Origin of the sequence: Mycobacterium ostraviense, assembly GCF_002705925.1 — a bacterium.
Taxonomy (GTDB): Bacteria; Actinomycetota; Actinomycetes; order Mycobacteriales; family Mycobacteriaceae; genus Mycobacterium; species Mycobacterium ostraviense.
In genome coordinates, this window is sequence record NZ_NKRE01000001.1 from 3,505,946 (window position 1) to 3,559,605 (window position 53,660).

The following is a 53,660-nucleotide window of genomic DNA, read 5'->3' on the forward strand; positions in this document are numbered from 1 at the left end:
GGTGGGTTGTTGTTCGGCGACGGCGGCAGGGGCGGGAACGGGGGCGCTGGGTCGGCGTCAGGGAATATCAACGGCGGCAACGGCGGAAGCGGCGGCGCCACGGGACTGCTGGGCAGCGGCGGCGCCGGCGGCACAGGCGGTGCCAGCCAGGTTAGCGGGGCCGCGATCGCCGGAAATGCCGGCAACGGCGGCAACGGCGGCGGCGCCGGGATGCTGTACGGCAACGCCGGGGCCGGCGGGCAAGGCGGGGACGGTGTCGTCGGCTTGGGCAACGCCGGCGGCAACGGTGGCAACGGTGGGAACGGCGGCGTCGGCGGGTGGTTCGGCGACGGCGGTTCCGGTGGTGGCGGCGGCGTAGGTGGCGGCGGCGGTGTTATCGGCTTCGGCGGCCATGGCGGCAGCGGTGGCAACGGCGGCGCTGGTGCCGACGGGGCTCCCGGTGATGCCGGCGGCACCGGAGGGCTGTTGTACGGCAAGCCTGGGACGGCGCCGTGATGAGTCCTGGGCCGCGGCTGGTGGGACGCCCGTCGTTCCGGGGCGGTTGACGTGCGAGTCTGCATCCAGTGCGTCCAGCCTGCGCCCAGTGCGCTGCGGACTGCGATTCGTCGCCCTGAGCGCAGAATGAAAACCCCGCAGCGCCGGACCCTCCCAGCGGACCGGCGGCGTCGCGGCGCGTCTACCGCGCTACGAAAAGTTCGTCTGGGCGCAGGTGCTGGGCGAGGTGAGGTTGACTCCGGAGTACACCACCTGGATGTGGGTGCACACGATGACGCCGGCGTTGGTGCTCGGTTGGCCGGTCGACCAGCTGGTCGAGTCGATGACGCCGGTCGTCTGATACTTGTCCGGCGGGCCGTCACCGAAATACACGGTGGTGATCACGTCGGAGCCGCCGGCCTTCATGACTCGCTCGAACTGGCCGGTGGCGTGGGCGTCCAAGTAGGTCAGCCGGTTCGTCGGCCGGATCTCGGTGGTTTGGCGGGCCCACAGATCGGGCGGGAAACCGGTGACGCCGTCGGGTGTGCGCAGATTCGCCCCCGCCACGAAGTCGCAGCTGCCGTTCGGGTGGCAATTCACAAAGGTATGTGTCTCGAGCTGGGTGGTGTCGTCGACCGGGAACAGGGTGGTGGCCGTGTTGCTGGCCGCCGGCGAGTGCGGGGCGGGCGCGAAGGCCAGCAACACCCCGGCGATCACCGCGACTATTGGAGCACCCGGTAGCAGCCGCTTCATCTCGCATCCTTCCGCCCGGATGAAACCTGGCCCCGCGACTATTCGTCGTAGGTCACTTCTACCGAATCAGATTCCGGATGAGATTGACAGGCCAAAATCAGGCCCTCGTCGAGGTCCTGCTGCTCCAGCACGTCGTTGACTTCCATGCTGACTTTGCCGCCGCGCAGTGTGCAGGCGCAGGCGCCGCAGTGGCCTTCCCGGCAGGAGAACGGCGCGTCGAGACCGGCGGCCAGCAGCACATCGAGCAGTTTGGCGTTGCGCGGCCAGGACACCGTGTGGGTTTCGCCGTCGAGTTCCACCACTGCGGTGGCCGGTGGCTCAGTGTCGTCGCCGCCGAAATCCTCTAGTTTCACCGCCGCGAACGGATCGGACTCCAGCGACTTGAACACTTCGATATGCACCTGTGGGGCAGGAACTTTGAGTGTTGCCAGGGCTTCGCACGCGGCGTCCATGAAGGGGCCCGGTCCACAGATGAAGATCTGCCGTTCGGTGTAGGGGGCGGCCAGGTTCGCCAGCGCGGTGGCGCTCGGCAGCCCTTGCAGCGACTCCAGCCAGTGCAGGACGGTGAGGCGGTCGGGATACTTGGCGGCCAGCTCGCGCAGCGCTTCGCCGAAGATCACCGAGCGGTCGTCACGGTTGGCGTAGACCAGCGTCACCTGTCCGCTGCCTTGCGCCAGCGCCGACTTGCAGATCGACATGATCGGAGTGATCCCGCTGCCCGCGGCCAGCAGCAGGAAGTCGTCATCGAGCGTCTTGGGCACGAAGTTGCCCGACGGCGCCAACACGTGGATCCGCATCCCGGGGTGCGCGTGGTCGCACAGCCAGTTCGACGCGTATCCCTCCGCGGTGCGTTTGACCGTGACGGTCAGCGCGTCGTCGGTGAACGGTGAGCTGCACAACGAGTAGCAGCGGGCCACCGAGCCGGTGCGGTCGCTGGGAACACGCAGGGTCAGAAACTGACCCGGTGCGTAGCGCAGCCGCGCCGCCGGGATCTGCGGATCGTCCGGTCCGTCGGGCACCGCGAACACCAGCGAGCGCGCCTCGTCGGTTTCGGCGACGACGTCGGCGATCTGCAGCTCCAGGACGTGGCTGCCCAGTGGTTCGTCAGGGATTGCCTCGGTCAATACCCTGCCTCTCTGTGTCTCAACTAGAACATGTTATAGAAAACTGGATTCGCACCGCTACCAGCCGCAGGAATACCCTGCTCGACACAAATCGGAACGTGTTCTAGTCTTTTTCTAGTCGTTTTCTGAGTCCACTCCGGTCGTCGAACAGGCCGCACTCCCAGGAGGCAAACGTAAGTGACGTCCATTCAACAGCGTGATGCGCAGGCGGTGTTGGCTGCCGTCGATGATCTGCTTCCGCAGATCCGGGAGCGCGCACAGGCGACGGAAGACCTGCGCCGCCTGCCCGACGAGACCGTCAAGGCACTCGAAGAAGTCGGTTTCTTCACCCTCTTGCAGCCGCAGCAGTGGGGCGGGCTGCAGTGCGATCCCACGCTGTTCTTCGAGGCGACCCGCCGGCTGGCCAGCGCCTGCGGTTCCACCGGCTGGGTGAGCTCGATCATCGGCGTGCACAACTGGCATCTGGCGCAGTTCGACCAACGGGCCCAGGAAGAGGTCTGGGGCGAAGACCCCAATGTGCGGATCTCGTCGTCGTACGCCCCGATGGGCGCCGGTGTCGTGGTCGACGGCGGCTATCTGGTCAACGGATCGTGGAACTGGTCGTCGGGCTGCGACCACGCCACCTGGACGTTCGTCGGCGGCCCGGTCATCAAGGATGGCCGACCGGTCGATTTCGGCAGTTTCTTGATCCCCCGCACCGAATACGAGATCAACGACGTGTGGTACGTGGTCGGCCTAAAGGGCACCGGTAGCAACACGCTGGTGGTCAAGGACGTCTTCGTGCCGCGACACCGATTTTTGTCCTATAAGGCGATGAACGACCACACCGCCGGCGGACTGCAGACCAACACCGCTGCCGTCTACAAAATGCCTTGGGGCACAATGCATCCCACCACAATCTCGGCGCCCATCGTGGGCATGGCCTACGGTGCCTACGCCGCGCACGTGGAGCACCAGGGCAAGCGGGTACGAGCGGCATTCGCCGGGGAGAAGGCCAAGGACGACCCGTTCGCCAAGGTCCGCATCGCCGAGGCGGCCAGCGACATCGACGCGGCGTGGCGTCAGCTGAGCGGCAACGTCGGCGACGAGTACGCGCTGCTGTCCGCCGGCAAGGAGATCCCGTTCGAGCTGCGGGCCCGGGCCCGGCGCGACCAGGTGCGCGCCACCGGCCGGTCGATCGCCTCGATCGACCGGCTTTTCGAGGCTTCCGGGGCCACTGCGCTGTCCAACGAGGCTCCGATTCAACGCTTTTGGCGTGACGCGCACGCCGGCCGGGTGCACGCGGCCAACGACCCGGAGCGGGCGTACGTGATCTTCGGGAACCACGAGTTCGGGTTGCCTCCCGGCGACACCATGGTCTGATGACGGCGACCGAGGAAATCACCTTCGAGTCCACCTCGCGCTTCGCCGAGGTCCAGGTAGAAGGCGGACCGCTGAAGCTGCACTACCACGAGGCCGGTGTCGGCAACGGCCAGACGATGGTGTTGCTGCACGGCGGCGGACCCGGGGCGTCCAGCTGGACGAACTTCGCCCGCAATATCGCGGTGCTGGCCGAGCATTTCCACGTGCTGGCCGTCGATCAACCCGGATACGGCCACTCCGACAAGCGGGCCGAGCACGGACAGTTCAACCGCTACGCCGCGACCGCGCTCAAGGGACTCTTCGACCAGCTGGGGCTGGGTCGCGTTCCGCTGGTGGGTAATTCGTTGGGTGGCGGCACCGCGGTGCGGTTCGCGCTCGACCACCCCGACCGGGCCGGACGCCTGGTGCTGATGGGCCCGGGCGGGCTGAGCATCAACCTGTTCGCGCCCGACCCGACCGAGGGAGTGAAGCGGCTGGGGAAGTTCTCGGTCGAACCCACCCGGGAAAACCTCGAGGCGTTCCTGCGGGTCATGGTCTACGACCAGAAGCTGATCACGCCCGAGCTGGTGGACCAGCGTTTCGAACTGGCCAGCACGCCGGAGTCGTTAGCGGCAACACGAGCGATGGGAAAGTCGTTCTCCGGGGCCGATTTCGAGCTGGGCATGATGTGGCGCGAGGTGTACCGGCTGCGCCAGCCGGTGCTGCTGATCTGGGGCCGTGAAGACCGGGTCAACCCACTCGACGGAGCGCTGGTCGCCCTCAAGACCATCCCGCGCGCCCAGTTGCACGTGTTCGGGCAGTGTGGACACTGGGCTCAGGTGGAGAAGTTCGACGAGTTCAACAAGCTGACGATCGATTTCTTAGGAGGTGCCAGATGAGCATCATCCGGTCGCTGGGCTATCTGCGCATCGAGGCCACCGACATGGCCGCTTGGCGCGAGTACGGTCTCAAAGTGCTCGGCATGCTCGAAGGCAAGGGCAGCGTCGAGGGGGCGCTGTATCTGCGGATGGACGACTTTCCCGCCCGGCTGGTGATCGTGCCGGGTGAGCGGGACCGGCTGGCGGAGGCCGGTTGGGAATGCGCCAATGCCGCAGGGCTGCAGGAGATCCGCGATCGGCTCGACGTGGAGGGCACGCCGTACAAGGAAGCGACCGCCGCCCAACTGGCGGATCGGCGCGTGGACGAGATGATCCTGTTCTCCGACCCGTCGGGCAACCCGCTGGCCGTCTTCCACGGCGCCGCGCTGGAACACCGCCGGGTCGTCAGCCCGTACGGGCACAAGTTCGTCACCGGCGAGCAGGGTTTGGGCCACGTGGTGCTGACCACTCGTGACGACGCCGAGGCGCTGCACTTCTACCGCGACGTGCTCGGCTTCAAGCTGCGTGACTCGATGCGGCTTCCGCCGCAGGTGGTCGGCCGGCCGGCCGACGGGCCGCCGGCCTGGCTGCGTTTCTTCGGCTGCAATCCGCGCCACCATTCGTTGGCCTTCCTTCCGTTGCCGACACCGTCTGGCATCGTGCACCTGATGGTCGAGGTGGAGAACTCCGACGACGTGGGCCTGTGCCTGGATCGGGCGCTGCGCCGAAAGGTACCCATGTCGGCGACGCTGGGCCGACACGTTAACGACCTGATGCTGTCCTTCTATATGAAGACCCCCGGCGGTTTCGACGTCGAGTTCGGTTGCGAGGGAAGGCAAGTCGACGACGACGAGTGGATCGCCCGGGAGAGCACCGCGGTTAGTTTGTGGGGGCACGACTTCACGGTCGGCGTCCAGCGCTAGCCATGTCCGCGCCGATTGATCGACGCACGTTCCGAAACGTGCTGGGTCAGTTCTGCACCGGGATCACCATCATCACCACCGTGCACGACGACGTGCCCGTCGGCTTTGCCTGCCAGTCGTTCGCCGCGTTGTCTTTGGAGCCGCCGCTGGTGCTGTTCTGTCCGACCAAGGTGTCACGGTCCTGGAAGGCGATCGAGGAAACCGGCCGGTTCTGCGTCAACGTGCTGACCGAGAAGCAGAAGCACGTGTCGGCGCGATTCGGCTCGAAGGAACCCGACAAATTCGCCGGGATCGATTGGCATCTCTCCGAACTCGGTTCGCCGATCATCGACGGGTCGCTGGCTTACATCGACTGCACGGTTGCGGCCGTGCACGACGGCGGGGATCACTACGTCGTGTTCGGCACCGTCAGTTCGCTGTCGGAGGTCCCGAAGATCAAACCGCGGCCACTGCTGTTCTACCGCGGCGACTACACCGGCATCGAGCCGGACAAGACCACGCCGGCGCAGTGGCGAGACGACCTCGAAGCGTTCCTCACCACTACCACCCAGGACACCTGGCTTTAGGTCCTTTAGTACAGCACGGCATTGATGCCGGCGTTGGCTCACGTTGGTGCGCACATAGTTGTGGGCCGTGGGGAGGGTGTTGCGAGGTCGTCGGGTAGCGGGTGTCGGCCGTGATTGTTCGAGATGGCCGTTGCTGCGTGTATCGCGAGCGAGTTTCTTGATGCCCCAAGGTGTTTGGGTTTCGATACCGTACCGGTGGTGACCGGCCCGGGGTAGCCAACGCTAGTTGGGTGTTGGCGTACCCGGTTGGTTTGGCCGAAACGCGAGAATTGCTCCGTCGGAGGTCTTGGCGGTCGGCCCCACGAGCCACTGCTGGACCCGACAAGGCCCGTCCGGCAGTTCTTTTGCGGAGCCGGGTGGTGCCGCTGCTGCTAGGTCCGCCGCGGATGCCACATGCGCCTGGGTGGTTCCTTCGGGTGACCTGGACACCACTGCGATTCGGGCACCGCCGCGCGAACCTGATCCACGTGCGCTCCGCAACCGGCCCACGTCACTTTCCCGCAGGTGCGGCACCGGACGGCGTGGCACATTCAGCGTGCCTCCTCGAGAACGGGCGGCCCCTGGTAAGGCCGTTGCAGCACGGCGAATTCGGGCGTGGTCGCGGCGGTGAGGACGGCCTCGAGCAGGCGGACGCCGTCGTCGCTGCCGGGTATCCCGGTCAGCACCGGTCCAAAAAAACCGCGACCGCCGACCGCGATGATCGGGCTGCCGGCCGAGCCGCCCAGCGTGTCCTGGCTGGCCTGGTGCGCGCTCCGGACGGCCTCGTCGAGTGCGCTGTCGTCGAGCGATTCGGAGAGTGATTCGTCAAGTCCGCATTCGGCCAGGGATCGGCGGACCTCATCGGCGGACATCTCTTTTCGACGCAGATGGATACGAGCACCGATCGAGTCGTAAAACCGTGCGAATGCGTCCGGCCCATGCTGGCTGGCGACCGCGGCGAACAGCCGGCCGAGCCGTCGTGATCGATCCATCATCTGCTGTTGCTTCGGGTTGAGGTCGTTGCCCTCGTTGAGTACGGCCAGGCTCATCTGCCGCAGCGTGACCGGTGTGTCCGTCTTGTGCGCGGCATCGAGCAGCCATCGCGAAGCGGCCCAGGCGAATGGGCATACCGGATCGATGTAGAGCTCGACGTCAGCCACTGGCTCCTCCTTCTGCAGCCTTTCGCCGTTGTCGGGGCGAAACTACAGGACATGATACCCCCTCCGGTATATGCCGTCGAAGCCGTGTGCCAGCCAGCAAAATGGGTCTATGACGCTGGATCTCAACGGGTACTTCGAACGCATCGGCTATCGCGGTCCCACCGAACCCACCTTGGCGGTGTTGCGCGAGGTGGTGAGCGCCCACACCCGGGCGATTCCGTTCGAGAACCTCGATCCGCTGATGGGAGTCCCGGTTGATGACTTGAGTCCAGAACCGCTGATCGACAAGCTTGTTCACCGGCGCCGCGGCGGTTACTGCTATGAGCACAACGGTCTAATGGGCTACGTGCTGGCCGAACTCGGGTTCCGGCTGCGGCGGCTGGCCGGCCGAGTGGTGTGGATGGCCCCGCCGGATGCGCCAACGCCGGCCCAGACGCACACCGTGCTGGCGGTGACCTTTCCCGGTTCGGACGGTTCGTATCTGGTGGACGTCGGTTTCGGGGGCCAGACGCCGACGTCTCCGTTGCGTCTCGAGACCGGCGGCACTCAGCAAACCGCGCACGAACCGTATCGCCTGGTTGACCGCGGCGACGGGCTGGTGCTACAGGCGTTGGTTCGCGACGAGTGGCAGTCGCTCTATGAATTCAGCACGGTCAGCCGGCCGCCGATCGACTTGAAGGTGGGCAGTTGGTTTGTCTCGACGCACCCGTCGTCGCACTTCGTCACCGGCTTGATGGCTGCCACCGTGACCGACGACGCGCGGTGGAACTTGACGGGGCGGATCCTGGCGGTCCATCGCGGCGGCCGGACCGAGAAGACCGTGCTGAAGGACGCGGCCGCGGTTGTCGACACATTAAGCGGGCAGTTCGGCATCAACGTGGCCGATCTCGGCCAACGCAGCGCGCTCGAAACCCGCATCGACCAAGTCTGTTTCGACGACAACTGAAGCGTGAGCCCGTCGCGGGTGAACTATCAGCTCCCTGGTAGCCAGGACTTCATTCGGCGCAGGGCTTCTTCGATATCGCTGGTTGGCCCGGCGAACGACATCCGGACAAACGAGCTGCCCCGCGAAGTGTCGAAGTCGACCCCTGGCGCGATAGCAACCCCGGTGTCGGCCAACAACTTTGAGCAGAATGCCAACGAGTCGGTGGTGAAGTCCGAAACATCGGCGTAGACATAGAACGCCCCGTCGGTGGGAGCCAGCCGGTCAATCCCGATGCGGCGCAGGCCATCGAGCAGCATGGAGCGGTTGAGCGCATAGTGCCGCAGATTGCCGTCGGCTTCCGCGGTCGCCTCGGGGGTGAACGCCGATACCGCGGCAATCTGCGACAGCACCGGCGGGCAGATGGTGAAGTTGCCGGTGAGGCAGTCGACCGCCCGGCGCAGCTCCGTCGGCACCAGCAACCAACCGAGTCGCCAGCCCGTCATGGCATAGTACTTGGAAAAGCTGTTGACCACCACGGCGTTTCGTGAGGTCTGCCAAGCGCAGCTGGTCTGCGGGGCTCCCTCGTACACCAGGCCGTGATAGACCTCATCGCTGACTAGCCGAACCCCAGATTCGTCGCACCATGACGCGATCGCCGACAACTCGGCGGGCGGGATGACCGTGCCGGTGGGATTGGCCGGGCTGGCCACAACCAGCCCCTGCACCGGCGGGTCGAGTTCGGCGAGCATCTGCACGGTGGGCTGAAACCGGGTCGCCGGCCCGCATGGTATCTCCACCACCTCACATCCCAAGGCGGACAGGATGTTTCGATAACACGGATAGCCGGGGCTGGCCATCGCCACCCGGTCACCGACGTCAAAGCAGGCCAGGAAGGTGAGCAGGAAGCCGCCCGATGAACCGGTGGTGACCACCACCGCGTCGACGTCGACGTCGATGCCGTGCTTGCGTTCGTAGTTCGCCGCGATGGCCGACCGCAACTCTGGAATGCCAAGTGCCACCGTATAACCCAGCTGATTGAGATGCAGCGCGGCGGCCGCTGCGGCACGTACCGGTTCGGGGGCCCCTGCACTGGGCTGGCCCGCCGAAAGGTTGACCAGATCGCCGTGGGTGCGCTGGCGCTCGGCGGCCGCCAGCCAGACATCCATCACGTGGAAGGGCGGGATGCCGGCACGCAGCGCAACACGGTTGGTCATGGTGTGGGAAGCACCTCGGACTCCAAGCGCCGCAACAACTCCCGTGGCGGGTCCAGCAGGTGCGTGCTGCCATGTGCCCGTTTGAAATACAGGTGCATGTCATGTTCCCAGGTGATCGCGATGCCACCATGCAACTGGATGCCTTCGGCGGCCACGGCGCTGAACGCTTCGCAGGCAGCCAGTCGCGTGGTGGCGGCGTTGGTGGGTGTGGGCTCGGTGCAGGCGTCGGCGACGACGGCGCGTGCCGCGGCGACCGTTACGTACAGGTCGGCCATCCGATGCTTGAGTGCCTGAAAGCTGCCGATGGGACGACCGAATTGCACTCGGTTCTTGGTGTATTCGACGGTCAGCTGCAGGCACCGTTCGGCGGCGCCGATCTGCTCGGCGGCCAGCAGGATTGCCGCGATGTCGGCCAGGCCCGGGTCGGCGCCGATGGTCTGGGCTTCCTGCGGCCGTACGCGGGCCAGCCGGCGGGTGGGATCCATGGTGGCGACGGGCTGTGCTGTGAAGCTCGTCCACCTGCTCAATTGAGCGTCTTTGGCGGCGACGACGACGTCGGCGACGTCGCCGTTGACCACGTAGTCGGGGTCGAGGACCAGCGCGCCGATCGAGACGCCCTCGGCGAGCCGGGTGAGCGTCTCGGCGTCCGGCTCGGGCGCGGCCAGCAGGGCCAGTTCCGCCAGCGTGGTGCCCAGCAGCGGGGAGGGCACCAGCGCCCGGCCCAGCTCCTGTAAAACTATTGCCGTGTCGGCTAATTCGCCGCCAGCTCCACCCAGCTCCTCCGGGATGACCAGCGCGGCCGCGCCCACCTGCTGACACAACAGCCGCCATAGGGACTCGTCGTAGCCGCGGTCGGACTCCATCGCCACTCGCACCGCGGCTGGACTTGCGTGCTTGACCACCAGCGCGGCGACGGTCTCGCGCAGCATCTCCCGCTCGTCAGTCATAGCGCCTCCAGCACCATGCGTCGGTGTTCCTCCGGCGTACCCCAGGCCGAGCGCAAGGCCTGCACCCGTAGCAGCCATAGTGACAGGTCGTGTTCCTGGGTGAATCCGATAGCGCCGTGAGTCTGTAACGCCGAGCGGGCCGCCAGTAGACCCGCTTCGGATGCCGCTGCTTTCGCCGCACTGACGTCGCGCGGCTCCAATGACAGCGCCGCGCCGTATACCAGCGGACGGGCCAGCTCGACCGCGATGTGGACGTCGGCAAGTTTGTGCTTGACCGCCTGATACGAGCCGATGACCCGGCCGAACTGCGTCCGCTGCTTGGCATAGTCGACGGCCGCGCTCAGCAGTGCTTCGGCGGCACCCACCAGTTGCGCCGCCGTGGCCAATACGCCGAACTCGTAGGCGCGCTCGATGTCTGCCTGCCAGTGTTTGCCGGTCGGCGTTACGTCGTAGAGGCGACGGCTGGGGTCGACGGACGCATGGCGCCGGCCCGGCGTGCCTTCGGCGACACCGGCCTCACCGGCCAGTAACACCAGCCCGGCGGTGTCGGCGTCGACCGCGCGCGGCACCCGCGGCGGTAGTGCGACGGTGGCGATCAGCTCACCGGAGGCCAGACCGGCACAGCGCTCGGCCTGGTCGTCGCTGGCGAGCAAAACCGGTGCCACGGCGATGGATTCGGTGACCGGGCCGGGCACACACCAACGGCCAAGCCGTTCCAGCGCAACCACCAGGTCCACCGGATCGGCTCCCAGACCGTCGAACTTCTCCGGCACGTTGAGTGCGGTGACGCCAAGGTTGGCCAATTGCTGCCACACCTTACGGCCGGGCGCGGCATCGCCGGCCGACCAGGCGCGAACCGCGCCGGGCAGATCGGCAGCGCCCAGCGCCGCGTCGATGCTGGCGGCGAAATCACGTTGTTGTTGATCAAGCGCAAAGTCCACGGTCATTTCTTCTCTCGCGGCAGGCCCAGCAGCCGTTCCGAAATGATGTTGCGCTGGATTTCGTTGGTGCCCGCATAGATTGGCCCGCCCAGGGCGAACAGCAGGCCATCGGTCCACGGGCCGGTCAATTCTGCGTCGGCGGCCAGGATGTCCAGCGCGGTCTGATGCAATGCCACGTCGAGCTCGGACCAGAAGACCTTGGTCACCGACGATTCGGCGCCCAGCTCGCCGCCGCCGGCGAGCCGGGTGACGGTGCCGAAGGTCTGCAGCCGGTAGGCCTGGGCCTTGATCCAGCCGTCGGCGACGCGGTCGGCGAATTCCGGCGGTGAGCCGGTGGCTTTCCACAGTTGCACCAGCCGCTCCGCCACCGCCAGGAAGCGGGCCGGGCTGCGCAGCGACATGCCGCGCTCGTTGCTCGACGTGCTCATGGCCGCGCGCCAGCCGTCGTTCGGGGTGCCGATGACGTCCTCGTCGGGCACGAAGACGTCATCGAGGAAGATCTCACCGAAGCCGGTGTCGCCGCCCAATTGCACGATCGGCCGCACCGTGACGCCCGGTGCCTTCAAATCGAACATGAAGTAGGTCAGGCCGCGGTGCCGCTCGGCCGACGGATCGGAGCGAAACAGCCCAAATCCCATGTCGGCGAACGGCGCCCGTGAGCTCCAGATCTTCTGACCGTTGAGCAGCCAGCCGCGGTCGGTCTTGGTGGCGGTGGACCGCAGCGAAGCCAGGTCGCTGCCCGACTCGGACTCCGACCAGGCCTGGGCCCAGATCTGCTCGCCGCTGGCCATTTTCGGCAGTATCCGGTCCAGCTGCTGCTGAGTGCCGTGGGCGAACAGGGTCGGCGCCAGCATCGAGGTGCCGTTGGCGCTGGCCCGGCCCGGCGCTCCGGCGCGGAAGTATTCTTCCTCGAACACGACCCAGTGCAGCAGCGGCGCGTCGCGGCCGCCGTACTTCTTCGGCCAGGTGATCACCGACAGGCCGGCGTCGAACAGCACCCGGTCCCAATGCCGGTGCTGGGCAAAGCCTTCCGCATTGTCGTAAGACTTCGTCGGGATCGCGTCGGCGTGGGTCGAAAGGAACTCGCGCACCTCAGCCTGAAAGGCCAGGGTTTGCTCATCGAATACCAGGTCCATTCAGGCCAACCCCCGCAGTTGTGATTTGACCACCTTACCGCCGGCGTTGCGGGGCAAGGCGTCGAAGAACCGCACCGACCGCGGCGCCTTGAAGTTCGCCAAATGCTCACGGGTGTAAGCGATCACCGTCGCTTCGTCGAGCGTCGCGCCAGGCCGGGGCACCACGAAGGCCCGGCCGACCTCGCCGAGGCGCTGGTCGGGAACACCGATCACCGCGACATCGGCCACCCCGGCCAGCCGGGCCAGCACCTGCTCCACCTCGGCGGGGTAGACGTTGAACCCGCCGCAGATGTACATGTCCTTGAGCCGGTCGGTGATGCGCAGGTTGCCGGCCTGGTCGAGGGCGCCGATGTCGCCGGTGTGCAGCCAGCCGTCGGTGTCGATGGCGGCAGCCGTCGCCTCCGGGTCATCGAGATAACCCAGCATGACGTTGGGGCCGCGTAAGAGGACTTCTCCGGTGTCTGCGATACGCAATTCGAAGTCGGCAAATGGCCGCCCGCAAGTGGTGGCGACGGTCACCGCGTCGTCGTCGGGGCGGCACATCGTTCCCATGCCGTTGGCCTCGGTCAGGCCGTAGGCGGTCAGCACAATGTCGATGTCGAGTTCAGATTGCATGCGTTCCACCAGCACCACCGGCACGGTGGCCGCCCCGGTCACCGCGAACCGCAGCGAGCTCAGGTCGTAGTCGCGGCGCGCCGGATGGTCCAGCAGGGTCTGGTAGATGGTCGGCGGCCCGGGCAACACCGTGATGCGGTGCTCCTCGATCGCCTGCAGGGTGCGCAGCGGATCGAACGTCAAGTGCGGGATCAACGTCGCCCCGGTCTGCAGGCACGCCAGGATGCCGGCCTTGTAGCCGAAGTTGTGGAAAAACGGGTTGATGCACAGATAGCGGTCGTCGCCGGTGATCTTGCCGTTGGCGGCCCACGACGCCGAGGCCGCCAACGACTGCCGGTGCGCGCACAGCACGCCTTTGCTGCGGCCGGTGGTGCCGGAGGTGAACAGGATGTCGCTGACGTCGTCGGGCGCGACCGCGGCCGCGCGGGCGGCGACGGCATCGGTGCCGGTGCCTTGAGCGATGAACTCGTCCCAGGTGCCCTGGACAGGATCGTCGGCCTCGATCGGAATCCGCACGATGTGCCGAAGCGCGGGCAGGGCTTGCGAGTTCAGGCCGGCGACCCGGTCGGCGCCGAGAAACCGGCCCATCGCGAACAGCACCGGCGCACGCGTGCGGACCAGGATGTCGGCGGCCTCTTCGGCGGTGTAGCGGGTGTTCAGCGGCACCATGGCCGCCCCGGCGTGCTGGATCGCCAGGCAGGCCACCACCCAATGCCAGGTGTTCGGCGACCAGATGGCCACCCGATCGCCGGGCTCGACGCCCAATGCGATCAGCGCCGCCGCGGCCCGGTGCACCTCAGCACGCAGAGCGGTGGCCGTGAAACTGCGGTCGTCGGTGATCAACACGTCGTGGTCGGGGAACATGCCCGCAAGACGATCCAGCGCCGCGGGCACGGTACGCGGATCGTCGGTCATCGAATGCTCCTCTAAAGCGGCACGCGGCGCCCTTCACCGGCGGCCTAACAAAGCAAGTGCTTGGTAGGTTAGCCTACAGGTCATGCAGGACGTCGAAGAGTTCCGGGCCGAGGTCCGCCAGTGGCTCGCGGACAATCTGGTCGGCGAATTCGCAGCTCTCCAGGGGCTCGGCGGGCCGGGACGCGAGCACGAGGCGTTCGAAGAACGCCGGGCATGGAATCAGCATCTCGCCGCTGCCGGGCTGGCCTGCTTGGGCTGGCCGGTGCAACACGGCGGCCGTGGACTGCCGACCGCGCACCGGGTGGCGTTCTACGAGGAGTACGCCCGCGCCGACGCTCCGGTGAAGGTCAACCACTTCGGCGAAGAGCTGCTGGGGCCGACCCTGATCGCGTTCGGAACGCCCGAGCAGCAGCAGCGCTTCCTGCCGCGCATCCGCGACGTCACCGAGCTGTGGTGCCAAGGCTATTCGGAGCCGGGCGCAGGCAGTGACCTGGCCAACGTGTCGACCACCGCGGAACTCGACGGCGACCAATGGGTGATCAACGGCCAGAAGGTGTGGACGTCACTGGCGCACCTGTCGCAGTGGTGCTTCGTGGTGGCGCGCACCGAGAAGGGCTCCAAACGACATGCCGGGCTGTCGTATCTGCTGGTGCCGCTGGATCAGCCCGGGGTGCAGATCCGGCCGATCGTCCAGATCACCGGCACGTCGGAGTTCAACGAGGTGTTCTTCGACGACGCCCGCACCGACGCCGGCATGGTGGTGGGCCAGCCGGGCGACGGGTGGCGGGTCGCGATGGCGACGCTGACCTTTGAGCGCGGCGTGTCCACGCTGGGCCAGCAAATCGTCTACGCCCGTGAGCTTTCCAACCTGGTCGAGCTCGCCCGTCGCACCGGCGCCGCCGACGACCCGGTCATCCGGGAGCGGCTGACCCGGGCGTGGACCGGGCTGCGGGCCATGCGCAGCTATGCGCTGGCCACCATGGATTCCGAGCAACCCGGTCAGGACAACGTGTCGAAGTTGTTGTGGGCCAACTGGCATCGTTCTCTCGGGGAGCTGGCGATGGACGTGATCGGCAAGCCGGGCCTCGCGTTGACCGACGGCGAGTTCGACGAATGGCAGCGGCTGTATCTGTTCACCCGGGCCGACACCATCTACGGCGGTTCCAACGAGATTCAGCGCAACATCATTGCCGAGCGGGTGCTCGGCTTGCCGCGGGAGGTCAAGGGATGAATTTGTCCGTCGCGCCGAAAGAGATTGCCGGGCACGGGCTTTTGGTTGGCAAGGTGGTGGTGGTGACCGCGGCCGCGGGTACCGGCATCGGCTCGGCCACCGCGCGCCGCGCCCTTGTCGAGGGCGCCGACGTGGTGATCTCCGACCACCATGAGCGACGGCTGGGGGAGACCGCCGCCGAACTGGCAGCGCTGGGGCTCGGCCGGGTCGAAAGTGTGCTGTGCGACGTGACGTCCAGTGTGCAGGTGGACGCCCTGATCGACTCGACCACCGCACGCATGGGCCGGTTGGACGTGCTGGTCAACAACGCCGGCCTGGGTGGCCAGACGCCGGTGGCGGACATGACCGACGACGAGTGGGACCGCGTCCTGGACGTCTCCCTGACGTCGGTGTTCCGGGCCACCCGGGCCGCGTTGCGGTACTTCCGCGACGCGCCGCACGGCGGAGTGATCGTCAACAACGCCAGTGTGCTGGGCTGGCGGGCCCAGCACTCGCAGGCACACTATGCCGCCGCCAAAGCGGGGGTGATGGCGTTAACCCGTTGCAGTGCAATAGAAGCCGCCGAGTACGGGGTGCGGATCAACGCCGTCTCGCCCAGCATCGCCCGGCATAAGTTCCTGGACAAGACCACCTCGGCCGAGCTGCTGGACCGGCTGTCCGCCCGAGAGGCGTTCGGCCGTGCCGCCGAACCCTGGGAGGTCGCGGCCACCATCGCGTTTCTGGCCAGTGATTACTCGAGTTACCTTACGGGCGAGGTCATTTCGGTATCGAACCAGCATCCGTAGGCGGTTGGTGAGTCCATTGGCAATCGGAGTTGCCGGCCGGGAGAGGTGTGGTTTCGGTCCACCGCCTAGCGCGTAGCGCCTAGCGAAGCAAGCGACGACGTCGGTATGTGCTGCCGGCGAGGCCGTTTGGCCACCTGCCGACCCGCTCCCGGCGGCCGCGCCGCCGACCTCAACCGCCGCCGGGCATTATCACGCGACCAGCCGGTGATCCCCAACACCTGATCCAGGATTTTCCCCTTGTCCGCCTTCGACGCCTTCACATACGCCCTGGCGAACTTCGCGGCGATCTCGGCACGAGATGCCATCGACAGCCCACTTCCCATGGCCTCACAACGCTCACCATTTCGCGGGCATCCTTACGTGATGCATCGAAGCATGCCGCTCAGTTGCCGGCCCAACACCCACGGCGTACCCTATAGGGGTATGAGGTCCGTGGGGGAACCAATCACTCGGTCTCTAGGCGTTGTGTGGCTGAGCAACGGTTTCAGGCTGCCGCGGTGGCGATCGCTGATCGCCGTGGCGACAGCAGCCTTCCTGGCTGCCCTCGTCGGCCACTCCTCGCTGCTGGATTCGGAGACTTACCCGTCCCACCAGCCGCATCCGTTGGTCGCCACGCTGGGCGGTGAATTCGCTGTCAACGTCGATCACGCCCATTCTTTTGCCGGCTCGTTGACGCAATGTCACGACGTGTTCGCAACCGCGGTGTTGCCGCGCTCGGCTACCACGTTGGTAGCACTTGGTGCCGTGGCGGCCGGCATCGCTGTCACGGCTGTGCTGGCCAATCTTGTGGTGGCAGCCGGGCGGGGCCCGCCCACAGTGCTGCCCATTGCCCGCACCGGTCAAGACCTTTTGACGCAGTTCTGCGTGGCTCGTCGCTGATCGATCAGCGTCAGGTCGTTGTGCCATGCCACGACGGCCGGTGATCGCTGACCGACGTTCAACGCTCCATTTGGGGCACATATACGAAAGCGACAGATCAAATGAACAACAACCTTTTGCCCGGTAGCAACCCGCGAGCGCTTCGAGTTCCCGGGGGTTCCGCCCGCACCATGAAGCAACGATTCATGTCCGCTGCAGCGACAGTCGCTATCACCGCCGGTTTAGGGCTGGCCGGCTTAGGTGCGGCTGCGAGCGTTCAAGCAAAGCCTGGCCCGCTTCCGAGCGACCCGCCGTGGTGCGGGTGGAACTCGTTCTGCTACGGCGGCGGCCACGGAGGCCACGGCGGCGGCCACGGAGGCTACGGCGGCGGCCACCGCGGTGGCCACGGCGGTGGCCATGGAGGCTACGGCGGCGGCGGCCACGGCGGTGGCCACGGAGGCCATTAGGAATATTGCTACGCAGTGCGCGACGGGCTCGTCCGCGCGCTCGAGGTGCTAAGGGCGCGCCGCGCGCGGTCCTGACGGGACCGCGCGCGGCCGCCTGTCGGCTGCCAGGGTGGTGGGACCACCGTTTTGCCATGAGTTGGGAGCGGTTGTTTCCAGTCGCGGGCCCTGGGTCATAGTGACCGATGATGGTGCTGCCGGTCTATCGGACGGAGTCGGACGGCGAGGCTCTCGTTGGCCGAGCAAGCGCTTGGTTGATAGTCTGGTCGGATGGACCGAGTGGCCGGTCAGGCTATTAGCCGGCGAGACGAGTTGCTGGAGCTCGCCGCGGCCATGTTCGCCGAGCGCGGCCTGCGCGCTACCACCGTGCGCGACATCGCCGACGGTGCCGGCATCCTCTCCGGCAGCCTGTATCACCATTTCTCCTCCAAGGAGGAGATGGTCGACGAGCTGCTGCGCGGGTTCCTCGACTGGCTGTTTACCCGCTACCGCGAAATCGTGGACACCGAGCCCAATCCGCTGGAACGGCTCAAGGGGCTGTTCATGGCGTCGTTCGAGGCGATTGAGCATCGGCACGCCCAAGTCGTCATCTACCAGGACGAAGCCCAGCGACTGTCGTCGCAGCCCCGGTTCTCCTATCTCGAGGACCGCAACAAGCAGCAACGCAAAATGTGGGTGGCAGTGCTCAAGCAGGGCATCGCGGAGGGCTACTTCCGGCCCGACCTCGACGTCGACTTGGTCTACCGCTTCATCCGGGACACCACTTGGGTATCGGTGCGCTGGTATCAGCCAGGCGGACCGCTCACCGCCGAGCAGGTGGGTCAGAAATACCTCGCCATTGTTCTTGGCGGGATCACGAGAGAAGGAGTGTGACATGCCCGAGGCGTATGTCGTCGAGGCCGTGCGAACAGCGGTCGGTAAGCGCAACGGATCACTCGCCGGCGTGCACCCGCTCGACCTGGGGGCCGGTGTATTCCGAGGCCTGTTCGAGCGCGTCGACGTCGACCCGGCCGCGGTCGAGGATGTGATCGTCGGTTGTGTGGACGCCGTCGGCGGACAGGCCGGCAACATCGGCCGGCTGGCGTGGCTGGCCGCGGGGTATCCGGAAGAGGTTCCGGGCGTCACCGTGGACCGGCAATGCGGCTCCAGTCAGCAGGCTATTTCCTTTGGCGCACAAGCGATTATGGCGGGTACGGCCGACATCATCGTGGCCGGCGGCATCCAGAACATGAGTCAGATCCCGATCTCGTCGGCCATGGAGGTTGGCAAGCAATTCGGGTTCAGCTCGCCGACGGCCGAGTCGAAAGGCTGGCAGCACCGCTACGGCGACGAGGAAATCTCGCAGTTCCGCGGTGCGGAGCTGATTGCCGATCGCTGGAACCTCTCTCGTGAGGAGATGGAGCGGTTCGCGCTCGGCAGTCACGAGCGTGCGTTCTCCGCAATCAGGGCAGGGCATTTCGACAACGAGATCGTGGCGGTGGGCGACTTCCGCCTGGACGAGGGACCTCGTGAGACATCGCTGGAAAAAATGGCCGGACTGCCGACCCTCGTCGACGGCGGCCGGCTGACCGCCGCGCTGGCCAGCCAGATCTCCGACGGCGCCAGCGCGGTGCTGCTGGCCTCCGAGCGAGCCGTCAAGGACCACAACTTGACCCCGCGGGCGCGTATTCACCACATCAGTGCACGCGGTGCCGATCCGGTGTTCATGCTGACGGGCCCGATACCGGCCACGCGTTATGCGCTGGAGAAGACCGGGCTTTCCATCGACGACATCGACGTCGTGGAAATCAACGAGGCGTTCGCGCCGGTTGTCTTGGCCTGGCTCAAGGAAATCAAGGCCGACCCGGAGAAGGTCAATCCCAACGGCGGTGCGATCGCACTGGGTCATCCGTTGGGAGCCACCGGCGCCAAGCTGTTCACCACCATGCTCAACGAGCTCGAGCGCATCGGCGGTCGCTATGGGTTGCAGACCATGTGCGAGGGCGGCGGCACGGCCAACGTGACGATCATCGAGCGCCTCCTCTAACCTGCGCCGAGTATGAACCACACGACGCCTCGTCGGCGTGTCCCGTCGTGGGATGCACAATCGGCGGGGCTGTCGGTGCGGGTGTCGGTGGGTGCTGTCACCATTCGGCCATGAGCGAACCCGGTTGGCCGATCTTGGGTGCGGAGGCATTGGCGGGGCGGCCATTCCGGAGCGGGCCATGCGCGATGTACGAACGCGTCTACCCGGGCGTCTACGTCCCGTCCGGCATCGAGCTGACCGCGAGCCAGCGCGCACACGCCGCATGGCTGTGGTAGCGGCGGCGCGCGGTGGTCGCCGGCAATTCGGCGGCGGCCTTACTCGGCGCGAAATGGGCGCCGGCCGCGCTGGCGCATGCCAATCGACGGCCCCCGGCTGGTATCACCGTGCAGACCGAGACGGTGCTTCCCACCGAGATGCTGACGGTTGATGGAATCCCGGTCACCAGCCCGGCCCGCACGGCCTTCGACATCGGGCGGCGAACGACAAGCCGACTGTAAGCGGTCCAACGGCTCGACTCGTTGGCCAACGCGACCGACGTCAAGGTCGCCGACGTGGATGCCGTCATCGCCGACCATCCGGGCGCGCGGGGCCTGCTTCGGCTGCGACGGGTGCTGCCGCTGGTCGATGGCGGAACCATCAGTAGCCGGGTAGGCGTGACGGTGCCCAACGGCAGGGCCACCCAGTGAGCCCACCGGGCGGCAACGCCACCCGCGTGAGATCCCAACCCGGACAGGATGATGAGCACCGTAAGAGCGACCACCATGACGGTCAGCGCAGGACGCTGGTGCCTACCGGTGCGCTCGCTGCGCAGGCACGACAGCTCCCAGGCCACCGCCGCCGGCGCCGCCGACCCCAGGGGCACGATGTCGCGGGCGTGCCACAGCCCGCACAGCGCCGCACAAGCCACCACCACCACCGCCGGTCCGGTGACCAGCGGCGGCCACACCGCCCTCGATAACCGCCGCCACCCGTCGGCGATGCCAACGGCGATCAGCAGAACGGCGACGGCGCTCACGTGATGCTCCGAAGATATTGGGAAGCAAGGACAATCAGGTCCAAACCGTCACGGCTTGCGCGCTGGGACACCGCCGACGCGCTGATACCCTCGGCTACGGCGAGTTCCTTCTTGGTCAGCCCGTCCATCAAGCCCCTCACAATCCGCAACGACCTTTCGTCGAGCGATCCAAGCAGATGGTCCCGACAAATCAGGGCCGCGTTGACCGCCGCGACATCAGAGCGGGCGTCATCCGGCGCCCGAAATGTGGTCCGCACCATCGCAAAGCCGGGCCGCTGCTGGATGTCGGCGGTATGTCTGATGGCGTCTCGCGCTGCCCACCAGCCCGGGCCGTCCTGGATCCCGGCGTCGGCGTCGAGGATCGTAACCGCGCCCCACCCGATCCCGAAGCGGACGTCGATCTCGGGAGCGAGCAGCAACCGCACTCGCATGGCGGCGTCGATGGCAGCGCCGACGGTAGGGTAGCTGCCCTGGAACTCGTCGCCGACGGTGAACGCCGGTGCGCCGATCGCGCCGTCAGCGGCCTGCCGCAAAGCCGTTGCGAGGCGGCTATGCAGCGCCGACCGGTCACCGGCACGGCGGGACCCGACCACGTCGCCAATCACCGTTGCCCGAAGTGAAGCGCGATTCTTCAGACTGCCCATATGAAGATAATAGCTTAATTTCGCTCACGTTAAGCTATTAGCTAAATACCTGTGAGCGCTAGCGGTCGTAGTCGACGGATACGAACGGTGTGGTCGGGTGCGACTGGCAGGTCAAGATGTAACCGGCGTCCAGCTCGGCCTGGCCGAGGGCGAAGTTGTGGTCCATCTCGACGTTGCCGTCGATCAGCTTGGCCCGGCAGGTTCCGCACGCGCCGCCCATGCAGGCGTACGGTGCATCGTCGCGTACCTGCAGCGCCCCCTCCAAAATCGAGTCACCAGGCACCAGGTCGAATGTCGCCGTCCGCCCGGACAGCGTGAAGGTGACGGTCGCCGCTTCGTAGGAATGTTCGGGGGCCGGGGAAGTGTCGTAGCCGTAGAACAGCTCGAGGTGAATGTGCTCGGGGTCTACGCAGTGCTCGATCAACGACTCGCGGACCGCAACGGTCATTTCCATTGGGCCGCAAATGAACCACTCGTCGACACTGTCCGGCTGCAGGCTGCCGGTCAGCCATTTGTTGAGTTTTTCCGCGTCGACGCGGCCCCGCAGCTCGGGAGTGTGCAACGGCTCGCTGGACAGCACATGCAGCACCTCCAGGCGGTCGGCATAGCGCGATTCCAGGCGGTCGAGCTCGGCCCGGAACATCGTCGATTCCTTGGTGCGGTTGCCGTAGATCAGCGTGAACCGGCTTTCGGTCTCGATCTCCAGCGTCGTCGCCAGGATGGACAGCACCGGGGTGATCCCGCTGCCAGCCACCAGGCCCACGTAGTGCTTGCGGTTCAGCGGATGCAGCGGCGTGCCGAACCGACCGGTCGGGGTCATCAGCTCGAGCACGTCGCCGGCCTTGAGTTCGTTGGCCACGAACGTCGAAAAGGCGCCTCCGGGAATGTGTTTCACGGCGATCCGCAACTGGGCACGGGTTGCCGGAGCGCAGATCGAGTAGTTGCGCCGAATTCCTTGGCCGCCCAGATCGGTACGCACCGTCACATGCTGGCCCGGCTCGAAGCGGAACGCGTCCTGCAGCGCTTCGGGTACCGCGAACGTCACCAATGTGCTGTCGGCGGTGATCGGGTCGACCGAGGCGACCGGGATGCGGTGCAACACCGCGTGAGGGGAGCTGGACCGGGCCGGCATCCGCACCGGCAACAGCTTGGTGAGCCGGCCGTTGAGCTGCTTCCACTCCCGGAACTCGGCCGGATTCAGTTGCTGGCCAAAGACTGTCGAGATCGCCGCATTGCGCTCCAGGTAGGCCTCTTCGTTGCGCTTCCACGTCCGTAGGTACCGGTAGAACGGCACCGACGGGTGCAGATGGTGCACCAGGTGGTAGTTCTGCGACAGCAGCACCGGGGTGAACAGCCACTCCGCGCCGACGCGGTTGCGGGTCGCCCGGTACCGGTTGGTGCGCTGGGTGTCCTCCAGCCCGTGGTGGGGCAGCCAGTCGAACCACCATGCCAGCACGGTGAGCCCGATGCGCTGCGGGATCAGGAACACCACCGCAAGAGTCCAGAAATTTCCGGTGGCGATGGCGACGGCAAGGCCGGCCATGCTCACGGTGAACATCACCAGCGTCTCGGCGACTTCGGCGACGGGTCGGCTGCGGGCCCGGGGCAGGTAGTACTTGAGGTAGAAGTATTCGACCATCGGCCAGCGCAGCGGCAGCAGCCATGGCGAGCCGTGCGACGCGAACGTGTCCGGGTCCTGTTCGTCGTCGTTGGAGTGCCGGTGGTGCTGGATGTGGATGTATCCGAACGACGGGAAGGCGACCACCGGCCCGACAAAGAGCCACGCCAGTCGTCCGAACAATCCGTTGACCCAGCGGGTCGAGCTGATCGAGTAGTGCGACGCGTCATGCACCACGGTGAACATGACGAAGGTCACCGCGGCGTTGACCGGAATTGTCGCCCAGAACGGCAACCATCCGTTGATGTAGCCGGCGGTCGACAGCACGAATGCCGTCAGCGCGGCCAGGAAGATCCCGACTGTTGGCACCGCGAGTCTGGGTACCGACTCCCCGGGATCGGGCAGGGCATGGTGCGCGGACGAGTCGGGTGCCGCTTGGTCTAAGGTGCCGATGGTCGACATAGCTGAAGTAGCGTAGTCGACACGCGTCAACTACTCCACCAGCGCCGATGCACGGGCCGGTGACCCACCGCTCGGCAGCCGTTCAGTCGGCTACCAACGCCGACGCCGCCCGCAGGTGCGCGACGGCGTCGCACACGATCGTCTCGATCAATTCCGCGCACGACGGCAGGTCGTCGAGGATGCCCGCAACCTGGCCCGACGCCAGCACCCCGGCATCGGTGTTGCCATCGACCAGGCCGGCCTTGAGCAGCATCGGGGTGTTGGCCGCCATCACCACCTGCGACCAGGTCAATTCCTTGCCGTGGCGCATGGCCAGGCCGTCGCGGATCATCGATCGCCAGCTCATCTGCGACATCTTCTTGAATTTGGCGGCATTTCGCACTGCGGCGGTGAAACCCCTTACCCGCGAACCGCTTTCTAGCTTCTCGACCAGACCCGTGCGCAGCACCCGGTGCGGCATGCCGTCGACGCGGGTGGTGACGACGGTGCCATCCAGTGCGGCCTGAAGATAGCGCTGTTTCACCGCGTCGGGCACGGTGGAATCCGACGTCAGCAGAAACCGGGTGCCCATGGCAACCCCAGCCGCGCCGTACGACAGCGCTGCGGCTAGCCCGCGCCCGTCGAAGAAACCGCCCGCGGCGATCACCGGGATGCCGGTGCCCCGCACGGCGTTCAGGACCGACGGCAGCAGCAGCGTGGTCGCCACCGGTCCGGTGTGGCCGCCGCCCTCGCCGCCCTGCACGATCATCGCGTCGGCGCCCCACGCCGCGACCTTGCGGGCGTGTTTGGCCGCTCCAATCGACGGGATGACCACTGCGCCGGCCTCTTTCAGCCGGGCGATCAACTCGGGTTTGGGCGCCAGGGCGAACGAGGCGACATTGACACCCTCGCGGATCATCAACTCGACGCGGTCCGGCGCGTCGGCGGCGTCGGCGCGGATGTTGACCCCGAACGGCTTGTCGGTGGCGGCCTTGACTTTGCCGATGGCCGTCGCCAATTCGTCCAGGGTCATGGTGGCCGACGCCAGGATGCCGAGGCCGCCCGCGTTGGCGGTGGCCGACACCAGTCGGGCGCCGGCCACCCAGCCCATGCCGGTCTGCACCACCGGATGCTCGACGCCGACCAGCTCGGTCAGCGGGGTCTTGAGCCGCACTATCGAATCTCTCTATCGCGCAACGCCTTCGGATCGATGACCTCGCGGATGAGCCGCAGCTCGTCGTCCGTCGGTTGCCGGGATTCGTCGGCGTCGCCGAGACCGTGCACCTCGAATGAGGTGGCTTCGCGGACGTCGTTGGGCGCGACGCCGGGGTGCAGGGACACCGCGTGCATGGTGTGGTCCGGGCCGCCGAAGGCGAACACGCCGAGGTTGGTCACCACCCGGTAGACGTTGACGAACCGGAATGCCGGGTTGCCGGGGTCGACCTTGTCGTAGCCGATGCCGGAGACGATGTCGACGGTGTCGCTGAACACCCGCTTCGAGTGATTGCCGACCCAGTAACTGGTGGCGTGATTGATGGTGTTGCCGGGCGAGCCGCGGACCCCGAACATCTGCCGGGTCGGGTGCTGCAGCGGCCCGAACGCCGAGATGTTCTGGTTGCCATAGCGGTCAACCTGATTGGCGCCCATCACCACATGGCGTCGGCCCCAGGCCAGCGTCTCGAACACCCGGCCGAACGGCATCCAGCCTTCGACGGCTCCGGTCTTGCCGAGCGGCGGGGTGTCGGCGAGCAGCTGCGCCTCGCCGTCGGTGAGCAGGATGTCCGGGGAAAAGGTCAGCCGCGCCAGCCGCGCCCCGACCGAGGCCATGGTGGTCATCGGACTGACCATGATCTCGCCTGCGTCCCGGAACAATTCGGCGCAGGCGACCGCGCATATCTCGGCCCGGGTGCTCATGACGACGCTCCAAACTTCCGTACCGCGGCCTGGTAGTCGTCTTCGCAGCCGGAAAGATAGGTGGCGACGAACTGCCGCCAGCCGTCCGCCGTCGACGCCGCCTCGGCATAGTGCCGCTGGAATTTCTCATCGCGGCCGTAATCCGGTGCGGCGGTGGTGAAGTGGGCCCCACCGGGCGCTTCGACCACTGCGTCGGCCATCATCCGGTTCACCAGCAGCGCTTGCGGCGGAACGGCTTTGACCAGCTCCTCGGTGGAGACGATGCGCTCGACCGACAGGAAGCGCTTCTCGGCGGCCATCAGAAAGAGGTCGTCGAAGTAGGGGTCGATGCCGGTGTAGGCCGCATTGCCGTGGCAGTCACCGAGATTGAGGTGGGCGAAAGCGGCGTCCAGGCGCAGCGCAGGCATGGCGATGAGGGTTTCGTGTCCGCCGTCCGTCGGGTAGGGACTGGTCACGGTGGCCAACTCGCCCTCCCAGAAGTCCGGGACCGAGCTGCCCAGGCCGGCCCGGATCGGCAGGAACGGCAGCCGCTGCGCGGCCGCGTGCAGCCCGCAGCGCAGCATGCCTTCGTCCATTTCCCGGGCCTCGATGGCGCCGCTGGTCCGGGCCTTGGCGAACCAGGGGTCGTAGAACGGCGGCGAGTCCAGCGAGACGAACCCGTAGTAGACCCGCTTGACTTTCCCGGCCGCACACAGCAGTCCCAAGTCCGGTCCGCCGTAGGTGACCACCGTGAGGTCGGTGACATCGGTGCGCAGCATGGCGCGCACGAAAGCCATGGGTTTGCGCCGCGAACCCCAGCCGGCGATGCCGATGGTCATGCCGCTGCGCAACTGCGCGACGGCGTCGTCGAGCGTGGTTCGTTTGTTGCTCATGACTTCTTCACGAACGCGTCGCGGTGCTCGTCGGACACCCCCGCCAGGTTGAGCTCGAAGGTAAAGCCTTGCTCCATGCGGTAACTCGAGTTGACCCGTTGCACGTCGATGAAGTTGAGCGCCTCCTTGGCGGCGCGGATGACCCGGGTGTCCTTGGCAGCGATGTCCCGCGCCACCCGCAGGGCCGCCTCGTCGAGTTCGGCGCGGGGCACCACCTCGTGCACCGAGCCGAAGTGATGCAACGTGGCGGCGTCCACGGTGGTGGCGGTGAAGAACAGCCGTCGCATCATGTGCTGCGGAACCAGCCGTGACAGATGGGTCGCCGCGCCGAGCGCGCCGCGCTCCACCTCCGGCAGCCCGAACCTGGCGTCGTCGGAGGCCACGATGACATCGGAGTTGCCGACCAGGCCGATGCCGCCGCCCACACAGAATCCGTTGACGGCGGCGATCACCGGCACCGCGCATTCGTAGACGGCGCGGAACGCGGCAAAGCAGCCGCGGTTGGCGTCGATCAGCGCGGTGAACCCCTCCGTCCGCTGCATTTCCTTGATGTCCACACCGGCGTTGAAGCCGCGGCCCTCGGCGCGCAGGATCACCGCGTGGGTCTCGGGGTCGGCGCCCGCGGCCGTGACGGCCTCGGCGAGGTCGAACCAGCCGCGTGACGGGATGGCGTTGACGGGCGGGTAGTCGACGGTGACCGCGACTATGCCCGGCTCGAGGGTGGCGGATGTGATTGTCAATTGGCACTTCCTGTCGGAAATCCGGGTACCTGAGCAAGCACTTGCTTGGTACGCTAGCACAGTGACCCGCACCGAAGGAGGCCCGCTGGCTGGAGAAGCCATCAATCTGGGACTGGCCGGGCGGGTGGTGTTGGTGACCGGCGGCGTTCGCGGGGTAGGCGCCGGCATCAGCGCGGTCTTCGCCGACCAGGGCGCGACCGTCATCACCTGCGCACGACGCGTCGTCGAAGGCCTGCCGTATGAGTTCCACGCCTGCGACATTCGCGACGAGGACTCGGTGGGCCGGATGATGGGCGCCATCGCAGAACGCCACGGACGCCTCGACGTGTTGGTCAACAACGCGGGAGGGTCGCCGTACGCCCTGGCGGCCGAGGCCACGCATAATTTTCACCGCAAGATCGTCGAGCTCAATATGCTTGCGCCACTGCTTGTTTCGCAGCAGGCTAACGCGGTGATGCAGAAGCAGGAGCGCGGCGGGGCGATCGTGAACGTCTGCAGCGTCAGCGGTCGGCGTCCCACTCCGGGCACCGCTGCCTACGGGGCGGCCAAGGCCGGGCTCGAAAACCTCACTGCCACACTAGCAGTGGAATGGGCTCCGAAGGTCCGGGTCAACGCGGTGGTGGTTGGCATGGTCGAGACCGAACAGTCCGAGTTGTTCTACGGAGACGCCGAGTCGGTAGCCCGCGTCGCGGCCACCGTGCCATTGGGCCGGCTGGCAACACCCGCCGATGTCGGTTGGGCCGCAGTGTTTTTGACGTCCGATGTGGCTTCGTATATCAGCGGCGCCACGCTGGAGGTGCACGGCGGCGGCGAACCGCCGCCGTATCTGGCCGCCTCGAGCGCCAACAAGTAACGAGTCAAGGAGCGCAGGGTATGGGTTTGGTGGACGGCCGTGTCGTGATCGTCACCGGAGCGGGCGGCGGTATCGGTCGCGCGCATGCGCTGGCCTTCGCGGCCGAGGGCGCACGCGTCGTGGTCAACGACATCGGGGTGGGACTGGACGGTTCGCCCGCGAGCGGCGGCAGCGCGGCGCAGGGCGTGGTGGACGAGATCACCGCGGCCGGTGGCGAAGCCGTCGCCAACGGATCCGACGTGTCCGACTGGAACCAGGCGGCCGGCCTGATCCAGACCGCCGTCGAAACCTTCGGTGGCTTCGACGTTTTGGTGAACAACGCCGGCATCGTGCGCGATCGGATGATGGCCAATACCAGCGAGGAGGAGTTCGACGCCGTCATTGCCGTGCACCTCAAGGGCCACTTCGCCACGATGCGGCATGCCGCGTCGTATTGGCGGGGGATCTCCAAAGCGGGCCAAACGATTGACGCCCGGATCATCAACACCAGCTCCGGCGCGGGCCTGCAGGGCAGCGTCGGGCAGGGCAACTACAGCGCCGCCAAGGCGGGCATCGCGGCGATGACGCTCGTCGGCGCCGCGGAGATGGGCCGCTACGGCGTCACCGTCAACGCCATCGCACCGTCGGCCCGTACTCGCATGACCGAGACCGTTTTTGCCGAGATGATGGCCAAGCCCGACGAGGGTTTCGACGCGATGGCGCCGGAGAACATCTCCCCGCTGGTGGTGTGGCTGGGCAGCGCCGAATCCCGCGACGTCACCGGAAAGGTGTTCGAGGTCGAGGGCGGCATCATCCGGGTCGCCGAGGGCTGGGCGCACGGCCCGCAGGTCGACAAGGGCGCGCGATGGGATCCCGCCGAGTTGGGGCCCGTCGTCGCCGACCTGCTGGCTAAGTCGCGGCCGCCGGTTCCGGTTTACGGGGCCTGACTGAGTTTAGGCGGTACGGCCCGACTGCCCGGCCCGCGCTATTTTGCTTCGCATGGATGAACCCGTGGCACGATCGCTCGGCGAGCTGGCTCGGCCCAGTGGCCTCTCGGCCGTCTTTTGCGCCGGCGCCTCCCCGCTGGGCCACCGGTGGGAGCTCCGCGGAACCGATAACGCTCTGCTGGCCCGTACCGCCCGAGTGCACAGCGGCGGCAAAGCGGCACAGAAGTTCTGGAAGCTCGTGACCTTGACGGGCATGGATGTCGGCAACGACATCCACGTCGAGGTGCGCGGAGCGGGCGGCGCGGTCTTGGCTCGGATCAGCTCCATCAACGAGAAGCCGGCTCCAGTGACGCTCAGTGATCCCGACCGGCGGCAAATCGCCAAGACCGTCCGCAAGAAGGACGATGTGACCCTATTCGGGTCCGACGACAGCGTCCTCGCTCACCTGGTCTGCGACGGCGACGGGCCCTGGTCGGTGCTCGACAGTGCCGCCGTTGTGGTGGGCCAGCTGGTTGGCAGCGAGCCGGGACCGTCGCTCAGGCCGGAGCTTCTCGAGTCGTTGTTGTTCCCGCGGGAGGCGATCAATTCGGCGGCGTACAAGCAGAGTCAGCATCTGGGGTTGCGCCGGGTGACGCGCTACACGTTCCTGCCGGCGACCGGGAATACGCCGTCGTTGCCGCTGGCGTTGCTTCCGTTGATGGCCGGACTCACCTACTGAGTTATTTGCGGCTGCAGTACCTACGAGACGCCGGAAATCCTGGCGAAGTCCAGGACGTGCTGCTTTCAACCGCGATGCGGTGCGTCTTTACCGACCACGTCGCGGGTGCTCGGACACCAGCAGGGATGTCATCACCCATTGGGAGGTGTCAGATGTCGACTTTGATCGCGCCACTGCCGCCGGTGCGACAGGCTGTGCTCAATGCGATCAACGCGCCTGCCGAGGCGCTTACCGGGCGCCCGCTGATCGGCAACGGCGTCAACGGGGCCCCGGGCACTGGAGCCAACGCCGCGCCGGGCGGGTGGTTGCTCGGCGACGGCGGATCCGGCGGGTCGGGGGCGGCGGACATTGGCCAAGACGGCGGGACCGGCGGGGCCGCCGGACTGTTGGGCTCCGGAGGCGCCGGGGGAGCCGGCGGAAGCTCCGCGACGGGTAATGGCGGGGCCGGTGGGACCGGTGGAGCCGGCGGATGGTTCTCGGGCAACGCCGGCGTCGGCGGGGCCGGCGGACCAGCAACGGGATTCGGGCTCACCAGGGTCGGCGGGGCCGACGGGACCGGCGGTGTCGGGGGGCTGTTGGGCTCCGGCGGGGCCGGTGGGGCCGGTGGATTCGGCCTGCTCGGCACCGGAGGCGCCGGGGGGACGGGCGGCGCCGCCGGATCGCTTGCCGGATTGGTCGGCGCCGGCGGCGGTAACGGCGGGAACGGCGCGTTCGGCCACGCCACCGGGGGTGCCGGTGCAGCCGGCGGCAACGCCGGCCTGATCGGCGGGCCCGGCGGGGCCGGTGGCGTCGCCGGGGTTGGCGCCGTCAATGGCGGTCGCGGCGGCGATGCCGGCAATGCCGGCCTGCTGTTCGGCAGCGGCGGGCTCGGTGGTACCGGCGGAGTCGGCGTGGGCGGCAAGGGCGGGGCCGGAGGTAACGGCGGCGATGCGGGGCTGCTGTTCTCCAGCGCCGGGCCTGGCGAGGCCGGCGGCTTCGGCGGTTCGACCGGCGGAGCCGGGGGCAGCGGCGGCGACGCCGGCCAACTCGGCTGCGGCGGGATCGGCGGGGCCGGTGGGTTCGGCACTATCACCGGCGGGACCGGCGGGACCGGCGGGACCGGCGGGCGGCTGGTGGGCGTCGGTGGTGCCGGCGGCGCCGGCGGTGACAGCACGACGACCGGCGGCGACGGCGGCGACGGCGGCAACGCCGTGCTGATCAGGAACGGCGGCAACGGCGGCAACGCCGGAACGGGCCCGACCAGCGGCGCCGTGGGGACCGGCGGTACCGGCGGGAACCTGTTGGGCGTCAACGGGTTTGACGGATTGGCGTAGCCGCCGGTTGGCCGCCGGCGGACGGCTGTGCGGGCACCAATCGCCGAGCGTGCACTGAGCGCGAATTTCCTTTCGACTTTTCGCACTGGCTGCACGCTGGATGAGCCGTTCGCACGCTAGTCGCCACGCGTTGAGTACGCGGCGATCGGAGCTGACGCCCGGGGTTGGTCGACCCGCCGGGCAAGCTCGCCGACGCTACGGTTCGCAGACCACGATCGGGATGGTCCGGTCGGTCCAGGACTGGTAGTCCTCGTAGGTCGGGTACATGTCGACCAATCGCTGCCAGTACTTGGCGCGCTCCTCGTCGGTGGCGTCGCGCGCGGTCAGATTGAGGACGTCCTTTTTGATCTGTACCTGAACCTTGGGGTTGGCTTTGAGGTTCAGGTACCACATGGGGTTCTTCGCGGCGCCGCCCTTGGAGGCGGCGACAATCACCCGCTGGCCATCGCGCATGAAGTACAACGGGCTGACCCGCGGCTGGCCGGTCTTGCGGCCAGTGGTGGTCAGCAAGGCGACCGGAATCTTCTGGAACGTGCCGCCAAGACCCTCGCCGCCGTTGCGGCGGTACATCCACGTGTTGAGACCCGACATCCACTTGATCAGAACGTCGGTGAACGGCGAATTCAGATACTTCGGCGGTGACTTCGGCATGACGACATCCTAAGCGCGCTACCGCTGAACGAATGGCCGCAAGCTGGCCCTGATGTGATGGATCAACCCGTCCTCGGCGGGGATCAAAAACGTCTCGTCCACGCGCGACGCGATCCGCCGCCCGGCGAATGCGACCTTGGTCAGCACGTCGTACGTCGCATGCACCTCGTCGCCGACGATGCGATAGTCCGGTGGTGTGGCATCGGCGATCACCCGGTACTGCGGTCCGCGGTTGAGGCTGCGCCGCAGGTGAGCACCGGAAAACCCGGTCTTGACGCCCTGCTCGACCCGGGTGCAGCCGGGCGCGAACGGCACCTTGTCGGCATCGTGACTGACCAGTGCGTCGATGTAGGCCTGCGCCGCGGCGATGCGGTCTTCGTCGGAGACCACCATCAGATTCGTTCGATGATGGTCCCGGTGGACAGGGCACCGCCAGCGCACATGGTGATCAGCGCGGTGCTTTGGTTGGTGCGCTCCAGCTCGTGCAATGCTGTGGTGATCAGCCGGCTGCCGGTGCAACCCACCGGATGGCCCAAGGCAATCGCGCCGCCGTTGACGTTGACCCGGTCCATGTCCGGCTCGTGGACCCGCGCCCAGGACAGCACCACGGAGGCGAAAGCCTCGTTGATCTCGGTGATGTCGATGTCGCCCATCTTCATGCCGGCCTTTTCGAGCACCCTCGCCGTCGACTGCACCGGACCGTCCAGGTGGTAGTAAGGCTCGGCGCCGACGAGCGCCTGGCTGACGATCCGGGCGCGCGGCTTCAAGCCGAGCGCCTTGGCTTTGTCTTCGTCCATCCACAACACCGCGGCCGCGCCGTCGGAGATCTGCGATGACGTGCCCGCGGTGTGAATGCCGCCTTCCAGCACCGGCTTCAGCTGGCCCAGCCCCTCCATGGTGGTGTCCCGCAGGCCCTGGTCGCGGCCGACCATGTGCCGCTCGCTGGTGGGTTGCTTTTGCTCGTCGAGCACCGGCGCCTCGATGGGCGAGATTTCCCGGTTGAAACGGCCCTCGTCCCAGGCGCGCTTGGCGCGTAACTGCGACTGGAACCCGAAAGCATCGATGTCCTCGCGGGTGATGCCGCGGCGCTTGGCGATTCGCTCGGCGGCCTCGAACTGGTTAGGCATGTCGATGTCCCACGACTCCGCCCGCCAGTTGCGGTCGGGCCCCGCGTTGGCCCCCAGGCCGACCCGGCTCATCGCCTCGATTCCGCAGGCGATGCCGACGTCGATCGCGCCGACTGCGATCAGCCCGGCGATCAGGTGATTGGCCTGCTGCCCGCTGCCGCACTGGCAGTCGACGGTGGTGGCGCCGACGTGGTCGGGCAACCCCACGGTCAACCACGCGGTGCGGCTGATGTTGTTGGACTGCTCCGCGAATTGGGTCACGCAGCCGCCGATGACCTGCTCGACAGCTCCGGCGTCGATCCCGGCTTTGTGCACCAGTGCCTTTTGCACCGCTCCCAGCAGCTCGGTGGCGTGCAGACCTGACAGCCACCCATTTCGCTTGCCGATCGGGCTGCGCGTGGCCTCGACGATTACCGGGTTACCCATGAAGCCAGGCTAGAACACGTTTCATTACTATGACAAGCGACGATGCGTCGGTGCCTTTTGTCTGCGGTGGAGGCATGTTTTACTGGCAATAGAGCATCACTAGGACAACTAGTGTCCTTGGATCGCCTGGCGCGAGCTAGCGCACGTTAGCGCAAGTTGGCGCACGTTGGTCAACGAAGACTGCAGTTAGGAGAATTACCGTGCCTTGCCCCGATCTTCCTCCCGGGTTCGATTTCACCGACCCGGACATCTATGCCGAGCGGCTTCCGGTCGCCGAGTTTGCCGAACTGCGGGCGTCCGCGCCGATCTGGTGGAACGAGCAGGCACCCGGCCACGGCGGCGGCTACCACGACGGCGGCTTCTGGGCGATCACCAAGCTCAAGGACGTCAAGGAGGTGTCGCGGCGCAGCGACGTGTTCTCCAGCTGGGAGAACACCGTGATCCCGCGGTTCCACAATGACATCGCCCGCGAGGACATCGAGGTGCAGCGGTTCGTCATGCTCAACCAGGACGCGCCCCACCACACCCGGTTGCGCAAGATCATCTCGCGCGGGTTTACGCCGCGGGCCGTCGGACGCCTAGAGGCCGAACTCAGCGAACGGGCCCACAAGATTGCCAAAGCGGCCGCAGCCGAAGGTTCCGGCGACTTCGTCGAGCAGGTGTCGTGTGAGCTGCCGCTGCAGGCGATCGCGGGTCTGCTGGGTGTGCCGCAGGAGGATCGCGGGAAGCTGTTCCACTGGTCGAACGAGATGACCGGCACCGAAGACCCGGAATTCGCGCACGTCGACCCGAAGGCGTCGTCGGTGGAGTTGATCAGCTACGCGATGAAGATGGCCGAGGACAAGGCCAAGAACCCGGGTGACGACATCGTGACCCAGCTGATTGAGGCCGACATCGACGGCGAAAAGCTCTCCGACGACGAGTTCGGCTTCTTCGTGGTGATGCTCGCGGTGGCCGGCAACGAGACCAGCCGCAATTCCATCACCCAGGGCATGATGGCGTTCGCGGACCACCCCGAGCAGTGGGAGCTGTACAAGAACGAACGTCCGGAGACCGCCGCCGACGAGATCGTCCGCTGGGCCACTCCGGTCACCTGTTTCCAGCGGACCGCGCTGCAGGACTACGAGTTGTCCGGTGTGCAGATCAAGAAGGGCCAGCGGGTGGTGATGTTCTACCGCTCGGCCAACTTCGACGAAGAGGTCTTCGAAGACCCCTACACGTTCAACATCTTGCGCAACCCCAACCCGCACGTGGGCTTCGGCGGCACCGGCGCGCACTACTGCATCGGAGCCAACTTGGCCCGGCTGACCATCAACCTGATGTTCAACGCCATCGCCGACCACCTACCGGACCTCAAGCCGATCGCGGCGCCGGAGCGGTTGCGGTCGGGCTGGCTCAACGGAATCAAGCACTGGCAGGTCGACTACGCCGGCAAGTGTCCGGTAGCCGCCAGTACGCCCGGTGCGGTGACGGGCGACGTCTCGAGTTCCGTGGCGCGGTAATGGACTTCGATCTCACCGCGGAACAGCAGGCGGTTGCCGACGTAGTCACGTCGGTGCTGCAGCGGGACACCTCCTGGGCTGCGCTGGTCGACGGCGGCGTGACGGCATTGCCGGTTCCGGAACGCCTCGGCGGCGACGGCGTCGGGCTGCTCGAGGTGGGGACCGTGCTGACCGAAGCCGGGCGGCACGGTGCCATTACCCCGGCATTGGCAACACTGGGCCTGGGTGTGGTGCCGTTGCTCGATCTGGCCACCGACGATCAGCAGGACCGTTACCTGGCCGGGGTCGCCAAGGGGTCGGTGCTGACCGCGGCGCTCAACGAGCCGGGCGCACCCTTGCCCGACCGTCCGTCTACCAGCTTTGCGGGCGGCAGGTTGTCGGGCACCAAGATCGGTGTGGGGTATGCCGCGCAAGCGGATTGGATGGTCGTTACCGCCGACAACGCCGTCGTGGTGGTGTCACCGAAAGCCGACGGGGTGCAGCTGGTGCGCACGCCGACGTCGAACGGGTCCGACGAGTACTCGGTGACGTTCACCGATGTAGTGGTTGCCGAATCCGATGTTCTGGTGGGCGCTTCGGCGTACCGGGTCAACCAGCTGGCTTTAGCGATGGTGGGTGCGTATGCCGACGGGCTGGTGGCGGGTGCGTTGCGGTTGACTGCTGACTACGTGGCTAACCGGAAGCAGTTCGGCAAGCCACTGTCTACTTTCCAGACCGTGGCCGCGCAGCTCGCCGAGGTCTATATCGCTTCGCGCACCATCGATTTGGCGGCCAAGTCGGTGATCTGGCTGCTGGCCGAAGGTCGTGACGCCGATGACGACCTCGACGTGCTCGGATATTGGTTGACGTCGCAGGCGCCGCCGGTGATGCAGATCTGTCATCACCTTCACGGGGGTATGGGAATGGACATCACCTATCCGATGCACCGGTATTACTCCACGATCAAAGACCTCACCCGGTTGCTGGGCGGGCCGTCGCACCGTCTCGAGATCGTGGCGATCGCAAGCGCGGCGCAGCCGGGCGCGGCGGGTCGCCACGTAGATGACCCCGTGGGAGCGCAATGTTCATCGACTTGACTCCGGAGCAGCGGCAGCTGCAAGCCGAGATACGGCAATACTTTTCGAATTTGATCTCGCCCGATGAGGCCAAAGAAATGGAGAAGGACCGGCATGGTGCCGCCTACCGCACGGTGATCCGCCGGATGGGCCGCGACGGCATGCTCGGCGTCGGGTGGCCAAAGGAGTTCGGCGGCCATGGTTTTGGCCCGATCGAGCAACAAATCTTCGTCAACGAGGCGCATCGGGCCGACGTGCCGCTGCCCGCGGTGACGTTGCAGACCGTCGGCCCCACCCTGCAGGTGTACGGCAGCGAGCTGCAGAAGAAGAAGTTCCTGCCGGCGATCCTGGCGGGGGAGGTGCACTTCGCCATCGGCTACACCGAACCCGAAGCCGGCACCGACCTGGCATCGTTGCGGACCACCGCCGTGCGTCAGGGCGACGAGTACATCGTCAACGGCCAGAAGATCTTCACCACCGGCGCCCATGACGCCGACTACATCTGGCTGGCCTGCCGTACCGACCCGGAAGCCGTTAAGCACAAAGGCATTTCGATTTTGATTGTCGACACGAAGGATCCCGGCTACTCGTGGACGCCGATCATCCTGTCCGACGGCGCTCACCACACGAATGCCACTTACTACAACGACGTGCGGGTGCCGGTTGACATGATCGTCGGTGCGGAGAACGGCGGCTGGCGGCTGATCACCACCCAGCTCAACAACGAGCGGGTGATGCTGGGCCCGGCCGGCCGCTTCGCCAGCATCTACGACCGGGTGCGCACCTGGGCGTGCCGGCTGGGCGCCGACGGCGTCGCACCGATCGACCACGACGACGTCAAGCGCGCACTCGGTGAGATCCACGCGACCTGGCGGATCAACGAGTTGCTCAATTGGCAGGTGGCTGCCGCGGGCGAGGACATCAACGTGGCCGACGCCGCAGCAACGAAAGTGTTTGGCACCGAACGTGTTCAGCGTATCGGGCGGCTCGCCGAGGAGATCGTCGGCAAATACGGGAACCCCGCCGAACCGGACACCGCCGAGCTGCTCGAGTGGCTGGACTCCCAGACCAAACGCAACCTGGTGATCACCTTCGGTGGGGGCGTCAACGAAGTCATGCGGGAGATGATCGCCGCCGCGGGCCTCAAAGTGCCGAGGGTGCCCCGATGACCGACATCCGCGAAGCGATCACGCAGATCAAGGCGGCCGGCAGTAGCAAGCCGCGCGCTGCCCGGGACCCGGTGAACCAGCCGATGATCAACAACTGGGTGGAGGCCATCGGCGACCGCAACCCGATCTACGTCGACGACGATGCCGCCCGGACTGCCGGCCACCCGGGAATTGTCGCGCCACCGGCCATGATCCAGGTCTGGACGATGTACGGGCTGGGCGGGCAACGTCCGAAGGACGACCCACTGGGTCCCGTCATGAAGCTGTTCGACGAGGCGGGCTATATCGGTGTGGTTGCCACCAACTGTGAGCAGACCTATCACCGGTACCTACGGCCCGGCGAACAAGTCACGATCACCGCCGAGCTCGGTGAGGTCGTCGGGCCCAAGCAGACCGCACTCGGTGAGGGCTGGTTCGTCAACCAGCACACCGTCTGGCGCGTCGGCGACGAGGATATCGCCGAAATGGACTGGCGCATACTCAAATTCAGGCCAGCTACGTCGGCTGGCGCTGCGGTTCCCGACGATTTGGACCCCGACGCGATGATGCGGCCGTCGTTGTCGCGTGACACCGCGTTCTTCTGGGAAGGCGTTGCAGCTCACGAGTTGCGCATCCAACGGCGGCCCGACGGCAGCTTGCAGCATCCGCCGGTGCCGGCGGTGTGGCAGGACCCTACCGCGCCGATCAACTACGCAGTGTCCAGCGGTCGCGGCACGGTGTTCAGCTTCGTGGTGCATCACGCACCGAAGGTGCCCGGACGCACCCTGCCCTTCGTGATCGCGCTGGTTGAGCTCGAGGAAGGCGTGCGCATGCTGGGTGAGTTGCGCGACGTCCACCCGTCACGGGTGCAGATTGGAATGCCGGTTCGGGCAATGTATATCGACTTCCCGGCGGGTGATTCCGGCCCGGAGTGGACTCTCTACGCCTGGGAGCCGGACGCATGAGCGCCCCGGTTGTTGCGGTGGGCGCGCAGCTGCCCGAGCTGAACCTGTATGGCGACCCCACGTTCATCATCTCGACGGCGTTGGCCACCCGTGACTTTCAGGACGTACACCACGACCGGGACAAGGCGCAAGCCAAGGGTTCCAAGGACATTTTCGTCAACATCCTCACCGACACTGGCCTGGTGCAGCGTTACGTCACCGACTGGGCGGGGCCGTCTGCGCTGATCAAATCGATCGGGTTGCGGCTGGGCGTGCCGTGGTACGCCTACGACACGGTCACGTTCTCCGGCGAGGTGACCGCCGTGGCGGACGGACTGATCACGGTAAAGGTGCTGGGCCGCAACAGCCTTGGTGACCATGTGATCGCGACGGTCAAGCTGACGATTGGGGATGCCTAGTGTTGTCGGGTAAGGCCGCCATCGTCGGCATCGGCGCCACCGATTTCTCCAAGGACTCCGGCCGCAGCGAGCTGCGGCTGGCAGCGGAGGCGGTGCTGAATGCGCTGGAGGATGCCGGCTTGAGTCCGGCGGACGTCGACGGGTTGACCACGTTCACGATGGACACCAACACGGAGATCGCGGTGGCGCGGGCGGTCGGCATCGGTGAGCTGAAGTTCTTTTCCAAGATCCACTATGGCGGCGGCGCCGCCTGCGCGACCATCCAGCACGCGGCGATGGCCATCGCGACCGGGGTGACCGACGTAGTGGTGGCCTACCGGGCGTTCAACGAGCGGTCCGGCATGCGGTTCGGCCAGGTGCAGACCCGGCTCGTGGGAAACGCGGGCGCGCAGGCTGATTCGACGGCGGCGGACAACTCCTTCTCATATCCGCATGGGCTTTCGACCCCGGCAGCACAGGTCGCCATGATCGCCCGTCGCTACATGCACCTGTCGGGTGCGACCAGCCGCGACTTCGGCGTCATCTCGGTGGCTGACCGCAAGCACGCCGCCAACAATCCGAAAGCCTACTTCTATCAGAAGCCGATAACCATTGAGGACCACCAGAATTCACGATGGATCGCCGAACCGTTGCGGTTGCTGGACTGCTGCCAGGAGACCGACGGCGCGGTGGCGATCGTGGTGACGTCGGCTGAGCGCGCGCAGGACCTCAAGCAGCGGCCCGCAGTCATCGAGGCGGCGTCGCAAGGGTCGAGCCCGGATCAGTACACCATGGTCAGCTACTACCGGCCCGAACTCGACGGTCTGCCCGAGATGGGTCTGGTGGGCCGGCAGCTGTGGGCGCAGTCGGGACTGTCGCCGGCCGACATCCAGACCGCGGTGCTCTACGACCACTTCACCCCGTTCACGCTGATTCAGTTGGAGGAGTTGGGATTCTGCGGCCGCGGTGAAGCCAAAGATTTCATCGCCGACGGCGCGATCGAGGTGGGTGGACGGCTGCCGATCAATACCCATGGCGGCCAGCTCGGTGAGGCCTACATCCACGGAATGAACGGCATCGCCGAAGGTGTGCGGCAGTTGCGGGGCACCTCGGTGAACCCGGTGCCCGGTGTCGAGCACGTGCTGGTCACCGCGGGGACGGGCGTACCGACGTCCGGGTTGATTCTCGGCTGAAGCGTAGTAGGCAGGCCCCGGTGATTACGCCGGCAGGATGATCCCGGCGGTCGGCCCCAGGAATATCGCCTGGCCGCCGGGCGCGATGTAGCCGCCGGTGGGCCCGTAAATGCCGTACATCGGGCTGAGCGGGCCCGCCCCGGCATAAATGTCGTTGATCCAGCCCGTGGACAGGGTGTACACGGCCGAGGTGGCGCCGGGCGGGGAGAACCCGGTCACCAGCTGAAGGATCACGTCGAGGACGGGGTTGAAGCCCAGCATCGAGTCGACATGCGAGCCGTTGACGATCTCGGCTCCGACGAACTGATTTGGGTACAGACTGACCAGTTGATTCGTGGTGGCACCGAAGGCGTTCCACGCCTGCGGCGGCGCGGCCACCGTATAGACCGGGACATTCGCCGCCTGCAGGTTGGCTACCGCAGCCCCGAAAGTCGCGGCGTTGTTGGCGACCCCGTCGAACATCACCACACCGCGAAGGTGGTTGGTGGCCCCGCCGAGGGCCGCGAGGTAATTGCCGCCGGCTATCGTGGCCAGGCCACCGCCAGCGGAGTGTCCAGACAGAATGAAGTCCTGCGGCAGCGTGCCGAAGTAACCGGCCTGGTTCGCGCTGATGTTCAGCGCTGTCTGGGAACCCAGGAACAACGAGGCCACGCCCTGTTGCATTTCCGGGCTGCCTATCCACAGGCCGAACGGCAACGGAATGGACGGCACGGTGGGAGTAACCACGATGCTGTTGGTCTGCTGTGCGAGCTGGACGGCCAGTGGCTCGTAGAACCAACCTATCGCCCCGAAGCCGTGCTGCAGATAGATGACACCGGTGGCGTTCACCGAACCGTCCGCCTGCGTCGGGAAGTACCAGTGAGCAGGGGCGGGGTAGTTGAACTGAGGAATCGTAAAGCCCAGGAACGACGACGGGCCGATCGGAATTTGCAGGAAGGAGAAGCCCGCCCTGACCCCGGTTACCCCGTTGGTGGCCGGAGCAGCGAGGGCTTGGGTGGCGGCGTAGTTCACCGCCCCGGACAGGCCCGCCTCGTTGGTGGCTGTGTTCAGCAACGTGCTGGGCTGAGTTGCGCCGACACCTCCGATGGCCCCGGTGGCCCCGGCGGCGCCGTTACCGAACACCGGGCGCCCGATCAGCCGCTCGATGGGTGCGAACATCCCCGAGCTCTCAGCCTGGTGCAGCAGCATGCGCAGTGGCGAGGTGTTCGCGGCCTCGGCGGCCGCATAGGCGGCCCCGGCCGTGCTCAACGCACGCACAAACCCGGCGTGGAACAGTGTCGTCGTCTGCGCGCTCAGCGCCTGAAACTCTCGGGCGTAGCTGCCGAAAAGGCCGGCGATGGCCGCCGACACCTCATCACTGGCCGCCGCGATGATTCCCGTCGTCGATGGCGCCGCCGCAGCGGCGGCCCCTTTGATCGCCTCACCGATCCCGGTCAGATCCCCCGACGCTAGGGCAATAGCCTCGGGTGCCGCGATCACGTACGACGACATCGGCCGCTCCAATCCCCGGTGGCCCGACAACGTCAGGACAGCTAGGAAATGGTACCCAGGTTCTCGAACGTCGATGGCCAGTTTGGCGCGGGTCTAGGTTTGCAGCGGATCAATCCATCGCACACCTGAGAAGCGAGTGAAGTCGACGTCGGTGGAACACAGTTCGGCACCGTGCTCGACAGCCAAAGCGGCCAGATGCGCGTCGCTGGTCAGATTTCCCGCCGTGCCAAGCGGTGTAAGCAACCCGCGGAGGACGGTTGCGTGGCGATCCGTGGGATGTGCGACCGTTACACAGGGTTGGGCCAACCATCCGTCAACGATGTCGAAGGACTGGTCGACGGTCAAAGGACGCTCGAATATCGCTGCGCGCGTGGATAACCGGACAAAACCGACGAGGACGTGCCAGGCGAAAGCGACGGTGGCCGAACCCGACAACGTGTCGTCGAGCCACTCGCGTGCCGCCTCGTGGCGAGCCGTCGACTCGTCGATTGCATAGATGAGGAGGTTGAGGTCAAGCAGTTTCATTTGCGAAGCGCAAGCTTGCGTAAGGTCTCCGCGTCCTCGTCTCCCGCGGCCAACGCCAACGCTTTGTCGATATCGACTCCGGCCCGCAGTCCAAGGTCGCGACTGGGCGTGCGATAGCGGCGACGGGTGGATTCGCCACTCAATCCACGCCGCACCGCGTCGTTCAGCACTGCCTTGAACGACATGCCCCGCTCACGGACTGCGCGCTGTAGCGCAGCGACGACATCAGGATCCAGCGTCACGGTAGTACGCACTATGCAATCATAGCATCAACTTAGATGCTGTCATGATGCCACACCTGGTTGGTTTGCAATGTGACGCTGCAGTCACGTTCGGGTCCGAACGTGACTGCAGCGTCACGCTGGCAACCCGTGTCGGTGGTCGCTGGCACACTGCGCGCCATGGGGGAGCCCTTTATCGGCAGTGAGGCAGTAGCGGCGGGCATCGCATCAGCTAGCCAGTTGCGGCGTGGCTATACGCGGGTGTTTCGCGATGTCTACGTCAGTGAAGGAACCGAGCTTACGCAGGCGGTGCGGGCACGTGCGGCCTGGCTCTGGTCCAGACGCCGCGGGGTCATCGCGGGTTTCGCCGCTGCGGCTCTGCATGGCAGTAGCTGGGTGGACGAGGACCGGCCAGTGGACATCATTCATGACAACCGTCACCGGCTGCCGGGCTTGCAGATCTGGGGCGACCGGCTGGAAGACGACGAGATCCAACTGGTCGACGGCATTCCGGTTACCACGCCGGCGCGTACTGCTCTTGACCTCGCCTGCTGGCATCCAACGACAACAGCGGTCGCCGCTCTCGACGCCCTTGCCCGCGCGACCGAGTTCAAAGTGGCCGACGTGGAGTTGCTGGCCGCCCGGCACCGTGGGCGTCGTGGACTGGAGCGTGCTCGTGTCTCGCTCGATCTCGTCGACGCGGGCGCACAATCCCCGAAGGAAACGTGGCTGCGGTTGGTGTTGGTGCAGGCAGGGTTGCCGCGGCCGCAAACGCAAATTCCGGTGCTCGACGAGTTCGGCGATGCTATTGCCTACCTCGATATGGGTTGGGAGGACATCAAAGTCGCGGTCGAGTACGACGGCGAGCAACATCGCAGTGATAGGCGCCAGTACACCTGGGATGTTCGACGACTGGAATTGGTCGACCGTCGCGGCTGGACCGTGGTCAGGGTGGTTGCGGGGGATCGGCCCGCCGAGATTCTTCGCCGCGTTCGCGCCGCCCGTGCGCGTCGAATGTGACGCTGCAGTCACGCACCGGCTCGAACGTGACGATGCAGTCACGCCCGGGCGAAAGAAAGAGGAGAGGGCACCAGCTCGATACCGCTGAGCACAACGGACCGGCATCCGATCCTCACGCACCCACGCATACGCCGTCTGCGGATGCACACCCACCGACCGCGCCCACGCCGCCAACTTCACACCGGCTAATCAAACAGACATTCACTCACAAACACGTACATTTACGCGCGTCTTGCCGAACAATTCGCAACCCTCACGGCTGGGGTGCGATGTGGCGCCTACCGACTAGCCACTTGCGCCGTTTCCGTGGCTGGCCGTATACCGGAACCGTCTCTCAACCGAGCCGCAGGGAATCGCCGCGGCCGCCGAACCTGTCCAAGGTCGGCTTCTCCCCGGACGACGCCACTGGCGCTGAGCGTTGTGGACGGGATCGGAGGCGCCGGGGCCGCACGCGCAAGTTTGCCGAGCTGAATCGCGGGTATCCCCGGGTCATGAGGAAAAAGGTCAGCAAACAAAAGGTGGCAATCGCTGCGGCGACGATCGCGATCGCAGCCGGTTTTGGGGTAGGCGGTGCGGCTGATGCCCAGGCGCGGCCAGCGCCCCTCCCGACTGACCCGTGGTGCCCCGGGTGGTACTGGAACCCCGCTTGGGGGCCCAATTGGGATTGGGACCACTGCCATGACTCTTACCGCGGCGGCGGACACGGCGGCGGACACGGCGGCGGATACGGCGGCGGCGGACACGGCGGCGGCGGACACTAGTGCAGCGTGTGGTGGCTGCCTGGCAGCCTGAGGGCTGAATCCCAGTCAGCCGCGGTAGTGGTCTTCGCCGCCCAGGGGGCGAACGTCTACGCTGAGGAGGCGCTGAGGAGCCGGTCCGTCAGCCGGTCCCTGTGACCAACCAGCGACCGGAGAGGGTGCGAACGCCGACGAGGATAAGTCGGAGCGCGGTAAATGTGGCGAGACCGGACCAGATTCCTGCCAGCCCCCAGCCGAATACGAGTGACAACCAGATCAGCGGCAAGAAACCGACTGATGCGGCTATCACGGTGGCGTTGCGCAGGAACTTCGCGTCTCCCGCGCCGAGGAGCACCCCGTCCAGACCCCAGACGATCCCGGCGATGGGAAGCTGGCCGGCCAGAAACCACCAGGGCACCTGGATCATCGCCAGCACCGACTGGTCGTCGGTGAACAGCTCGGGCACCACGGGCGCCCCAACGGCGAGTAGCAGCGCCGACGCCGAGGCTGTCAGCAGCGAGAACGCCGTAATGCGCCCCGCCACCGACTTGGCGTTCGCGGTATTGGCAGCCCCCAGCGCGGCTCCGACCAGCGCCTGTGCCGCGATGGCCAGCGAATCAAGCACCAGCGCGAAGAAATTCCATAACTGCACCACCACTTGATGCGCCGCAACCGCCGCGGCCCCGAACCTGGCGGCTACCGCTGCGGCCGAGACGAAACAAACTTGGAAAGCGACGATGCGGACGAACAGATCGCGGCCCAGCACCAGCTGCGCCCTCAGCACCGCACGGTCGACGTGCAGTGAGATCTCTTCGGCCAGCAACGCCCTGCAAAACAGCAGTGCAGCCAGCCACTGCCCGGCCAGATTCGCCGCCGCTGAGCCGGGCAGCTCCAGGCGTGGCAGACCCAGCCATCCGTAGACCAATAGCGGGCACAGCAGCGCCGATAGCCCAAAGCCCGCGACGACATAGCGCAGGGGACGCACAGTGTCCTGCACCCCGCGCATCCACCCATTCCCCGCCAGCGAGACGAGAATCGCCGGCGCGCCCAAAATCGCGATTCGCAGCCAACGCAACGCCGCCTCGGCGATATCACCGCGGGAGGCGATCACCGACACCAACGGCAGGCCCGCAGCTTCCACCACGATGGTGATCACCGCGCCGATGGCCAGCGCTAGCCATGTCGCCTGTGTCCCTTCGTTGACGGCCGCCGCACGATCGCCGGAGCCGAAGAACCGTGCTGCTCGCGCCGTGGTTCCGTAGGACAGGAACGTCAATTGCGACTCGCTGAGCACCAGCCCGCCAATGGCCAAACCCGCCAGCGGAAGCGCGCCCAGATGCCCGACCACCGCGGTGTCGAACAGCAGATAGAGCGGCTCGGCGGCCAGCACGCCTAGTGTGGGCAGCGCCAGCGCCGCCACCTGTCGCCCACCGGCACCGGGCCGGGATTTGTCAGTCAACGCTGATCAGCCTCGTCGGAAGTCCTCGGCTTGCTCTTGCCCGATGCGCCTGTCGGCGCGCAATGCGCTGACGACGGCGACGCAAAGCCGCACACAGCTGCCGCGCAGCACTTGTCCCAGGCTATTTGACAGCTAATCGCCGGTACGGTCGAATTTTTCGTCGAAATGTGCGCTGTGGTTACAGGAACCGCTCTGTTCGTGATGACCGCGCCCGGTGAGCAGCGTAATCGGGTCCTGCGGTGGTTGGGGCAGCGAAAACTCCGCGGTTTCCTTGACCGGCGCTGTGCCCCCGTTGGCGCACTTTCCGTCCGCCCCACTGGACCAGGTCCAGCTCCCGCTGCTGAACACGAGTGGCTTCGAACCATCGGGCGGCGCGTGGAAAAAGCTCATGCAGCGATCACCTGTGCGAAGACAATCGGTACGAACAACCCAGTCGTACACGTTCGGTTTCATCCCCGCCTCTTCCCAGGTGATCGTGTCGCGGTACCGGCCGTGCAGCGCCTCGGCCGGCGACACCACCCGCGGCGGCTGGCTCGCCGGGTCGGCAACGCTATTGACGTCGACGTCTCCGGTGCGGGTGAAGGTCACCAGCGTTCTTGTCGCGCAGCCGTTGGCGCTGGTCTTGCTGACTTCACCGGCCAGCGTGCTGTCCGGACGCGGCTGCAAGGTCATCACCACCCAGAATTCGGAGGGAGCGTCGCGGCACGTGTCGGTGCTGAGGCCCACGGCCAACCAGCGTCCGCCGACATCGTCGAAAACCATCGCCGACAGCGCTGGGGTTTCGCCACTAATGCGTGACGCCGTCGCCAGGCACCCGGTGGGGCGGCATACCGAGCGCACGCCCCACGTGGTTGTCGACGGCTTCGAACCGGCGACAGGCCCGCCGTCGAGGCCAGGGCCGAATGCCTGTCCATAGTCGCCTTTGTATGTCCCGGTGAAGGGTCCTCCGGGGGAACCCGCGCTGCTCGCCGCCCCGGCGCTCGGCGGCGCCGATGTGGAAGGATGTTCGTGCCCGGCAAGTTTGACGATCGCGAAGATGCCGCCACCCCCGATCAGCAACGCAACGGCCACCAAAGCGCCAACCAAGAGGTGGGTGCGCCGCCGCTCCCGCCGCTTGCCGGCCGGTGGCGGTGACGGTGCTGGTAATGGTGGTGGTAACGATGGTGGTGATGGTGGTGATGACGATGGCAGCGGCCGGACAGGCGCATAGCCTGCGCCTGCCATTTGGGTGTCTTGGGCGTTTGGCCCGAGGATCGGTTGTGGCCCGAACCGGGTAGGGGCGGTGCCCCAATCCAACGCGCGGTGCAGCTGAGCAGCGAAGTCCTGGCAGCGGGCGAATCGCTCGGCCGGTTTCTTGGCCATCGCCGTGGCGAACACCGGCTCCAGCGGCGCCAATTCGGGGCGGTGTTGGCCGATCGGTGGCGGCGGGGCCATCACATGCTTAGTGATGACGATCGCAGCGCTGGGATAGTCATAGGGCTGCCCGCCGGTGAGCAAGTGAAAAGCACTGCAGGCCAACGCATACTGATCTGCGCGGCCGTCGATGGGCTCACCCATCAGCTGTTCGGGCGCGGCATAGGCAATTGTGCCCATGGAAACGTTGGTGGCGGTCAGACCCGCGGTGTCATCGACAGACCGGGCGATGCCGAAGTCGGCCAAAAATATCCGTTGTGCTTCCGAACCCGGGTCCGCGATCAGGATGTTCGAGGGTTTGACGTCACGATGCAACAGACCGCGCTGATGCGCGTAATCCAGGGCCGCCGCCACGGCGGTGACGATCTGCATGGCCAGGATTACCGGCATCCCGCTGGGATAGCGCTCGCGCAACAGTCTCGCTGCGTCAGTGCCAGCGACAAAGTCCATCGAAATCCAGAACTGGCCACCGAACTCGCCCCGGTCGTGGATGCCGACAATGTTGGGATGCGAAAGGGTGGCGGCGATGTCGGCTTCGCGCACAAACCTGGCCCGGTATTGCGGGTCAGCGGTGAGCTGCGGCGAGAGCACCTTCAGGGCATCTTGGCGCGGCAACCGCGGATGCTGGGCCAGATATACCGTGCCCATAGCGCCCGCACCGAGCACCCGCAGAATGGTGTAACCCGCAAAAACCTCACCGACCGCCATTGGCATGGGCAAATAATAGGTCCGCGCGGCCAGTTAGTCCCGGAAGCGGGCGTCAAAGCGGCGGTATCCGATACCGCGCAGTGAAGCTGGCTTTGTCGTGTTCCTCGCGACGGCACCAGGATGACCGGCGGCCGCCAGGGTGGCAACGGCGGTGAAAGCCGGACCTCAGTGGGCACCACCGGATACCCGGCCGCGATATTCGCCGTGGCCGGAAAGACACCGTCCATATCGTTGCGGATCGCGATGCCATGCCAATGCGCCGACGTCGGACCGCTCAGCCGGTTCTTGACCGTAATCGCCAGCTCATCGCCGATCGGAGTGGCGGACCACCGGATGCAGATCGGCCGCCCGAAGCGAAACTTGTTAATGACAATCATGTTCATTAAAGTCGGATTCATGTGCAGGAGCGGCAGCAAGTGTCACGTCGAGCGATAGAAGTCCTGGCCACCGCCAACGCGGATAGCGCGGTGCTCACCCAGGGCGGGGAGGGGCTGGGTCCCAGGGCGGTCGCGGTGGCTCAGTCGCGAACCGGCCTCTTGAACAAGGACGGGCAGGCCTTGGCGTCACATCAGAGCCCCCGCGGTGCGCCGTGATCGTCCCGCTGTGGATGGCATTGCCGCCGGAAGTGCATTCGACGCTGCTGAGCAGCGGCCCGGGTCCTGGCCCGTTGTCGGAGGCCGCGGCGGCATGGTCGTCGCTGAGCGCCGAATATGCTTCTGCTGCAGAAGAACTCGCGGCGGTGTTGGGCGCGGTACAGGCTGGCGCCTGGGATGGCCCCAGCGCAGAGCAGTATGTCGCCGCGCATCTGCCATACCTGCTGTGGTTGGCGCAGGCCAGTGCCACCGGCGCGCAGACGGCAGCCCAGCATGACACGGTGGCAACCGCCTATACCACGGCACTGGCGGCCATGCCGACTCTTGCCGAGCTGGCCGCCAACCATGCCATGCACTCGGTTTTGGTGGCAACCAACTTCTTCGGGATCAACACCATCCCGATCGCCCTCAACGAGGCCGACTATCTGCGGATGTGGATCCAGGCCGCCACCACAATGAGCACCTATCAAGCAATCGCCGGCGCGGCGTTGGCGGCGGTATCGCGCGTCTCGCCGGTGCCGCAGATCCTGAAATCCGACAGCGCCAGCGGCAGCGACGGCTGCACCCTCGGCACCAGGATAGATCCATGGACCGGAGAACCCGAGGTGGTTCTTTGCCCGTCCGACCCACAGTTCTATTTGGACTGGGCGTCCGAGCTTAGTGAGCAATTGCCAGAGCTTTGGAACACCCTGTTGACGAATCCAGCGCAGGTGCCAACCTTTCTTGCCGTGATGGAAGCCGATTTCATGTTCCATGTGCAGGTGGTTGTCACCAACCTGATTCCATCCCCGCAGTTGTTGTCGGTCGGCCTTGGCCTGGCGATCGCGAATCTGGGCGCGGTCAGCGGCCTGGCAGCAGGGAGCGGCCTAGCCGGCCTGGCCGCGATACCTACCGGGGGCGCAGCCGCCGAACCTATCCCGATCGCGGCAGAGCCGAAGTTGGCGACCATCGGGCTCGCCCCGACTGCATCGAGTGTCGTGAGCCCCGGCTCGGCTCCCGCTTCCAATACAGTGCCCGCGCACACACCAACCGCCACTCCGGCCGGCCCGCCGCCGCCGGTCGCGGGTGTCGCCGGGTTCGGCTACCCCTACCTGGCCGGCGGCCCCGGCATTGGGTCTGACTCGCGGATGAGCACCAGTGCCAGCTCCGGCGCCAAGAAGGAGGCGCCGGAGCCCGATACCGCCGCGGCCCCGGCGGCAGCCCGGGAGCAGGCGCGAGCACGGCGGCGCCGGCGCGCGACGCTGCGTGGGCATGGCGACGAGTTCATGCATATGGACGTCGAGGTCGCCCCGGACTGGGGCCGGCCGCCGGGTGGCGAAACCGTCGGCGCGGTGGCGAGCTCCGAAGACGGTGCGGCGCCGTTTGGTAGTGCCGGCATCGTTTCGCAGGACAGCATCGCCACGGCAGCGGGATTGACGACGCTAGACGATGACCGATACGGCGGCGGCCCACCGATGCCGATGGTGCCGGGCACCTGGTCCACCGACCAGCCCGATGCGGCAGGAGGAATTGGACGGCCCAGCTGATGCTCCAGACCTATTGCCCGGCAACGGATTTGGAACGCTGCGGCTATGCGGCTTTGGACGCGGGCATGCTGCAGCAGTCGGCCGGCCACTCGGCGCCCGGGGCTAGCGCTAGCTAGCGTGGTCTTGATTGGGCTCCACGACAAACGGAGCCGTGGGCAGCAACGGTCTTGTCAATAGCCGGGTCGTCGGACCAGAAGACTTGACCAACACGTCTCTCCGCGCCAACGGAGATCCGGCTTGCGATCGTTGGCCATCGAAGCGGGCTCTTCGCAGAAACGTCACCGAAATGCTGCGCTCGAAGTCGTTGGGTTGCGGCACCCGGTGGTGTACCCTGGGCGGGTATGGGGCACATCCGGTTATGGTCGGGTGTCCGAGGTGTCTCGGCATGCAGACCGCTGCGGCTGCGATTCGCTGTCGCGGTAGCGGCTGCGGTGGCGATGCTGGCGATCGTTGGCCACTGCGGGGCGGCGCGCGCCGTGTCTGCGACGGCTAACGCACCGCAACCCGTTCTGTCCACATCGCTACCCGGTGCCTTCGCCGTCACTGCGGATCAGCCCCAACTTGTCCAAGGGCTGCCGATTTGCAAGTCGTCGAAGGTATCTGCGATCGCTGCCCAGCCCCAATCGGCGGTCACCGCATTAGTTGTGATGGGCATCGTTTTGGCGGCTCTCGCCGGCAAGGGATGGCTGACTCACCTTGTGGGGCCGGCCGGGCGGAGTCCCCCGCGTGCGCCGGCTACCGTCCTCACTGGTCAGGACCTCTTGAACCGGTTCTGCTTGGCTCGCCGCTGACTGGTCAGCATCAGGCCGTGGTGTTATGCCACGACGGCCGGTGACAGCTGACTCACGTCCACCTCCGCGCCTCATGTCGCGGCCTCGATTAAAGCGGCGATCGCATGAATCATGTCGTGTCCACGGACCCCCTTGGCTACATCAACCGTGCACTGCGCAGCTCGTGGCAACCGGGCCACACGAGCGGGTACCACACCACCGGCCGACGTCGCCACCGCGAATCGCGCATCACGCCAGGACTGATCCAATCCCACGGCACCACAGGGGCCGGTGGCGGCAGGTTTGCACAGGTCCAGGCGCGCGGCCTGATCGCCGTCGATCGACTCGCTGAAATCTCCAGCACTACAACAAGCCCGACGACACCGGGACTATTCGAGCAATCGAGCAACAAACGCATCGGCGGCAGCGGTGCCGACGTTTTCAAGGGAGGCAACCCATGCCATTTGTGACTGCACAACCGGAAGCGCTGGCGTCAGCGGCCGGCGATCTGCAGAGCATCGGTTCGGCAATCAGCGCCGGAAACGGGGCCGCAGCGGCTCCGACGACCGGCGTGGTGCCGGCGGCTACCGACGAAGTGTCGGTGCTGACCGCGGCCCAATTCGCCGCGCACGCGCAGCTCTATCAAACAGTGGCCGCCGAGGCCACAGCCATTCATGACCAGTTTGTCGCCGCCTTGGCGACCAGCGCCGGTTCCTATGCAGCCACCGAGGCCGCCAACGCGGCCGCTACCGGCTGAAGCGGCCTGTAATCGAAGGGATACACGAATGGATTTCGGGGCGCTCCCACCGGAGATCAACTCCGCCAGAATGTATGCGGGTCCCGGCTCGGGGCCGATGCTGGCGGCCGCGGCCGGCTGGGATGAGTTGGCCGTCGAATTGAGTTCCGCGGCAGCATCTTACGAGGCGGTGATCTCGCGGTTGGTCGCCTTGTCCTGGCATGGTCCGGCGGCGACATGGATGGCGGGTGCCGCCGCGCCCTATGTGGCGTGGATGAACACCGCCGCTGCTCAGGCCGAGCAGGCAGCCGGCCAGGCCCGGGCCGCCGCGGCGGCCCATGCCGCGGCATTCGCGGCGACGGTGCCGCCGCCGGTGATCGCCGCCAACCGCAGCCTGTTGATGACGCTGATCGCCACCAACATCTTCGGGCAGAACACCCCGGCGATCGCCGCTACCGAGGCCCACTATGCGGAGATGTGGGCCCAGGATGCGGCGGCGATGTATGGCTACGCGGGCTCATCTGCGGCGGCGTCGATGTTGACGCCGTTCACCTCGCCGCAGCAGGTCGCCAACCCGGCCGGACTCGCCGCGCAAGGTGCGGTTGTGGCCCAGGTCAGCGGCAATTCGATCGTGACGAACACGCAGGCCGCACTGACCCAGGTGACCTCAATGCTGCCTTCGGCGTTGCAGGGCCTTGCCTCGCCGCTATCGTCGCCGTCCTCGGCGCTGAGCTCGCTGAGTCCGATGCTGTCGGTGATGAGTTCGACCGCGTGGATAGCCAGCGCCGGCCTGTCGACCGGAGAGAAGCTGAAGGGCCTGCTCCCGTCGGCCACCGCCGCATTGGCGCCGGCAATTGCCGACGGGTTGGGTTCGGGCGTGCTCAGATCAGCCTCGGCCGGTTTGGTCGGTGGTAACGCTGCGGCGCTGTCGGCTGGTATGGGGCAGGCAGGCTTAGTCGGGTCGTTGTCGGTGCCGCAGGCCTGGACCGCCGCTGCCCCGGCCCGAGCCGCCGCAGCCCTGGCGGGCACTGGCCTCGGTGCTGCTCCGGCCGCGGACGGGAGCGGACTGGGCGGCATGCTGGGGGGGTTGCCGTTGGCGGGTATGCCCGCTCGGGGCATAGCCGGTGTCGTACCCGACGCTCGATTCCTGGAACGGCCGCCCATGGTGCCTCGCTGGTCCATCGGATAACGGGAGACCCAGGCATCGAGGTGATCCTGATCCCGGCGGAATGACGCGACACGGGTCCGGCGGTGGCCCATGTTCTTGCTGCCGCACGCCGTTGCGGCGGTTCGTTTCAGCAGGGCTGCGGCTCTGAATTGAGTTGGGCGCTGTCAGCGCAAAGCCGTTGATCCTGACCTCAAACCGGGCACCCAGCGACTGGTACGGATCCACCACCTGGGTTCAGCGCAAGGAGTGCTCGGACTGCGAGACAAGCACGGCTGCGATCGGCTCGAGGCCGGCCTATTCCCGAACCCCGTCGTAGTCGAATCCCTACTCGACAGGATCATCAACAGCAGCCACCAGATCCTCATGGACGGACCCAGCTACTGGCCCCGTAAACGGCCCGGACGCGCCCGCAGCTAGACAACACCACCACGGCCACGGTAGACCTACCACCGAGGCCCGCACCCGGGGAATTCCGTGACGGCAGCCCTGGGGAATTACGTGACGGTCGACAAGCATCGTCGACGCTGGTTCAGTCACCACACGCCACACCAGCTGTATGGACTCTCGCTACACCTCTAGCCAGAGCAAGGCAGACTCATTCGCCGGGGATACACAGCCCTCGCGCCGGACAGGCGTACGAACGGCGGCGGGCCGTCCTTGCACGCGACGAACCTGATGTCACGGTAATTGTCGGCGGATACTGAACAATCCCGACAGGCCGGTGCCCACATTGAAGAAGCCCGAGCCTAATCCGCTGGTGGTGGCGGAGCTGAGGGGGCCTGGTATGCCGGTGTTGCCAACGCCCGACAGGCGACCGTTGGCCAACGGGTGGCCGCTGGCGGTGTTGCCGAAGCCGGAGATGTTTGAGGCATTGCTGCCGATGGCGGCGTTACCGAACCCTGAAATGGAAGTGCCGGTGTTGCCGAAGCCAGAATTGGCCAGGCCGGTGTTGGTGGTCGAGCCAAAGCCGGTGTTGACGTTGCCCGAATGCCACCAACCGGTGTTGACGTTCCCCGAATTCCCGCTGCCGGTGTTGGTGTCACCGGAATTCCAGAAGCCGGTGTTGTACGAGCCTGCGTTGCCGAAGCCGGTGTTCTCGCTGCCCGAGTTGCCGAAGCCGGTGTTCAATATGCCCGCGTTGCCGATGCCGGTGTTCAGCAAACCGGCGTTTCCGATGCCGATGTTGCCGTAGCCCGAGTTGCCGAAACCGATGCTGTTCAGCTGGCCTGGCTGCAGGGGGTTGATGCCGGTGTTGAAGATGCCGACGTTGTGATCGCCGGAATTGAAGAAGCCGATGTTGTTGGTGCCGGAGTTGCCGATGCCGATGTTGCCGGTACCCGAATTCAGCAGCCCGGCCAGGTTGATGCCCACCTGATTGTTGCCGGTGAGGCCGATGCCGATGTTGTTGTTGCCGGTGTTGCCGAAACCGAAATTGTTGTTACCGGTATTGCCACCGCCAATGTTCGCATTGCCGACGTTCCCGCCGCCGGTATTGGCTTCGCCGTTGTTTCCGAAGCCGATGTTGTTGTTGCCGCGGTTGCCCATGCCGATGTTGTGGCCCGGATCCGCGCTGGTGGCGATTCTGCCGATGTTTCCTAGGCCGATGTTGCCGTTGCGAAAGTTCCCAATGCCGACGTTGCCGTTGCCCAGGTTGCCGTTGCCGATGTTGTCGTTGCCGATATTGCCGCCGCCCAGATTGGAACTGCCTCGGTTCCCTTCCCCGACGTTGCCGCTGCCCGTGTTGCCGCTGCCGACGTTGGCGTTGCCCTTATTGCCCACGCCCAGGCTGGGCAGGCCCTGCAGCAGCTGCTGCAGATTGCTGGGCAGCGAGACCAGCTGGGCCGCCGCCGCCGAGGCCCCCGAATGGTATCCGAGCATGGCGGCCACGTCTTGGGTCCACATCTGCTCATAGATGCCTTCCGCCGCCGCGATCGCGGGCGCGTTCTGGCCGAACAGGTTCGTCATCACCAACTCCACGAACGCGTTTCGGTTGGCCGCCACCGCCGCCGGAGGAATGGTCGCCGCGCGGGCCGCCTCGAACGCCGAAGCGACAGACTTGGCTTGTCCGGCCGCCGCGGCCGCCTGAGCCGTGGCTGCGCTCAAGAACCGCTGATAGGGTGCCGCGGCGGCCGCCATCGCCGCCGCCGCCGACCCCTGCCACGCCTGGCCCGTCAACCCCGCGGTCACCGCGGTAAACGCGTGGGCGGCCGACTCCAATTCCGCGGACAGCCCCTCCCAGGCCACCGCGGCCTGCAGCATCGGCGCGGAACCGGCACCGGCAAACATCCGCCACGAATTGATCTCCGGCGGCAACACAGCAAAATTGGTCATGGTGATCTCCAAGGAAAAGTGGACCGAATTGGATGACAGCGGCCAGGGCTAACCCGGACGGCCATTGGCACCGTCGGCACCCTTCAAGCCAGGGTTACCCGGATTGCCCGACGGAGCCTGGAACGGGGGGGCGAAGCCATAGCCGGGTCCGCCCGCGCCGCCAGTGCCGCCGGCCCCGCCGGTGCCGCCCAGGCCGCCGGCCCCCGCCG

The 53,660-nt window shown here is 66.5% G+C and carries 53 protein-coding genes and 3 pseudogenes; 31 read left to right on the top strand and 25 right to left on the bottom strand.

What is annotated here, in order from left to right; all coding sequences use genetic code 11:
* Nucleotides 1-495, top strand: a 495-nt coding sequence (locus CDN38_RS29510) for a hypothetical protein (RefSeq protein WP_180276340.1), incomplete at its 5' end; no start/stop codon positions are given.
* 189 nt (nt 496-684) lie between these two features.
* Here CDN38_RS29510 and CDN38_RS16230 read toward each other — a convergent pair.
* Entirely contained in the window at nt 685-1,227 is a 543-nt protein-coding gene (locus tag CDN38_RS16230) for a hypothetical protein (RefSeq protein ID WP_075510187.1), read from the bottom strand.
* A 38-nt stretch (nt 1,228-1,265) separates the two neighbouring features.
* Nucleotides 1,266-2,351, bottom strand: coding sequence for a ferredoxin--NADP reductase (locus tag CDN38_RS16235; protein WP_075510186.1), 1,086 nt, complete (start codon nt 2,349-2,351; stop codon nt 1,266-1,268).
* A 177-nt stretch (nt 2,352-2,528) separates the two neighbouring features.
* On the opposite strand from CDN38_RS16235, the gene hsaA reads away from it, so the two are divergent.
* The 4 genes from hsaA to hsaB are packed head-to-tail and all read left to right on the top strand — an operon-like array spanning nt 2,529 to nt 6,059.
* On the top strand, nt 2,529-3,713 hold the full coding sequence (gene hsaA, locus CDN38_RS16240) for a 3-hydroxy-9,10-secoandrosta-1,3,5(10)-triene-9,17-dione monooxygenase oxygenase subunit (protein ID WP_075510185.1): 1,185 nt from the start codon (nt 2,529-2,531) through the stop codon (nt 3,711-3,713).
* Nucleotides 3,713-4,591 (top strand): 4,5:9,10-diseco-3-hydroxy-5,9,17-trioxoandrosta-1(10),2-diene-4-oate hydrolase, encoded by an 879-nt coding sequence (hsaD, locus tag CDN38_RS16245; RefSeq protein WP_075510184.1) that lies wholly within the window; start codon nt 3,713-3,715, stop codon nt 4,589-4,591. The genes hsaA and hsaD overlap by 1 nt, the downstream gene beginning before the upstream one ends.
* Complete coding sequence (hsaC, locus tag CDN38_RS16250; RefSeq protein ID WP_075510183.1) at nt 4,588-5,493, top strand: iron-dependent extradiol dioxygenase HsaC; 906 nt, start codon at nt 4,588-4,590, stop codon at nt 5,491-5,493. The genes hsaD and hsaC overlap by 4 nt, the downstream gene beginning before the upstream one ends.
* 2 nt (nt 5,494-5,495) lie before the next feature.
* Nucleotides 5,496-6,059 (top strand): 3-hydroxy-9,10-secoandrosta-1,3,5(10)-triene-9,17-dione monooxygenase reductase subunit, encoded by a 564-nt coding sequence (gene hsaB, locus CDN38_RS16255; protein WP_075510182.1) that lies wholly within the window; start codon nt 5,496-5,498, stop codon nt 6,057-6,059.
* Nucleotides 6,060-6,430: 371 nt separating this feature from the next.
* Here the strand turns inward: hsaB and CDN38_RS33570 are convergent, their stop codons facing one another.
* Both CDN38_RS33570 and CDN38_RS16265 read right to left on the bottom strand, forming a co-directional pair.
* The gene (locus CDN38_RS33570; protein ID WP_099319056.1) at nt 6,431-6,589 is read right to left on the bottom strand and encodes a DUF8730 family Cys-rich protein; all 159 of its coding nucleotides are present in this window, start codon (nt 6,587-6,589) and stop codon (nt 6,431-6,433) included.
* Complete coding sequence (locus CDN38_RS16265) at nt 6,590-7,198, bottom strand: mycothiol-dependent nitroreductase Rv2466c family protein (protein WP_075510181.1); 609 nt, start codon at nt 7,196-7,198, stop codon at nt 6,590-6,592. It abuts the gene before it with no gap.
* Nucleotides 7,199-7,307: 109 nt separating this feature from the next.
* Here CDN38_RS16265 and CDN38_RS16270 point away from each other — a divergent pair, with 109 nt between their 5' ends.
* Nucleotides 7,308-8,144, top strand: coding sequence for an arylamine N-acetyltransferase family protein (locus CDN38_RS16270; protein WP_075510180.1), 837 nt, complete (start codon nt 7,308-7,310; stop codon nt 8,142-8,144).
* A gap of 26 nt (nt 8,145-8,170) precedes the next feature.
* Here the strand turns inward: CDN38_RS16270 and CDN38_RS16275 are convergent, their stop codons facing one another.
* Genes CDN38_RS16275 through fadD3 form a run of 5 tightly spaced genes read right to left on the bottom strand, consistent with a single transcriptional unit; the run spans nt 8,171 to nt 13,891 of the window.
* The gene (locus CDN38_RS16275; RefSeq protein ID WP_075510179.1) at nt 8,171-9,337 is read right to left on the bottom strand and encodes a pyridoxal phosphate-dependent aminotransferase; all 1,167 of its coding nucleotides are present in this window, start codon (nt 9,335-9,337) and stop codon (nt 8,171-8,173) included.
* Entirely contained in the window at nt 9,334-10,284 is a 951-nt protein-coding gene (gene ipdE2, locus CDN38_RS16280) for an acyl-CoA dehydrogenase IpdE2 (RefSeq protein WP_075510178.1), read from the bottom strand. The genes CDN38_RS16275 and ipdE2 overlap by 4 nt, the downstream gene beginning before the upstream one ends.
* The gene (locus CDN38_RS16285; protein ID WP_099319057.1) at nt 10,281-11,231 is read right to left on the bottom strand and encodes an acyl-CoA dehydrogenase family protein; all 951 of its coding nucleotides are present in this window, start codon (nt 11,229-11,231) and stop codon (nt 10,281-10,283) included. The genes ipdE2 and CDN38_RS16285 overlap by 4 nt, the downstream gene beginning before the upstream one ends.
* The gene (locus CDN38_RS16290; protein ID WP_075510177.1) at nt 11,228-12,361 is read right to left on the bottom strand and encodes an acyl-CoA dehydrogenase family protein; all 1,134 of its coding nucleotides are present in this window, start codon (nt 12,359-12,361) and stop codon (nt 11,228-11,230) included. The genes CDN38_RS16285 and CDN38_RS16290 overlap by 4 nt, the downstream gene beginning before the upstream one ends.
* The gene (gene fadD3 / locus CDN38_RS16295) at nt 12,362-13,891 is read right to left on the bottom strand and encodes a 3-((3aS,4S,7aS)-7a-methyl-1,5-dioxo-octahydro-1H-inden-4-yl)propanoate--CoA ligase FadD3 (protein ID WP_075510176.1); all 1,530 of its coding nucleotides are present in this window, start codon (nt 13,889-13,891) and stop codon (nt 12,362-12,364) included. It lies immediately after the preceding gene.
* Between the two features lie 82 nt (nt 13,892-13,973).
* On the opposite strand from fadD3, the gene ipdE1 reads away from it, so the two are divergent.
* The 7 genes and pseudogenes from ipdE1 to CDN38_RS30925 all read left to right on the top strand — a co-directional run bounded on the left by ipdE1 (nt 13,974) and on the right by CDN38_RS30925 (nt 20,274).
* Entirely contained in the window at nt 13,974-15,122 is a 1,149-nt protein-coding gene (gene ipdE1, locus CDN38_RS16300) for an acyl-CoA dehydrogenase IpdE1 (protein WP_075510175.1), read from the top strand.
* Complete coding sequence (ipdF, locus tag CDN38_RS16305; RefSeq protein ID WP_075510174.1) at nt 15,119-15,907, top strand: (5R,7aS)-5-hydroxy-7a-methyl-1-oxo-2,3,5,6,7,7a-hexahydro-1H-indene-carboxyl-CoA reductase; 789 nt, start codon at nt 15,119-15,121, stop codon at nt 15,905-15,907. Before ipdE1 ends, ipdF begins: the two co-directional genes overlap by 4 nt.
* A gap of 465 nt (nt 15,908-16,372) precedes the next feature.
* Complete coding sequence (gene lpqS, locus CDN38_RS16315; RefSeq protein ID WP_075510173.1) at nt 16,373-16,786, top strand: putative copper homeostasis (lipo)protein LpqS; 414 nt, start codon at nt 16,373-16,375, stop codon at nt 16,784-16,786.
* A gap of 713 nt (nt 16,787-17,499) precedes the next feature.
* Nucleotides 17,500-18,102: a TetR family transcriptional regulator KstR2 gene (kstR2, locus tag CDN38_RS16325; RefSeq protein WP_075510171.1), complete on the top strand. Its 603-nt coding sequence runs from the start codon at nt 17,500-17,502 to the stop codon at nt 18,100-18,102.
* A 1-nt stretch (nt 18,103) separates the two neighbouring features.
* Nucleotides 18,104-19,255: a steroid 3-ketoacyl-CoA thiolase FadA6 gene (gene fadA6, locus CDN38_RS16330; RefSeq protein WP_075510170.1), complete on the top strand. Its 1,152-nt coding sequence runs from the start codon at nt 18,104-18,106 to the stop codon at nt 19,253-19,255.
* Nucleotides 19,256-19,365: 110 nt separating this feature from the next.
* A pseudogene (locus CDN38_RS30920) lies at nt 19,366-19,896 on the top strand (type IV toxin-antitoxin system AbiEi family antitoxin); the annotation flags it as partial.
* Nucleotides 19,897-19,992: 96 nt separating this feature from the next.
* The gene (locus CDN38_RS30925) at nt 19,993-20,274 is read left to right on the top strand and encodes a hypothetical protein (RefSeq protein WP_233026905.1); all 282 of its coding nucleotides are present in this window, start codon (nt 19,993-19,995) and stop codon (nt 20,272-20,274) included.
* Here the strand turns inward: CDN38_RS30925 and CDN38_RS16340 are convergent.
* The 6 genes from CDN38_RS16340 to echA20 all read right to left on the bottom strand — a co-directional run bounded on the left by CDN38_RS16340 (nt 20,267) and on the right by echA20 (nt 26,499).
* Nucleotides 20,267-20,914, bottom strand: coding sequence for a SatD family protein (locus CDN38_RS16340; RefSeq protein ID WP_075510168.1), 648 nt, complete (start codon nt 20,912-20,914; stop codon nt 20,267-20,269). The two genes, CDN38_RS30925 and CDN38_RS16340, sit on opposite strands and share 8 nt — an antisense overlap.
* Before the next feature lie 58 nt (nt 20,915-20,972).
* On the bottom strand, nt 20,973-22,994 hold the full coding sequence (locus CDN38_RS16345; RefSeq protein WP_075510167.1) for a fatty acid desaturase: 2,022 nt from the start codon (nt 22,992-22,994) through the stop codon (nt 20,973-20,975).
* An 82-nt stretch (nt 22,995-23,076) separates the two neighbouring features.
* Nucleotides 23,077-24,147, bottom strand: coding sequence for a (3aS,4S,5R,7aS)-5-hydroxy-7a-methyl-1-oxo-octahydro-1H-indene-4-carboxyl-CoA dehydrogenase (ipdC, locus tag CDN38_RS16350; RefSeq protein ID WP_099319058.1), 1,071 nt, complete (start codon nt 24,145-24,147; stop codon nt 23,077-23,079).
* Nucleotides 24,147-24,887: a cholesterol ring-cleaving hydrolase subunit IpdB gene (gene ipdB / locus CDN38_RS16355; RefSeq protein WP_075510165.1), complete on the bottom strand. Its 741-nt coding sequence runs from the start codon at nt 24,885-24,887 to the stop codon at nt 24,147-24,149. The genes ipdC and ipdB overlap by 1 nt, the downstream gene beginning before the upstream one ends.
* The gene (gene ipdA, locus CDN38_RS16360) at nt 24,884-25,759 is read right to left on the bottom strand and encodes a cholesterol ring-cleaving hydrolase subunit IpdA (RefSeq protein WP_075510164.1); all 876 of its coding nucleotides are present in this window, start codon (nt 25,757-25,759) and stop codon (nt 24,884-24,886) included. The genes ipdB and ipdA overlap by 4 nt, the downstream gene beginning before the upstream one ends.
* Nucleotides 25,756-26,499, bottom strand: a complete 744-nt coding sequence (echA20, locus tag CDN38_RS16365) for a (7aS)-7a-methyl-1,5-dioxo-2,3,5,6,7,7a-hexahydro-1H-indene-carboxyl-CoA hydrolase (RefSeq protein ID WP_036406203.1) — start codon at nt 26,497-26,499, stop codon at nt 25,756-25,758. The genes ipdA and echA20 overlap by 4 nt, the downstream gene beginning before the upstream one ends.
* 85 nt (nt 26,500-26,584) lie before the next feature.
* Here echA20 and CDN38_RS16370 point away from each other — a divergent pair, with 85 nt between their 5' ends.
* The 4 genes from CDN38_RS16370 (at nt 26,585) to CDN38_RS29515 (ending at nt 30,309) form a co-directional block, all read left to right on the top strand.
* Nucleotides 26,585-27,352, top strand: coding sequence for an SDR family oxidoreductase (locus CDN38_RS16370; protein WP_233027201.1), 768 nt, complete (start codon nt 26,585-26,587; stop codon nt 27,350-27,352).
* A 20-nt stretch (nt 27,353-27,372) separates the two neighbouring features.
* Entirely contained in the window at nt 27,373-28,278 is a 906-nt protein-coding gene (locus CDN38_RS16375) for an SDR family oxidoreductase (RefSeq protein WP_075510162.1), read from the top strand.
* A 52-nt stretch (nt 28,279-28,330) separates the two neighbouring features.
* On the top strand, nt 28,331-28,996 hold the full coding sequence (locus CDN38_RS16380; protein WP_075510161.1) for a hypothetical protein: 666 nt from the start codon (nt 28,331-28,333) through the stop codon (nt 28,994-28,996).
* A 152-nt stretch (nt 28,997-29,148) separates the two neighbouring features.
* A complete protein-coding gene (locus tag CDN38_RS29515) occupies nt 29,149-30,309 on the top strand; it encodes a PGRS repeat-containing protein (RefSeq protein WP_099319059.1) in 1,161 nt (386 codons plus the stop codon).
* A 195-nt stretch (nt 30,310-30,504) separates the two neighbouring features.
* On the opposite strand, the gene CDN38_RS16390 is transcribed toward CDN38_RS29515, so the two are convergent.
* The 3 genes from CDN38_RS16390 to CDN38_RS16400 are packed head-to-tail and all read right to left on the bottom strand — an operon-like array spanning nt 30,505 to nt 32,513.
* The gene (locus CDN38_RS16390; RefSeq protein WP_075510159.1) at nt 30,505-30,960 is read right to left on the bottom strand and encodes a nitroreductase family deazaflavin-dependent oxidoreductase; all 456 of its coding nucleotides are present in this window, start codon (nt 30,958-30,960) and stop codon (nt 30,505-30,507) included.
* Nucleotides 30,961-30,978: 18 nt separating this feature from the next.
* Nucleotides 30,979-31,353: a DUF8021 domain-containing protein gene (locus CDN38_RS16395; protein WP_075510158.1), complete on the bottom strand. Its 375-nt coding sequence runs from the start codon at nt 31,351-31,353 to the stop codon at nt 30,979-30,981.
* Nucleotides 31,353-32,513: a steroid 3-ketoacyl-CoA thiolase gene (locus CDN38_RS16400; protein ID WP_075510157.1), complete on the bottom strand. Its 1,161-nt coding sequence runs from the start codon at nt 32,511-32,513 to the stop codon at nt 31,353-31,355. Before CDN38_RS16400 ends, CDN38_RS16395 begins: the two co-directional genes overlap by 1 nt.
* Before the next feature lie 200 nt (nt 32,514-32,713).
* Between CDN38_RS16400 and CDN38_RS16405 the strand changes: the two genes are divergently transcribed.
* From CDN38_RS16405 to ltp2, 6 genes are read left to right on the top strand one after another with little or no spacing between them, the layout of a single operon-like run.
* Entirely contained in the window at nt 32,714-34,015 is a 1,302-nt protein-coding gene (locus tag CDN38_RS16405; protein WP_075510156.1) for a cytochrome P450, read from the top strand.
* Entirely contained in the window at nt 34,015-35,091 is a 1,077-nt protein-coding gene (locus tag CDN38_RS16410) for an acyl-CoA dehydrogenase family protein (RefSeq protein WP_075510155.1), read from the top strand. The genes CDN38_RS16405 and CDN38_RS16410 overlap by 1 nt, the downstream gene beginning before the upstream one ends.
* Nucleotides 35,076-36,239 (top strand): acyl-CoA dehydrogenase FadE29, encoded by a 1,164-nt coding sequence (fadE29, locus tag CDN38_RS16415; RefSeq protein WP_075510154.1) that lies wholly within the window; start codon nt 35,076-35,078, stop codon nt 36,237-36,239. The genes CDN38_RS16410 and fadE29 overlap by 16 nt, the downstream gene beginning before the upstream one ends.
* A complete protein-coding gene (locus CDN38_RS16420) occupies nt 36,236-37,183 on the top strand; it encodes a bifunctional MaoC family dehydratase N-terminal/OB-fold nucleic acid binding domain-containing protein (RefSeq protein WP_075510153.1) in 948 nt (315 codons plus the stop codon). The genes fadE29 and CDN38_RS16420 overlap by 4 nt, the downstream gene beginning before the upstream one ends.
* A complete protein-coding gene (locus CDN38_RS16425) occupies nt 37,180-37,581 on the top strand; it encodes a MaoC family dehydratase (RefSeq protein ID WP_075510152.1) in 402 nt (133 codons plus the stop codon). Before CDN38_RS16420 ends, CDN38_RS16425 begins: the two co-directional genes overlap by 4 nt.
* Complete coding sequence (gene ltp2, locus CDN38_RS16430; RefSeq protein ID WP_075510151.1) at nt 37,581-38,753, top strand: 17-hydroxy-3-oxo-4-pregnene-20-carboxyl-CoA lyase; 1,173 nt, start codon at nt 37,581-37,583, stop codon at nt 38,751-38,753. The genes CDN38_RS16425 and ltp2 overlap by 1 nt, the downstream gene beginning before the upstream one ends.
* A 24-nt stretch (nt 38,754-38,777) precedes the next feature.
* Here the strand turns inward: ltp2 and CDN38_RS16435 are convergent, their stop codons facing one another.
* The 3 genes from CDN38_RS16435 to CDN38_RS16445 all read right to left on the bottom strand — a co-directional run bounded on the left by CDN38_RS16435 (nt 38,778) and on the right by CDN38_RS16445 (nt 41,023).
* The gene (locus CDN38_RS16435; RefSeq protein WP_075510150.1) at nt 38,778-40,244 is read right to left on the bottom strand and encodes a PE domain-containing protein; all 1,467 of its coding nucleotides are present in this window, start codon (nt 40,242-40,244) and stop codon (nt 38,778-38,780) included.
* Between the two features lie 93 nt (nt 40,245-40,337).
* Nucleotides 40,338-40,769 (bottom strand): type II toxin-antitoxin system VapC family toxin, encoded by a 432-nt coding sequence (locus CDN38_RS16440; protein WP_075510149.1) that lies wholly within the window; start codon nt 40,767-40,769, stop codon nt 40,338-40,340.
* Nucleotides 40,766-41,023, bottom strand: a complete 258-nt coding sequence (locus CDN38_RS16445) for a ribbon-helix-helix domain-containing protein (protein ID WP_075510148.1) — start codon at nt 41,021-41,023, stop codon at nt 40,766-40,768. Before CDN38_RS16445 ends, CDN38_RS16440 begins: the two co-directional genes overlap by 4 nt.
* A gap of 147 nt (nt 41,024-41,170) precedes the next feature.
* Between CDN38_RS16445 and CDN38_RS16450 the strand changes: the two genes are divergently transcribed.
* On the top strand, nt 41,171-42,010 hold the full coding sequence (locus tag CDN38_RS16450) for a type IV toxin-antitoxin system AbiEi family antitoxin (RefSeq protein WP_075510147.1): 840 nt from the start codon (nt 41,171-41,173) through the stop codon (nt 42,008-42,010).
* A gap of 491 nt (nt 42,011-42,501) precedes the next feature.
* The gene (locus CDN38_RS29520) at nt 42,502-42,771 is read left to right on the top strand and encodes an Mtp family mycobacterial-type pilin (protein WP_082276914.1); all 270 of its coding nucleotides are present in this window, start codon (nt 42,502-42,504) and stop codon (nt 42,769-42,771) included.
* A gap of 118 nt (nt 42,772-42,889) precedes the next feature.
* Here CDN38_RS29520 and CDN38_RS16460 read toward each other — a convergent pair whose 3' ends face one another.
* From CDN38_RS16460 to CDN38_RS30935, 3 genes and pseudogenes are all read right to left on the bottom strand, one after another.
* Entirely contained in the window at nt 42,890-44,206 is a 1,317-nt protein-coding gene (locus tag CDN38_RS16460) for an MATE family efflux transporter (protein WP_075509054.1), read from the bottom strand.
* A gap of 132 nt (nt 44,207-44,338) precedes the next feature.
* Complete coding sequence (locus tag CDN38_RS31895) at nt 44,339-46,333, bottom strand: serine/threonine-protein kinase (RefSeq protein ID WP_075509055.1); 1,995 nt, start codon at nt 46,331-46,333, stop codon at nt 44,339-44,341.
* 179 nt (nt 46,334-46,512) lie between these two features.
* A pseudogene (locus CDN38_RS30935) lies at nt 46,513-46,641 on the bottom strand (multicopper oxidase domain-containing protein); the annotation flags it as partial.
* A gap of 102 nt (nt 46,642-46,743) precedes the next feature.
* On the opposite strand from CDN38_RS30935, the gene CDN38_RS29525 reads away from it, so the two are divergent.
* The 6 genes and pseudogenes from CDN38_RS29525 to CDN38_RS29530 all read left to right on the top strand — a co-directional run.
* Nucleotides 46,744-46,920 (top strand): hypothetical protein, encoded by a 177-nt coding sequence (locus tag CDN38_RS29525; RefSeq protein ID WP_161951577.1) that lies wholly within the window; start codon nt 46,744-46,746, stop codon nt 46,918-46,920.
* Nucleotides 46,921-46,934: 14 nt separating this feature from the next.
* Complete coding sequence (locus CDN38_RS16480) at nt 46,935-48,446, top strand: PPE family protein (RefSeq protein WP_075509061.1); 1,512 nt, start codon at nt 46,935-46,937, stop codon at nt 48,444-48,446.
* Between the two features lie 341 nt (nt 48,447-48,787).
* Nucleotides 48,788-49,237 (top strand): putative copper homeostasis (lipo)protein LpqS, encoded by a 450-nt coding sequence (gene lpqS, locus CDN38_RS33575; RefSeq protein WP_456320263.1) that lies wholly within the window; start codon nt 48,788-48,790, stop codon nt 49,235-49,237.
* 436 nt (nt 49,238-49,673) lie between these two features.
* Nucleotides 49,674-49,973, top strand: a complete 300-nt coding sequence (locus CDN38_RS16495) for a PE family protein (RefSeq protein ID WP_075509059.1) — start codon at nt 49,674-49,676, stop codon at nt 49,971-49,973.
* Nucleotides 49,974-50,001: 28 nt separating this feature from the next.
* Nucleotides 50,002-51,141, top strand: coding sequence for a PPE family protein (locus CDN38_RS16500; RefSeq protein ID WP_075509060.1), 1,140 nt, complete (start codon nt 50,002-50,004; stop codon nt 51,139-51,141).
* Nucleotides 51,142-51,280: 139 nt separating this feature from the next.
* Nucleotides 51,281-51,537, top strand: a pseudogene (locus tag CDN38_RS29530) (hypothetical protein); the annotation flags it as partial.
* Between the two features lie 261 nt (nt 51,538-51,798).
* On the opposite strand, the gene CDN38_RS16505 reads toward CDN38_RS29530, so the two are convergent.
* On the bottom strand, nt 51,799-53,451 hold the full coding sequence (locus CDN38_RS16505) for a PPE family protein (protein ID WP_075509062.1): 1,653 nt from the start codon (nt 53,449-53,451) through the stop codon (nt 51,799-51,801).
* Nucleotides 53,452-53,660 lie beyond the last annotated feature (209 nt).

Bases quoted from the DNA above. Each gene is read 5' to 3' on its own strand.
- hsaD (WP_075510184.1), top strand. From the start codon at position 3,713: ATGACGGCGACCGAGGAAATCACCTTCGAGTCCACCTCGCGCTTCGCC.
- CDN38_RS16420 (WP_075510153.1), top strand. From the start codon at position 36,236: ATGACCGACATCCGCGAAGCGATCACGCAGATCAAGGCGGCCGGCAGT.
- CDN38_RS16290 (WP_075510177.1), bottom strand. From the start codon at position 12,361: ATGGACCTGGTATTCGATGAGCAAACCCTGGCCTTTCAGGCTGAGGTG.
- CDN38_RS16345 (WP_075510167.1), bottom strand. From the start codon at position 22,994: ATGTCGACCATCGGCACCTTAGACCAAGCGGCACCCGACTCGTCCGCG.
- fadE29 (WP_075510154.1), top strand. From the start codon at position 35,076: ATGTTCATCGACTTGACTCCGGAGCAGCGGCAGCTGCAAGCCGAGATA.
- ipdE2 (WP_075510178.1), bottom strand. From the start codon at position 10,284: ATGACTGACGAGCGGGAGATGCTGCGCGAGACCGTCGCCGCGCTGGTG.
- CDN38_RS29520 (WP_082276914.1), top strand. From the start codon at position 42,502: ATGAGGAAAAAGGTCAGCAAACAAAAGGTGGCAATCGCTGCGGCGACG.
- hsaB (WP_075510182.1), top strand. From the start codon at position 5,496: ATGTCCGCGCCGATTGATCGACGCACGTTCCGAAACGTGCTGGGTCAG.
- CDN38_RS16395 (WP_075510158.1), bottom strand. From the start codon at position 31,353: ATGGTGGTCTCCGACGAAGACCGCATCGCCGCGGCGCAGGCCTACATC.
- CDN38_RS33570 (WP_099319056.1), bottom strand. From the start codon at position 6,589: ATGTGCCACGCCGTCCGGTGCCGCACCTGCGGGAAAGTGACGTGGGCC.
- CDN38_RS16380 (WP_075510161.1), top strand. From the start codon at position 28,331: ATGGATGAACCCGTGGCACGATCGCTCGGCGAGCTGGCTCGGCCCAGT.
- CDN38_RS16275 (WP_075510179.1), bottom strand. From the start codon at position 9,337: ATGACCAACCGTGTTGCGCTGCGTGCCGGCATCCCGCCCTTCCACGTG.
- ipdA (WP_075510164.1), bottom strand. From the start codon at position 25,759: ATGAGCAACAAACGAACCACGCTCGACGACGCCGTCGCGCAGTTGCGC.
- CDN38_RS16230 (WP_075510187.1), bottom strand. From the start codon at position 1,227: ATGAAGCGGCTGCTACCGGGTGCTCCAATAGTCGCGGTGATCGCCGGG.
- CDN38_RS16285 (WP_099319057.1), bottom strand. From the start codon at position 11,231: ATGACCGTGGACTTTGCGCTTGATCAACAACAACGTGATTTCGCCGCC.
- fadA6 (WP_075510170.1), top strand. From the start codon at position 18,104: ATGCCCGAGGCGTATGTCGTCGAGGCCGTGCGAACAGCGGTCGGTAAG.
- CDN38_RS16410 (WP_075510155.1), top strand. From the start codon at position 34,015: ATGGACTTCGATCTCACCGCGGAACAGCAGGCGGTTGCCGACGTAGTC.
- CDN38_RS16400 (WP_075510157.1), bottom strand. From the start codon at position 32,513: ATGGGTAACCCGGTAATCGTCGAGGCCACGCGCAGCCCGATCGGCAAG.
- ipdB (WP_075510165.1), bottom strand. From the start codon at position 24,887: ATGAGCACCCGGGCCGAGATATGCGCGGTCGCCTGCGCCGAATTGTTC.
- fadD3 (WP_075510176.1), bottom strand. From the start codon at position 13,891: ATGACCGACGATCCGCGTACCGTGCCCGCGGCGCTGGATCGTCTTGCG.
- CDN38_RS16375 (WP_075510162.1), top strand. From the start codon at position 27,373: ATGGGTTTGGTGGACGGCCGTGTCGTGATCGTCACCGGAGCGGGCGGC.
- CDN38_RS29515 (WP_099319059.1), top strand. From the start codon at position 29,149: ATGTCGACTTTGATCGCGCCACTGCCGCCGGTGCGACAGGCTGTGCTC.
- CDN38_RS16270 (WP_075510180.1), top strand. From the start codon at position 7,308: ATGACGCTGGATCTCAACGGGTACTTCGAACGCATCGGCTATCGCGGT.
- hsaC (WP_075510183.1), top strand. From the start codon at position 4,588: ATGAGCATCATCCGGTCGCTGGGCTATCTGCGCATCGAGGCCACCGAC.
- CDN38_RS16425 (WP_075510152.1), top strand. From the start codon at position 37,180: ATGAGCGCCCCGGTTGTTGCGGTGGGCGCGCAGCTGCCCGAGCTGAAC.
- CDN38_RS16505 (WP_075509062.1), bottom strand. From the start codon at position 53,451: ATGACCAATTTTGCTGTGTTGCCGCCGGAGATCAATTCGTGGCGGATG.
- CDN38_RS31895 (WP_075509055.1), bottom strand. From the start codon at position 46,333: ATGCCAATGGCGGTCGGTGAGGTTTTTGCGGGTTACACCATTCTGCGG.
- ipdF (WP_075510174.1), top strand. From the start codon at position 15,119: ATGAATTTGTCCGTCGCGCCGAAAGAGATTGCCGGGCACGGGCTTTTG.
- CDN38_RS16435 (WP_075510150.1), bottom strand. From the start codon at position 40,244: ATGTCGTCGTACGTGATCGCGGCACCCGAGGCTATTGCCCTAGCGTCG.
- lpqS (WP_456320263.1), top strand. From the start codon at position 48,788: ATGGGGCACATCCGGTTATGGTCGGGTGTCCGAGGTGTCTCGGCATGC.
- CDN38_RS16480 (WP_075509061.1), top strand. From the start codon at position 46,935: ATGGCATTGCCGCCGGAAGTGCATTCGACGCTGCTGAGCAGCGGCCCG.
- CDN38_RS16450 (WP_075510147.1), top strand. From the start codon at position 41,171: ATGGGGGAGCCCTTTATCGGCAGTGAGGCAGTAGCGGCGGGCATCGCA.
- CDN38_RS16340 (WP_075510168.1), bottom strand. From the start codon at position 20,914: ATGGGCAGTCTGAAGAATCGCGCTTCACTTCGGGCAACGGTGATTGGC.
- kstR2 (WP_075510171.1), top strand. From the start codon at position 17,500: ATGGACCGAGTGGCCGGTCAGGCTATTAGCCGGCGAGACGAGTTGCTG.
- ipdE1 (WP_075510175.1), top strand. From the start codon at position 13,974: ATGCAGGACGTCGAAGAGTTCCGGGCCGAGGTCCGCCAGTGGCTCGCG.
- CDN38_RS16495 (WP_075509059.1), top strand. From the start codon at position 49,674: ATGCCATTTGTGACTGCACAACCGGAAGCGCTGGCGTCAGCGGCCGGC.
- CDN38_RS16390 (WP_075510159.1), bottom strand. From the start codon at position 30,960: ATGCCGAAGTCACCGCCGAAGTATCTGAATTCGCCGTTCACCGACGTT.
- CDN38_RS16500 (WP_075509060.1), top strand. From the start codon at position 50,002: ATGGATTTCGGGGCGCTCCCACCGGAGATCAACTCCGCCAGAATGTAT.
- CDN38_RS16440 (WP_075510149.1), bottom strand. From the start codon at position 40,769: ATGAAACTGCTTGACCTCAACCTCCTCATCTATGCAATCGACGAGTCG.
- CDN38_RS30925 (WP_233026905.1), top strand. From the start codon at position 19,993: ATGAGCACCGTAAGAGCGACCACCATGACGGTCAGCGCAGGACGCTGG.